This window comes from Legionella quateirensis (genome assembly GCF_001467955.1).
Lineage (GTDB): Bacteria > Pseudomonadota > Gammaproteobacteria > Legionellales > Legionellaceae > Legionella > Legionella quateirensis.
In genome coordinates this window covers 466,329-513,288 of record NZ_LNYR01000012.1, presented here as the reverse complement: position 1 = coordinate 513,288, position 46,960 = coordinate 466,329, and the positions used below count along the sequence as shown (strand labels likewise).

Below are 46,960 nucleotides of genomic sequence, written 5' to 3'. Positions count from 1 at the left end.
GTATCATTTCCTGTGGAACCGGTGACGGTATCGTTACCACTGCCTGTTTGGATGGCATCAATATTTGTTAATGCAGTAGTCGAAAAATTCCAGTTCTCATTGACTCCATCCCGGCCTTGAATGATGTTGGTACTGGGGTTGCTGGCGCCATTGATTTGTTCTATGAAATTCGCTGCGCTATAAGTAGTACTTAAAAAGACGGTTGCATTGGTTCCTGCAATTATTTGATCCGTACCTGTACCGCCCTGGAAGGTATTGACTCCGGATTCACCTGCATTCACTCTAAAGGTGTCATTGCCTGCGCCCCCATCCATGGTATTGGTACCATTTCCACCTTCAATAATGTCATCATTATTGTCACCGAAAATGGAATCATCGCCGTCGTTGCCATACAGCATATCGTTGCCGTTACCTCCTCTCAGGGTATCATTACCCAGACCTCCATCAATGGTATCATTTCCTGTGGAACCGGTGACGGTATCGTTACCACTGCCTGTTTGGATGGCATCAATATTTGTTAATGCAGTAGTGGAAAAACTCCAGTTCTCATTGACTCCATCCTGGCCTTGAATGATGTTGGTACTGGGATTGCTCGCGCCATTGATTTGTTCAATGGAATTTGTTGCGCTGAAAGTGGAACTTAAAAAGACGGTTGCATTGGTTGTTGCAATTATTTGATCCGTACCTGTACCGCCCTGGAAGGTATTGACCCCGGATTCACCGGCATTCACTCTAAAGGTGTCGTTTCCTGCGCCTCCATCCATAGTATTGGTACCATTTCCACCTTCAATAATGTCATCATTATTGTCACCGAAAATAGAATCATCACCGTCGTTGCCATATAGTAGATCGTTGCCGTTACCGCCTCTCAGGGTATCATTACCCAGGCCTCCATCAATGGTATCATTTCCTGTTGAACCGGTGACTGTGTCGTTACCACTGCCTGTTTGAATGGCATCAATGTTGCTGAGGGCAGTAGTAGAAAAATTCCAGTTTTCATTAACACCATCTTGGCCTTGAATGATGTTGATACTGGGGTTGATTGAACCGTTGATTTGTTCTATGGAATTCGCCACGCTATAAGTGGAACTTAAAAAAACGGTTGCATTGGTCAAGGCAGCTATTTGATCCGTACCTGTACCGCCCTGGAAGGTATTGACTCCTGATTCACCAGCGTTCACTCTAAAGGTGTCGTTGCCTGCGCCTCCATCCATAGTATTAGTACCATTTCCACCCTCAATAATATCATCATTATTGTCACCGAAAATGGAATCATCACCGTCATTGCCAAACAGCTGATCATTGCCGTTACCGCCTCTCAGGGTATCATTCCCCAATCCTCCGTCGATGGTATCATTTCCTGCTGAACCAATAACTGTGTCGTTACTACTACCGGTTTCGATGGCATCAATGTTGCTGAGGGTAGTAGTAGAAAAATCCCAGTTATTGGCAACATCCTGGCCTTGAATAATATTGGTACTGGGGTTGAGCGCGCCGTTTATTTGTTCAATGGAATTTGCTGCACTATAAGTGGTACTTAAAAAAACGGTTGCGTTGGTTGCAGCGATTATTTGATCTGTTCCAGTACCACCCTGGAAGGTATTTACCCCTGACTCACCTGCATTTACTTTGAACGTATCGTTACCTGCACCTCCATCCATGGTATTAATACCTTGTCCACCTTCTATAAAGTCGTTTCCATCACCTCCATAGATGATATCATCGCCGTCATTGCCTAGGATATTATCATCATTTTCATTACCACTCAGGATATCATTACCATTATTTCCAGCAAGAAAATCGTTTCCTAATCCACCATCAATAATATCGTCATCATTATTACCTGAAATAGTATCTGATCCTTCTCCACCATTAAGAGCGTCATTTCCATTTCCTCCCTCTAGAAAGTCATTTCCATCATCTCCAAAAACAGAATCATTATCGTTATTACCATCAATGTGATCGTTACCTGAGCCACCCATGATCACATCATCTCCGTCGCCACCTGAAATAACATCATTACCACCCCCACCAAGGGCGATATCTGATCCCTGACCTAAATTGATGTTGTTCTGGCTTAAAGAGGTGGAGCTGTCGACAAAATCATTTCCACTGTCTGTATCAATGTGATTGATGATGTCAAAACCGGAGTTAATATTGGGGATGCCGTTGACGGTATAAATAAACTGGGAAGGCTTGATATAAATCATATCGTCACCCGCTAACGTATCGATTTGAAATACTCCCGGAGTTCCATCATCATTACTGGAGTGATAGATGATAATATAATCATTTACTGAGGTGGCTTTAACGGATCCTTCTTTTGCGCCATCTATTGAGAGATTTAAACCTATCTTGGTTAAATGATCATAGAGTAGTGAATCAAACATCGCGACATGTACGGCTTTAAAATTGGTAAAGGACAGTTCTTTTCCGCCGAGATCAAAAGCATCACCAGTAAAAAGTATGTCTTTGATAGTTCCCCATTCATCTGGAGAACTAAAGTGTACCTGTAAATCGGTAATAACATAGTTAATAATTTGCCCACCAACTGAGTATTGAGTAAATGATGTGGTATCTCTCGCTGTTGTATCTTTAAATAAATTATAGTTTTGATCGATTTCAACCCATGCCGATAAGGTATATAGGGTCTCTGGGGCTGGGCCAGGCGTAGGGGGTATTATGTCTGTCAAAGAGGGAATTTCGGTTGGTAATTTATAAAAAAATACTTGTGGACTCACATAATCAGTGGTGTTTGCGGAGCCTGGATTTAATGTTGAAATAGAAAAAAATGTATCAACACCGGGTGAGTGGAACGCATTAATTAAAGGTACATATACCAAAGGGCCAAAACCTGAGCTAAGCGTTTCAATACCTGAGGCTGTGGAATTTAAAGATTCAATATAGGATTCAATTTTCTGATTTTGTTCTGTATCAATAGGATTTATAAAGGACTCTTTACTGATTTCAATTATTTTAGAGAGTTGAATCATTATGTCCATCAGTGAACTTGGGGCAAAGTTCATCAAGAGCTGAATCAACTCAGGTTCTAATACTGATGTAATAATTAACTTATTATAATTATTCATATAGTTTCAAAACCTCCACTACATATATAAATTATAGACCTATATCTTTGATATTATTATTGAAATGGTTCTTTTTTGTAATAAATGTGCTATGCATCTAAAACCGAATGGGAAGAGGAGTAAATTCATTATTAAAATAATGAATAAAATCATATTATTACAATGTATGTAACTAACTTTTAAAAATTATGGGAGTTGTTATATCCTAAACCTGATGATCTCCAAAAGCAGGCAATAAACTGATTTCAGGAGATCGTTGGCTAAAAAAATCTGATTAGGGAATAATTTCATTAGCTATTTAGTACTGGCTAAGTCCTGAACTAATTTTTGCCGTAGCTCTTCTTTTTCTTCGCTAGATAATGGCTGACCTTGATGGTTAGTAATATAAAACATATCTTCGACCCGTTCTCCAGCTGTTGCAATTTTCGCATTATGTAAATGGATGTTTAAACTTAGAAAAACTCTACTAATGGCTGCCAGTAAACCGGGTCTGTCATTAGTTACCAGGAATAGACGAGTGTGGTGATTCAGATTATCTTCGCTGTAGTTAATTTGTGTTTTGACATTAAAATGAGCGAGTACTCTGGAGAGTCTTTTTCGAGTAACCGGAGGAAGATGGTCTTTGTCTGCAAGATGGATACATAAAGCCTTTTGGATGTCATTTGATCGTTCTTCATCAAAAAATGCCTGGTTCTGTTCATCTAAAATAATATAGGTATCCAGGTCAAATTGATTATCGCAGGTTGTAATTGCTGCTTCCTGAATGGTTACATGATGATTACTCAGAACAGTGGTGGTGATCGTAAACCGCTCATCTCTATGGGGTGTATATATAAATACTTCTGTTCCTCCCTGGCTATGATGAGGCATGATCATGACCAAGGGAAATTGTTTGCAGGACAGAATTGCTCGGGTATGACGTGCGATAACCTCAGGTGATTCATGAAGAAAATATTTACTCTTAAATTGACTCCAGAGTTGTTGAATGGATTCATCTGAAATGTGTTCTGAAATCAGTATATCCCGTGCGAGTTGTTTACGAGTATTAATGAGTTCGGTTTCATCCATCAGCTCTTGTTCTTTGTGCAACATGTGTTTTGCAGCACGATAGAGTTCTTTTAATAATGAGTCTTTCCAGGCATTCCATAGTGTAGGGTTGGTTCCGCATATGTCAGCGACGGTCAGTAAATACAAATAATCCAGATACCGAGGTTGAGGGAGGAGTTGACAAAAATGCTCAATGGTTTTGGGATCATATATATCCTGCCGTTGAGCCGTTTGTGACATTAATAAATGATATCGTACCAACCAAATCAATAAGTCACTGTCTTCTCTATTGATCAGATGTCTTTCGGTGAATAATTGCGCTTCAATAGCACCCAACTCGGAATGATCTCCTCCTCGACCTTTGGCAATGTCATGAAATAATGCACTTAAATACAAAATTTCCGGTTTATCAAGGGTTGGCATAATTTTGGCGCAGAGCGGGAATTGTTTTATAAAGGCATCTTGCTTGAAACGAGAAATGTTGCGAATAACAAAAAGTGTATGTTGATCTACTGTATAAACATGAAATAAATCATATTGCATTTGTCCGGTAACTGTGGCGAAACAATCAAGATAATGAGCTAATACACCATATCGATTCATTCGCTGCAAGGCTTCATAGGGATCATTACCTGTTCTGAGAATGCTGATAAAAATTTGTGTTGCTTCAGGTGAGTCTCGAAATCGTTTACTCATTAAAAATAATGATTCCCTTATTAATCTGATTGTACTGGCTCGTACTCCTTCAATGTCAGGACGTTTCGCTATCCAGAGAAAGAGTTTAAGAATGGAATAGGGGCGATGTTTGAATACCTGGGTATGACGAACTTCAATATAGTTATTAGATAGTTGGAATTCATTATCAAGGTGAATAATTTTTTGTTTTTGATGATGAGCAATCGTCTCTTCAAACCATTGCAGGAGCATTTCATTTAATTCGCGATTACGTTTAATGACTTTAAAGTAATCTTTCATAAATTGTTCGATTGCCAATGAATGCGGTTGATCCTGATAACCAAAAACCTGAGCTAATTTAACCTGATAATCGAAGGATAAGCGTTCCTCTGCTTTCTCCGCGAGCATATGCAAAGCAAAGCGTACTCTCCAGAGGAAGTGTTGGCAATACATGAGTTTTTCATACTCTTTTTCTGTAATAAATCCATATCCGATACCGTCAGCCAGCTTTTTCACATTGAAGTGACGTTTGCCAATACTGAGGAGTATTTGAAGATCCCGTAAACCTCCTGGTCCGTATTTAATATTGGGCTCAAGGTTATAGGCTGTTTCTCCATATTTTGCATAACGATTTTTTTGTTCTTGCTCCTTGGCATAAAAATATTCATTGCTAGGCCACATGTGAAGAGGATGAATTTGGTAATTTAATTCCTCCATTAATGTTCCTTTGCCGCAAATCAGAAACATATCCATAAGGGTAGAGATAACGGTTAAATCCTTGCTGGCTAGTTCAGCGCAGGAATTTACACTGGTAATTTGATGGCTTACTTCCAAACCAACATCCCAGCAATCCTGTATAAACGTTTGTGCCTTCTGCAATTGAGCTTTTGATATTTTATCGGTATGCAGAATGAGTAAATCAATATCGGAATGGAGTTGAAGCTCTCTGCGCCCATAACTTCCCAAAGCAAGCAGGCAAAAATGATCGCCTTGATCCATTTGATTTTTAGTAAAGAGGTCTATTAGAAGGGTATCAATAAATGCAGCCAATTTGCGGGTAATGGAAATAATATTGGCTTTTTGTCTGAATTCATCACACAGTTCATCCTTGAACTGTTTAATAATATTTTTAATGGTACGATTATCGTTCTTCATTACGCAGAGTCAAAATTTCTACACCGTTATCTGTAACAAGCAAGGTATGTTCCCATTGAGCAGAAAGGCTATGATCTTTTGTAACTACGGTCCAGTGATCGGGCAATAAACGCGTATGGTATTTACCAACATTCACCATAGGCTCAATAGTAAATGTCATTCCAGGTTCCAGTTTCATACCGGTACCAGGCACACCATAATGTAATACTTGTGGATCTTCATGAAACACTCGACCAATTCCATGACCGCAGTAATCTCGCACTACAGAACAGCGATTTTTTTCAGCATGCTGTTGAATTGCATGGCCAATGTCACCCAGCTGTACTCCGGGTTTAACCATATCTATTCCAATGAACAGGCAATCATGAGCGATTTGGACTACGTGTTTTGCTTTGATGGATGGCTCGCCAACAATAAACATTTTACTGGTATCACCATGGTATCCGTCTTTAATTACAGTGATGTCAATATTGATGATGTCCCCATCTTTTAACGTTTTTTTACCAGGAATTCCGTGACAGACTACATGGTTGATTGAGGTACATATAGATTTGGGAAAACCGTTGTAATTTAATGGCGCAGGAATTGCCTTTTGGACATTAACGATGTAGTCATGACATAAGGTATTCAGTTCATCGGTGCTAATTCCTTCTTTTACATAAGGCCCGATCATTTCCAGAACTTCACCTGCCAGTCGACCTGCGACACGCATTTTTTCTATTTCATCAGGTGTTTTAATTGTTACTGCCATTATCGATTTTCCAAAAATATTAATGTTAACACATGCAAAAGGAGAGAAACAGTATAGCTGATTTAATGAGGATATTCATTTACCAGGTGTTGGCAATATATTCATTTGTAAGGATAAATTGAGTTGAGTATAGTCGCTCAGCTGGATTTACCCTCCAAAGCAAATACTGTGAGACCCTGGGTTTTGAACCATTCTTTGTCTTCACTGATAACCAGAGATTCCAGACCGGGGATGGATGCAAGAGTTGGATATTCTGTAGTGACAAAATAGGTTTGTCCTAGAATATAAAATTCCTTGTTGTTCTGAGTGGGGCTTACCAGAACATGACCTGATGGTACCAGTTGCATTAATTGCGTAATAAATTGAACGATTTCTTCCTTTTTTTCTATTCCATTAGTTACACCTAATAAATAAGGAACGAAAGCCGTATCAAAGACAGGTTTATTGTTATTATTCATCAGATGTTTTAATTCTCCAGCATAAAAGCTGATATTTTTTTCAAATTCGTATCGTTTTTGATCTTTATTTTGAATGGCGTTACGAACCAGCGATAACATATAGAAAATATAATTACGGCGTAACAACCTGGGATTCAGAAGCCAAAGAATTCTATGGGTAATGTGTCCTGTAGGTAATTTAAGCAGAGGCGGATACCAGCATGTGAGTGCAGTCAATAGTTCTCCAACCGAAGGGTAGGGGTTCCCAGCTTTATCATACTCTCTGTAATGATAATATTTTTTATAAGCTTTCATCCAGGCAATGGTCACGGGATCCTTATCATAAACAGTAATGGACTTCGCTCCAGCCTGGGCAAATATAAAGCTGCTATTGCCATAACCCGGGATGATCAGGATGTTTTTATTTTCTATGTCGACTTTAATATTATAACGTTTCGGATTTTCACCCGATAAAACTGAGAACAGATAACGTTCGGCTCCCATTGGATAAATCAAAACTTCTTTTTGATCCGAGATTCGAGTAATGCGTTGCTCCAGGATCCAATTTTTTTCCTGCTTGCTTAAAATGGTTGTATTCATATCAGAGGCTGGCATGGGGTATTCCTTAACTTGGAGATTTCTTCAGTTTTTTCGTTTCAGGATTCTTTGAGCAAAGTATCAAAATTTTCTCCCAACCGCCATCTTATCATTATTAAATATAGATTTGGCCTATCACAAGGATAGGTTGTTCTGGATTTACACAATTTATTTTAAAGATTACAGTGTTTTTGTTTTAATTAATTACAGAGGTATTTTTATGCAGCAAATGAAACTTTTGTCCCTGATCCTGCTGATTACAGGTGTATCGTATCAGTCCATGGCCGCCATTGGTACGGACGATCCATTCTTATTAAAATCGAGACAGGAAGTCATTAAACAGTATGTCGATGATTTGGCATCAGGCAATGCTGAAGAAATGAAAAAATTATTCGAACCTGATGGTATCGTTGTATCTACTTCACGAGGAACTGTTAAGGCTGAGGAATTCTTTGATTCCTTCTTACCATTAATAAATCAGGCCAATACACAAATTCATGCTCGATATTCTGTTGATTCCGATCTAAATCGCTATGGCGTTCGATTTCATTTTGATTATGTTCTTCATGATGGCGAACAAGGTGGTGGAGAGTATGTTGATGAATTTGTTTTTTTAGAAGGAACTTCAAAATTATCAGCAGTTTATATGTTCGAGAACTTAAAATTTCCAGAGCATAATTTAATGTAATGTTAGTGGTTGAGCTCTGGTTAAAGCTCAACCCCATTTAAATATCCCCAGGATTATTGCTGAGTACATTGAACAACCACGCAATTCTTGGCAAATTCTGAGCCTTCTGAACATAATTCCATTGCGGTTCCCAGGGCGGATGCTCTGTCCGGACCTGTACCGTTGAATACTTTTCCTTTTGCGTCATTGACAATACATAACCAGTTGGCACTTGCATTGAAACTTAATGTAATTATTGTTAATGCCAGTAAAAATTTAAAGGTTTTCATTGAACTATCTCCTTATGGACACTCTTTTCAAGTTGATGTTGGAATTATTGCCGACATCAGTACTCTGGTTTTCATCATCGTTCTCGACAAGATTGGGAATAACTTTAATTAAACGGATAAAATGAGAATAAAATCCGAACTTATTGAATCACATTTTAATTACAGTGCAAAAATATCTAAATAGTGTTAAACTTGCTCAATTAATTGTACTTAATGGGCATATTTTGCTCATTTAATTCGACGCTAAAATTAGGAACTATTGATGCATACAGGAATTGTAAATCGTTTTAATAAAATTAAAGGATATGGATTCATTACACCAGATGAAAGTCAAAAAGAGATATTTGTTCATTTTTCTGAAATTCAGTCTGCTGGATATAAAGAATTAAAAGAAGGGCAACGGATTAGTTACGTGTTGGGACATGGTGAACGAGGCGAGTTTGCTACCCAGGTTATGATTATCAGTTAGAATTGTTCATTGATTATAAAATGAGGCTGGGCAGATGTTAGAAGTAAAAAATATCAGTATGCAGTTTGGACCTAAATCGTTATTCCAAAATGTGGACTTAATCTTGTTGCCTACCCAGCGTTATGGCGTTGTCGGAGCAAACGGTACCGGTAAATCGACTTTTTTGAAAATATTGGCTGGAGAAGAACAAGCTTCCAACGGTACCGTTGAAAAAGCTAAAAATCTTAAAATTGGTATATTAAAACAGGACCATTTTCGCTATGAAGAAGATCGACTTGTTGATGTAGTGATTCGCGGAAATTCAAACTTATGGGATGCTCTGGTCGAAAAGGATAATTTATATTCGAAGGATGTTTTTAGTGAAGCTGATGGGTATCGATTAAGTGAATTAGAAGAAATAATCATGAACCAGGGCGGTTATGAAGCAGAAGCCACTGCCAAGAAGCTATTATTGGGCCTGGGTATCGCCGAAAAATTTCATTATGGTCCTCTTAGCGCATTATCAGGAGGATATAAATTACGTGTTTTATTAGCTCAAGTACTCTATCAACAACCGGATATCATGTTACTTGACGAACCGACAAACCACCTGGATATCGTATCTATTGCATGGCTTGAAGAATTTTTGAAAACCCAATTTAAAGGGTTATTGATATTTATATCTCATGATCGCAGTTTTCTTAATAATGTCTCGACGAATATACTCGATATTGATTACGATACCGTACTCGATTATCCGGGGAATTATGATAAATTCTGTAATTCAAAGGAAGAAAGTTTACGATTAAAGCAGAGTGAATTAAAAAATCAGGAAAAAAGAATTGAAGCCTTACAAGGTTTTGTTGATCGATTTGGGGCAAAAGCAAGTAAAGCGAGTCAAGCTGCTTCACGTCAAAAAATGATTGATCGGATTGAATTGGTAGAAATTAAAGAGTCCAATATATTCAAACCGTATTTTAATTTTCATCAGAAAAGACCATCAGGTAAATCAGTAGTTAAGGTAGAGCAGCTTCATAAGCGATTTGATGAGCGAGTTTTATTAAAAGACGTCTCATTTACTATCCAGCGTAGTGATAAATGCGCAATCATTGGACCGAACGGCATCGGTAAATCAACTTTGTTGAAAATCCTTTTGAATGAGTTGCATTCGGATCAAGGCACATTTGAGTGGAATGACACGGTGAGTATTGGTTATTTTGCCCAGGATTACCGTACTCAATTAGTACCTGAACAAACAGTATTGCAATGGATGGAAGATCAGATTGCCGCTCCGTCACAGGAAATCAGAAAAGTTCTGGGGCAAGTGTTATTTCGAGGTACGGATGTAGATAAAAAAATTGGGCTGTTAAGCGGGGGCGAATCCGCCCGTTTAATCATGGCTAAATTAATATTGGAAAAACACAACGTCCTCATTTTTGATGAACCAACCAACCATCTGGATTTGGAGTCTATTGATGCATTAATTGAGGCGATTCAACTTTTTCAAGGCGCTGTCTTGTTTGTAAGTCATAATCGTTATTTTATTGATAATATTTCAACACGCGTATTGGTTCTTACGGAACAATATGGAGTACAGAATTATCTGGGTAACTATAATGATTATCTGGAGCAATACGGTGAAGATTATCTTGCTACTGCATAGGTAAATTTTTTGATCCTGAGGAGCAATTCATGAAACTTAAACAGTTGATTTTGTTCATCTCTATTTTTATATTATGTCATGCAGTGACGGCAGCTCAATCAGATGCGGATAAGAATTTAGACCTCCTGGTACATTCGATTACAAAACCATTTATTTCTTCTCATCAGATTCCCGGAGTTTCTATAGCTGTTTATTATCATGGCCAGGATTACTTTTATAACTATGGAGTAGCCGATAAACAAAAAGGAACTCCAGTAACCAAAGATACTATTTTTGAATTGGCTTCGATTACTAAAATATTTGTGAGTACATTACTGGCTCTTGAAGTAGAGGAGGGTAAGATAAAATTATCTGATTCTGTTGCTCACTATATACCGCAGCTTAATAACACTAAAGGCTTGCCTATAGATCGAGTTGAAGTAGTCAATCTTGCGACACATACTGCAAGTTTTCCACGCCAAATGGAACAATTTGGTGTAGCCAGAAGTAACAGAGCAGCGTTTATTAAACAATTAAAATCATGGCATCCCAAGGTACGGATTGGTACGCAATATAAATATTCAAACATTGGCTTTGGTTTTTTAGGTCTGATATTGGAACAAGCTACCGGGACTCCTTTAACTACTTTAACAGCTCAAAACATCTCTGAACCTTTAGGAATGACTCATACCTATTTTAATGTTCCACAATCTTTGAAAGTGAATGAGGCACAGGGTTATCGAAATAATAATAACAAAGCACCCTATTACGTTCCTGCCAATTATTTAGGTGGGGGCGCATTACGATCCTCTTCAGCTGATATGTTGAATTTTATGAAAGCTAATTTGGGTATCAAAGTAAATGATGCTTCTTCAGAATTGCTAACCGCCATGAAATTGGCTCAACAACCTGTTTTTGTAGTCAGGCCGAAGTTTATTATGGGATTAGGCTGGCAGAGAGTAATTCGTGGAAATAACCTGCTGATAACCAAAAATGGAGGGAATCAGGGGTTTAATACCTTTATTGGGTTTTCGCCTGAGAAAAAAGTTGGAGTTGTTGTTTTAACGAATAAAGCAAAAGTAAATGCTACCCGGTTGGGTAATCTGATTTTGAATGCTCTTGTTAATTAGGGTGTGTTGACAATTCAGATTTCGAAGTCCGGAAACAGTATGTGGGTGTTTAAGAAAGTGAATAGTTTACAGACCCTAATGGTATGGATGATTTTGGGGTGACCTATGATGATAGGCGGTCTTTCCAGGATAACTAAGGATGAATCGCTGGCACTGGTTGACTCTGTTGTAATTCAGATACTTTATTATCTAACTCAAGCATCGCTGATGCAAACGATTTAATTTCAAAGAACACTGATTGTATGGGAAAGAAGCAACAACTTCCGATTTCTTTATCAGGTAATTGTATGTCTAAAGTAGTGAATAACAGTACGGCAACATCTGAATATAAATGTGATTGACGAGGCCGATCATAATCTTTCAAATATTCATACAATTTAATAATAATTTCAGTTGGCGTATCATTGTCTATACCTTTTACTATGTGATTCAGTCTTTCGATGGTTGGGTACCAGCTATACTTATATGCTAAATCCCATATTTCTTTACGTAATTCTTTGCTTGATTTAGTAATTTCGATCATATGTATTCTCCAGCAGGTTATTAAAAAGTTTGAGTTTTAACCATGACTTTGACATTAGCAGAAGTGAAGAAATGCTAAACAGCTGAGAGGAGGTGGTCAATTATAATAGGGATTGATTTTATAATAATGAATATTCATTTTTATTATAGTTGTCATAGCCTTGCTGATCTGTCGTGGGGAATAAAATTATATGCATCCCTTTCGGTGATGTTTCGTCCGAACGATTTCTAAAGAGTGGTTACAATTTTTCTGAATTTTCAGCAGAATTTCGTCTTATCTAAAACCGATTGGTAAAACACTGATGCTTCTGATTTTAGTTGAAAAATAAACTATAATTATGGGTGAATACAATAGATTTCATGACGAACGGATAATTCCATGAACAGCAAAGTTAAGAAAAATGCGTTACGAACTCTTGTTTTTGCATTGTGTATTATTGCCAGTGCCGCTGCTGCAGCATATGGAGGTTGGCATGCTGTAGGTTGGCATGGTGCCGTAGGTGGATGGAATGGTGTTGTATGGCATAACAACGGCTGGAATAATAGAGTTTGGGGCGGTACAGTACTCACTGGCACTTCCGGTGTCGGATACTATGCTCCTATATGCCAGCCAGTAAGGTTGTGTAATTTAGATGGTGAATGTTGGACACAACAACAATGCAATTAAATCAATCGTGTACTGTATTTTGATTACCCCAGAGCTCACTGAAATTAATTTCCTCAAAGGAACTAAGGTGAAGTTGGAAACAAAACCTTAATTTAATGGCAGTGAGCCCAGAGCTAGGGCAGCATTTATTTGATAGCACCCAGGTAATCTGTCTTTCCAATAGCCAGACCATTGTGACGAAGAATGGCATAGGTCATGCTGATATGAAAATAAAAGTTTGGCAGAACAAAATGAGTGACGTAATCCAGTCCTTTAAAATGAAGTTCATGATGTTGGGTTTTGAACGTCACTTCCCTGTTTTCGCTGCTATCAATATCAGATGAATTGACGCTTTGTAAAAAATGGATGGTTTTTTGGATTCGATCTTCCAATTCTGCAAAGCTGGATTCAGTATCGGCGTAAACAGGGATTTCAATATCCGCTAGACGAGACGCACAACCCTTTGCTGTATCAGTAGCGATTTGTATCTGGCGAACCAACGGGAACATATCCGGCGCTAAACGAGCGTTAAGCCATTCAGCAGGATCAATGTGTTCCTTGTCACAATGAGCTTCGGCTTTTTTAAGAATAATTGATATATTATTAAACATACGAATGAATATCGGTATGGTAATTTGATGCATTGATAAGGACATGTTTTCTTCCTGATTGAGTTGATAATAAGTTTATTTGCCCAGTGAATTTATAACATGTTTTGCAGTAACTTGGGGATAGTATATTTCGTTAAAAAAATCGAGTTCGAACGCGACGGATCTGGAAAAAAATCGTATCAGTTCTGAATGGCTTATTTGATTCGCATCTCCCACCATTAAATTCACGGTTGCTGCGAGATCTTGTGTAACCTGTACGAATTCAGCTCCTGAATAGGTGGCTATCCAGTCATGATATGGATGTGGTGTAATTCTGGTAGATGTTTGTGTCATAGTGCCTAGTTGGTAATATATCCAGAAGCAGGGCAAGATACTGCAAAGAGCTTCAGGTACCTTGGCTTGTGTGGATGTGTTAACTAAATATTGTGAATATTCTGATACAGCGTATCCCATTTGATGTTCATTAAAATTATTAAAATGAATTTGATAGTGTAACTGCATCTTATGTTCATTGTTTATTACATCATCTGCCAGGTTGTTGAGTTGTGATGATAAATCGGGATTACTCTTTATTGTTCGTTTGGCAATATGATGCAGAGCGGATGAAAATTGACGTAAATATAAAAAATCATCGCGCAAATACTGTCCGAATTTTTCTTGGGGCAGAGTTCCTGAGAATAACTCCTGATTGAATGGATGATCGTAAATTGATTGTAAGGTGTTCCGATTAAGACGAATTAGCCTCGATAAAAAACTGTTATCCGGCTTTTTTTTATAAAATAAATGGCAGTACTTCAAATACGACATAGTTCACTCTTCCTTCGCAGGTATTATCCAGATCAGGTACAAAGGGTTTTTCTCAGCCAAACCAATTAACGGTTTAGCACCCCTGGTGATAATTTGATGGTGATTCTAGGCCTGTCTCGATTGAGTGTCAAGGAAGGGATGTTGCACTGTTGAATCGCTATTCAACAGTGCATGAGGAACATGAAAATAGTGAGATGAATCATTATGCGTGATGATGTTCATGCTTATTTTTTATTTCCTGATATTGTTGTTTTTGTTGAGCGGTCAGGAGCGTGTAGATTTGATGGCGCATCAGGATGTGGCTTTTTAACAGAGCACCTTTAATTTTACTTCTTTGATTGATCAAAGTATCCAGTTTTGCTTCGTCAATTTTCTCAGCTTTGATTAGGTCATTTATTAGAGCTCGAATCAATTTAAGTTGTTTGTAGTTAGACTTTAACTGAGTTTTGGCCTGAACGCGTATCGCTTTTATTTTCGCTTTTTGATCAGGGGTCAAATTTAAATTTTGGGATATTTTATTGCTGTCATTACAATGACATGGTTTGGATGGGTTTTTTTCCGCTGGACAAGCATAAGATGGTTGACCAATAATCAAGGCTAAAGTCATTACCGATAACCAGATAAGTTTCTTACTCATTATCATTTCCTCTTGTTCGTTAAATTTATATTCCTGTGGGTATAATTAGCTCATTCCATCCATGATGGGCGCAGTATAGACCGAAAAGAATAGATAAATACAGTGTTATCTATTAATTTCATTGCTGAAATTACCTCAATATGTTATAAATAACGCGCTTTAAATACACACACGTTTCGTCACGTACGTTAGGGTCCCTTGTGGGTTTCGTATGGGAAATGTGGAGGCATAACCCTGGAGATATAATATGAATGTAAGTATGCGTGAACTGCTCGAAGCTGGAGCACATTTTGGTCACAGAACCCGGTACTGGAACCCTAAAATGGGTGAGTACATTTTTGGATCAAGAAATAAAATCCACATCATCAATTTAGAAAAAACCATGCCTATGTTAAGCGACGTGGTAAATTATGTTGGTCGATTGGCATCAAATAAAGCAAAAATATTATTTGTTGGAACGAAGAGAGCAGCACAAGACAGTATTCGTGAACATGCGAGACGTTGTGGCATGCCCTATGTTGATCATCGTTGGTTAGGTGGTATGTTGACCAACTATAAAACAGTTCGTCAATCTATATTCCGATTGAAAGAATTAAAAGAAATGAAAGAAAAAGGTCTGTTTAACGACATGATCAAGAAAGAAGCATTGATGTTGACCCGTGAACTTGAGAAATTAGAGCGTGGTTTAGGTGGAATCGAACACATGGGTGGTTTACCTGATGCTCTGTTTGTAGTTGACGTTGGTTTTGAACACATTGCGGTTGAAGAAGCACGTCGGTTAAAAATACCTGTTATTGGTGTTGTCGATACCAACAACAGCCCAGACAATATTGATTACGTGATTCCTGGAAATGATGATTCCATGCGAGCTGTAGATATTTACGTTCGCTGCATTGCGGATGCAATTCTGGATGGAAAAAACAGCAATACTGTTGGTGGTATGTCCTCTGACTCTGAATTTGTAGAAATTGCTACTGGTTCCGATGAAGCTGATAAAGCTGGGGAATAATTAATATTTGAATAAAGGGGGCGTTAATTTTAATTAGCCCCCTTTTTGCTATGTGGAGAAATGAATATGTCAACAATTAGTGCTGGATTAGTAATGCAACTTCGTGAGCGCACAGGCGCAGGCATGATGGAATGTAAAAAGTTTCTAATTGCGACTAACGGTGATATAGAGCTGGCTATAACTGAAATGCGCAAAGCAGGTCAGGCTAAAGCAGATAAAAAAGCGGATAGAGTCGCTGCTGAAGGTATCGTTGTTGTTGCTCGTTCTGCAGATGAATGTTCCGCAGTAATGATAGAAATCAATAGCGAAACAGATTTCGTAGCACGTGATGAGAACTTCACCAACTTTGCAAATGCTGTTGCTCAAGCTGCTTTAAACAGTTCTGTGTCTGATATTGCTGCATTATCCGATTTAACATTATCGGGTGGAGTCATAGTTGAGCAAGCCAGACAACAGTTAGTTGCAAAAATTGGCGAAAACATTAAATTACGACGAATTGAACGAATCAGTTGTGCTGGTGGAGTTATTGGTTACTACTTACACGGCTCACGAATTGGTGTTATGGTTGCTTTGAAAAATGGTTCAGAAGAATTAGCCAAAGACATTGCAATGCATATTGCAGCCAGCAAGCCAATCGTTGTAAATCGTGATCAGGTATCTGCTGAAGCGATTGAAAACGAAAGAGAAATTTTCACAGCTCAAGCTAAAGAAAGCGGTAAGCCACAAGAAATTATTGATAAAATGATTGAAGGACGTATTAATAAATTTATTGATGAAGTCAGCTTATTAGGTCAACCTTATGTTAAAAATCCCGATGTTAAAGTTGGTCAACTTCTGAAAGAGAAAAATGCTGAAGTGGTTTCTTTCATTCGCTATGAAGTGGGTGAAGGTATTGAAAAGAAAGAAGATAATTTTGTTGAAGAAGTGATGGCTCAGGTTCGTACATGATGAATGAAAGTCACCCAAAATTAAAATACAAACGCATATTGCTTAAATTTAGCGGCGAAGCCTTAATGGGTAAGTCGCAATTTGGCATAGATCCTTCTGTTCTTGATACTTTAGCTCGAGATGTTGCCGAGTTAATTCAAATGGGAGTCGAAGTAGGTTTGGTTATTGGTGGCGGTAATTTATTCCGTGGAAAAGCCCTTTCTCAAGCTGGGTTAGGGCGGGTTACCGGTGATCATATGGGAATGTTGGCGACGGTAATGAATGCTTTGGCAATTCGAGATGCCTTGGAGCGAATCGATTTGCCTGCACGTATTATGTCAGCCATTCCTATGATGGGTGTAGTTGATTCTTATCATCGACGTAAGGCAATGACTCATTTACGAAATGGACAAGTTGTGATTTTTGCAGCGGGAACCGGTAATCCTTTTTTTACAACGGATACAGCTGCTTGCTTAAGAGCAATTGAAGTAGGTGCTGATGTTGTATTGAAAGCTACGAAAGTGGATGGAGTATATTCTGCTGATCCTCTTAAAAATCCAGATGCTGTTCGATATGATTATTTAACTTATAAAGAAGTATTAACCAAGGGTTTGGAAGTCATGGACTCTACAGCAATTTGTTTGTGCCAGGATCAAGGCATGCCATTACAGGTTTTTGATATGGCTGCTCCTAATGCGTTAAAACGAATTGTAACCGGAGAGCGAGTAGGTACTATAGTCGGAGCGAATCATGATCAATGAAATAAAACAAGACTCAGAAAAGCGTATGAAGAAAACAATTGAATCATTGCATGTGGATATGTCAAAAATTCGTACTGGTAGAGCTAATGCAGGATTGTTGGATCATGTTCAAGTCGACTATTACGGAACTCTAACTCCTTTAAGCCAAGTAGCAAATATTAGCGCCAGTGACTCAAGGACCATTACAGTTACTCCATGGGAAAAATCTATGGTAGCTGCAATTGAAAAAGCTATTTTGACTTCTGACCTGGGTTTGAATCCGTCTACAGCAGGAAGTGCGATACGTGTTCCAATGCCTCCTTTAACAGAAGAACGACGTAAAGAACTGATTAAAGTAGTACGTAATGAAGGTGAACAGGGACGGGTATCAATTCGTAATATTAGAAGAGACGCAAATTCTCAATTGAAAGATTTAGTTAAAGAAAAAGCGATTTCTGAAGATGATGAACGTCGTGCAACTGAAGTAATTCAAAAACTTACTGATAAATATATTGCTGAAATTGATGCAATTCTCGTTGTAAAAGAAAAAGATTTAATGGAAATCTAAATCAGGTCACCTTAAATTGTTCTCTAGAACACGATTTATCACATCATATTAAAACCCGGAGCTCCCGGGTTTTTTTTACTGCGCTACTTTATTGACCTATATTGTACACTTGCCCAATAGGTGTCCCACATGTGTACAGTTATTTTTGAACTGGAATAATTCCATTAATAATCCTAAACTTAAAACAATAATAATAAAAATAGGGTACTGCTATGAAACGCTTACTGGGGTATATGTTATTGTCTTTAATAAGTACCATGGCTTGTTCTAATGATTTGGGAAAAAAAACCTATGAGATTGCCTGCCAAAATTGTCATTCACCAAAATTAGCTACCGCAATTAAAGCCCCCGCCGCATTTGACAAAAATGCCTGGCAAATACGATTTAATAAAGCAAAAATTGAATCGGAGAAAAATCCCTCTTATTTCAAAACTCCTATAGATTATCTTCTTTACAGCGTAAAAATGGGTAAAGGCTTGATGCATCATGGAGGTTTATGTAATGAAGCAGATATGCCCAATAAGGATTGTTCTGATGAAGCTCTTATCGCCGCAATTAATTATATGAGTGAGCAACAAAGTGAGTAAATAGAGTTGATACCAATATAATTGGATTGAGATAGATCTTCTTTAAATTGGGCTCTATTTAAGTGGACAATGTCTAATATTCGCCAAGGGTTCCCCAGGATTGGGTCCATGAAATATTTTTTATTTCCCCTGTTGCATTAATTTGCTCAATAAACAGCTCTTTATTTGGATTTTTGGCTGCAACTAGAACAAGATTCGCACAGTGTTTAATGGGTATAACTATTGCGGGATTAAATTGCTTTTTAATGGTCTGGACGAGCGCCCATTGCTCTTTATAATTAGCCAGATTTACCGCAAGAAATCCATCTTCTGTTAGACGGTTATGACACGATATAAAAAATTCATCCGTGGTACATTCTTTGGGAAAATGATTAGCATCATATAAATCTACAATAAGATGCTTGTATAAAGAAGAATTGCCTTGAACAAATTCGCAGGCATTTTGGTGGATTATTTCAAGATTGGATAATTGATTTACCATAAAATAGTTTTTGGAGATTTGAATGACCTCTTCACTGCATTCTACAGCAGTGATTAACTGCTTCGGTGTAATGCTCTTAAGCATATGGGGTATGCCCGCACCACCCAGACCTAATAGACAACAATTATCAGGATATTTCCGAGCCATAAGCGTCAGTGCAGGAAGATAATGTAAAATTGGATTTTGAGGTTTACGTCGATTAATTACCGTCTGTAATGCGTCGCTACCTAAAGTCAGCCAACGATAAATAGAGTTTTGAAATACTTTATATCCTGATGGAGAAGTATAAATACACTGCCCCAGTTTTGTTTTCCACATGAGTTTGTTGATCCTTTTATCAATTCCAAACATTGAGTGTTTTTAATTGTTTAGTTGTATTTCTATTAAACCTCTGTTAAGTTGAATTTGCAAAGTTTAGCCTAAAATAACATATTTTTCAGACAGGGAGTCAGACGTATGGATGAAAAGCTTGATACGTTATTAGTTAAAAAAGATGTAGTGCTTCCCCCAAGAGCTCGCAGCATCGAGGAGGTACAGCCGATAGAATCGGATGATGAGTCTTTGTCCAGGAAAGTCATATTAGTCCGAAAAATCAAAGATGAAAGAGAACCAGGACAACGCTCCTCTTATTATTTAAAACGTCATAATAATACTGGCCTTGCAGAACTTGAAGCTTATTGCGGCGCAATTTGTCAATTTATAGCTACCTCACGGTATGTTCCTAATACTCGTCCTTATTTTAATCGGAATGGTAAAACAAACAGTGTAAGTTCAAAAGAAATTGTTGGTTTTCGTTCAAATTATGATGATCCTCTTTGTCCCGGAGATCTTTTAATTTGTAGCCCGGCAATTGATACGGAATTCAGGCAACGGAGTTTAATACTATGTACTGAAAATCTTCTTAAATTGTATAACAGGTATAATCCATCGGGAGGATTTAAATACTATGCTTCTTTGAGTTTTGTCTCTTCATGGTTGAGGAGTACTCCTACGCAAAACTCTACAAGAGCTGTTCTGCTGCATTCTCTTAATAATCCTGAGCAGTCCTCAATTGACACTGTATTAAGCGCTTTAAAACAAAGAAGAGAATATTTAATGGCTCAAGCAGTACGGGTACCTGATTTTTTGAATGAATATTATCAATTAAACCAGGTTATTCGCCAACTTAAAGCCTTCAAAACCATTGGAAGGATTAAAGATCCCATAGAATTGTCAATTAAAGAATTAGAACAATTGGATGGAACAATTAAATCAAAAGGAATTGATCTGAAACAATGTGAGGGGAATCTTACTGAAGAAATTGACGGTATTCATTACACGGTACCTGTTAGAGAATTAAATAATTATCGTACGATTAAAGGATTGGGAGTAGGTTGGACTACTCGTTACATCTTTAAAGAAGGGGATGGTCATAATTCAGATTCGTCAAAGGATGGCGTTATTTTAGATTTTGATTGGACAAAAATAAATATTACCTATGGTTACCAACCGCATGATGCGTTTAATCAGTTACTCAGACATCCTGATAATGTTAGTTTTGCCTGTAATGAATATAATATGGAACATTTCCCTGATATTAATGAGCCTAATTTATTTTACTGGCCTACAAAACAGCCCGATTTAAGAGATATTTTGTTAACTAATCTCACTGAACTATTATCAGCTATAGACAAGGAGTTGGTTGAAAGCAATTTATTGTTCAATCTTATACCGATTAATTTAATAATGGCCACATTTAATCACATTGAAAATGAGTATTTAGAACATAATAATATAAGTTACTATGAACTAATCAGTAAATTTTTTCATGGTGTTCATCTCCAGATCAATGGATTGATAACTAATCAGCCCATAGATCAATTAATTGTTAAAGAGAAAATTAAAACTTTATTCAATGGGCTTCTGGAAAAAGTAGGCCAAGTAGCCGATCTCTTCTATTTAGGTGAAAAGCCACTGGATGCAAGGACAGTTGGTGCTCAATTACACATCGCAGAGCGTTATCTCTCTTCGCTTCTTAAGAATTATCAAGAATTGCGCTCAAATTTTCTACTTTTTTCTCAAGATCCATTATTTAAAGTATTAACCGGTATTGACTCACCTGATAAGCAATGGTTAGAAAAAATACTCGAGTTTAGTGACTATTTTATTAATGTTCTCAAAGATCGTATGGATGTTCTTGGTTCAGAATTTAGAAAACGATATGAACAGTTTGAGCGAAATTCATTTACGGTTGACGATAATACTCATTATAAGTTATTAGCGGGTCATCCTGTTTTTATTTTTCACAAATATAAAACTTTTTTGAAGTATATATTGACTGAGCCTGAGGTTTTTCGGGTATTTGCAGAGTTGAATATCGCTCAAAATGTTGCTGATTCTGCGAACGAACCTGAAAGCACTCTACATGATAAATTGATAACGGATGAGAAGAATCGCATTCAGGAAATACGAGAAACTTTAGTAGCAATGCCTGATTTTAAAAGATTTTTAATCGAACATGGTCAATTTGCTTTTGATTTGATAAAGGAAGAGTTTGCAATAGCGCGGGAAAAATACAGTAAGAAAACAAAAAATCATGAGTACTATGAGAGACTGGTTCAAGCGTTGGATTTAGAACTGATTGAATCAAAATTCAATGAACTTTATGAGGTCTGTACCGTGGAGGAAGAGGAAAATCCATCTGATGATGATATGCTGTATTCATTGTATATTTGACCAATAGAGAGATGGCAGATTAGTGATTAAAGAGTGATCCCTATAGATCCAAATCTAATCTGCCAGCTTACATATACCAGGCAATCAATGGATTTAGAACCATTTAAAATAGCGTTCCATCGCTTAAACAGTTAATAAATTGATCAAACTATCTATTTTAATCAGGATTGAAATGGATAGATAGATCCCAATTTTAAAATTTGAGTTAACTCATCCAATGCCTGCAGGCTTTCATTAATTAATTGTGGATCTGCAAGATCTGTTGCCAACAACTCGGTTCTATAGTGTTTTATAACCCATTGATCCAAAACATCCAATAGGTGATTCGTCACTAATACTCCCGGGTGCATGGCATCTATTTCAAGTTCATTTAACGGAACACGGAGCCTGAGACAGGCTGGCCCACCGCCATTACGCATGCTTTGTTTCAGATCAAGGTAATGTACGGAGTTAATTGGATTGCTGTTATCATTAATTAGTTCATCAATACAGTTTTTCACTTTAGTATTATTTTGACATTCAAAAGGTGCCATTAAAATCATGCTTTTTTGATTAGGCAGGCTTATCAGTTGGGAGTTGAACAGATAGGACTCTACTGCATCCTGCACGCTGATTATTTTATTTGAAATTTCTATCAGAGTAAGGGGAAAATCGGCTTTTTCCCTTAATGTCTGAAGTACCTGTGCCTGATTGCTAAAAGCTTCTTCATGCAGCAGAAATACAGATTCATTAGCAACCCCAATCACATCATTATGGAATACTCCCTGGTCTACAGCTGTTGCATTTTGATAAGCGAAAATAACCCGATCTGCGTTTAATAAATGACTGCGGGCTATGGCTTCAGATGCTTCACGAGTTTGTCTTGCTGGATATTTAGACGGTTCGGGATGATTGATTTTAGAACCCAAGGCTTTTTTGCCAAAAACAAACAGATTGATTCCCTTATCTGCATGACTTTTACACAAACGATTATGATTTGCAGCGCCTTCATCACCGGTCACACTGGAACGGGGCAATACTGGATGATGAGTAAAGAATTCTGGATTGGCAAAAATAAAATTTAATAGTTTTTTGGAGAAGTCAGCCTCCTGATGTCGATGCAAGTTACTGACTAAATTGGCTGCCGTAAAATGTACCTTACCATCTGCAGTATCTGCACTTGCTGAAACCGTCGCTGCATTAGCTGACCACATGCTTGATGCTGAGTAACAGGCACTAAGTAACTCAGGGGCTGCTTTATTGGCTTTATTAATTTGCTCTGTTGGTGATCCGGTAAAACCTAATTGTCGAAGCAAATCAAGGTTAGGGCGTTGATGCGGTGGCAATAAGCCTTGCTTTAAACCCATATTGTGTAACAAACGCATTTTAGCTAACCCTTGTCGGGCTGCCGCCTGTGGATTCGACGGAGTTAAGGCATTAGTGGTAGATGCTATATTACCTGCAGAAAGACCGGCGTAATGGTGAGTCGGGCCAACCAGACCATCCATATTTAATTCATATACGTTCATATGCGTTATTCCAAAACAATACCGGGTAAAAGCTGCGCCGGTGTAGATAAAACGGGTTGTTCCATACTGGCAACAGGGTAGGAACAATAATCAGCAGCAAAGTAAGCGCTTGGTCTGTGATTGCCGCTGCAACCAACACCACCAAATGGAAGGCTGCTTGCTGCGCCTGTAGTGGGTCTGTTCCAGTTAATCAATCCCGCACGAATCTTTTGATAGAAGTGTAAGTAGTTCTCTTCACTGTCGCTTAATAATCCAGCGGCTAAACCATAACGGGTCTGATTGGCTAATTCAATTGCTTCATCAAAACTGTTGTACCTGAATATCTGAACAAAAGGAGCAAAAATTTCTTCATCAGGTGGATTGTTGACGCGAGTCATGTCAATGATTCCAGGAGATAACAGGCCTGTATATTCTGCCTTCAGCTCCATAGCTAATAAAGATTCTCCACCTGCTTCAATGAGTTGGTTTTGTGCGTGCAGATGCTTCAATGCCTGTACATGGCTTATCACAGGTCCCATAAAAGGTTCGGGTTGATTATCAAACGGACCGACCTGTACCGATTTACACGCTCGAATAAATCGCTGGAGGAATTCATCACCTTGATGTGTATTGGGTATCATGACCCGTCGAGCACAGGTGCATCGTTGTCCCGAGGTAATCAGGGTAGATAGAATGGTGTGATAAACTGCCGCGTTCAGATCAGCAATCTCATCAACAACTAATGGATTATTACCCCCCATTTCAAGAGCCAGAATCACTTCCGGTCGTTCACCAAATTGTTGATGTATCCGTTTTCCGGTAGGATAACTTCCAGTAAAATAAACACCCTGAATGTCTTGAGACAGCAGTGTTACGCCACAGTGATAATCACCTTGTAAACAATTAATGACGCCGTCGGGTATGCCACTGTTATGCCAGCATTGCATGATCAGTTCGGCAACAGCGGGTGTTTGTTCGCTGGGTTTGTAGAGAACGGTATTTCCCGCAAGTAATGCGGGTACTATATGTCCATTACTTAAATGGGCTGGAAAATTGAATGCTCCCAGTACCACAACCACACCTTGTGGTTTGAAACGCAAACAGGCATTTGCTTCTGCAGTGGTTGATTGTTTTGATCCGGTTCTTTCTTGATAAGCCTGTATGGATAAATTGATTTTACCTACCACAGCGGTTACTTCAGTCTGAGATTCCCATAAAGGTTTTCCAGTTTCCAGGCTGATTAACTCTGCGAGCTGAGCACGATTTTTTTCAATCTGTTGGGCAAATTCCCTGGTGTATTGAGCACGTTGTTCAAAAGGGGTATTGGACCATGTTGAAAGTGCTTGATGAGCAGCAAGACTTGCCGCAATAATTTCTTCTTCAGTGGCGCTTGTTCCTTGCCAAAGCAAGGTACCATAGGATGGATTAACGGACTCCAGAGTGATTCCTTTGCCTTTTTCCCATATTCCATTGATATACTGACCTTTGCCTTGCATGATAGCTGATTTAGACATCTTTTTTCCTTATTACAATGGGGGCGCCTCGTTGATTCTTATAGGTGAGATACGGAGGCTGTCACCGCATTTTACATTCAGTAAATTAGCTGTTTCCTTACTGATAATACAGGTGTTTTCCTGTTCATTAAATACGGCGTAGTTAATGGTTGAGCGAAAATCCAATTGAGTATTAGCCAGTAAATATTCATTGCTGCTGACTTCGTCACTGATGCTTTTAATCACCATAATGCGACTTAGGGCAATGGATCTAATTTCTGTAATGGGTGCTTCAATCGTTGGACCTGCATCAAAAATATCAACATAGTTGTTATAACGAAAGCCCTCCTTTAATAAAATATTCATTGCGGGTACAGTGGATTGATGGGGTTTGCCTATTACAGCCTGAGCTCTCTCGGATAATAGTTTGACGTAGATTGGATTACGCGGCATCAAATCTGCGATAAATTGTTTATTGGTCGCTAAGGTAAGCCGGTCTGCCTCTGCAAAAGGCATATGAAAAAAATGGGCTCCGATATTTTCCCAAAAAGGGGAGTGGCCTTGTTCATCGGAAATTCCACGCATCTCTGCAATAACTAGTGAAGCAAAACGTGCAGGGTTGTGGGCCATGAATAAAAAACGTCCTTTGGAAAGCAATAATCCATTATTGTTCTTTCTATATTCCGGATCGAGAAAAAGAGTGCATATTTCACTGCGCCCCTGATTATCATTAACCAGACTTAATACTTCATAATCACTTCTTATTCCCAGTGAATGACATATTCGAGTACGTTTGGATACTTTATAGGAATAAAATGGCGTTTCATGCCCTGTTTTTGCTTCAATGGCTGAAGTACCTACAATCTTTCTATTCTCTTGATCTTCCAATACAAAAAGATAATATTCACTGGCCGGCTTACTTACGTTTTTTGCATAGGAATTACACGACCATTCAAGCCGTTTTTTAAGTAATTCTTTATCTTTGGGCAGGGTAGTCATCCCTATACCGCTTTTCTCTGCCAGTTGGTGAATCGCATCCAGATCTGATTCACGTACGCTGCGAAATAGCATCATTTTTTTAGATCCTCTAAGCCGCCTTGTGCCAAATCCGTCAAGAGCAAGGCACTAAGAGCTGCGCGTTCTGATAAACTATCAAGCAAAATATATTCTTCGGAGCTGTGAATATTTCCACCTCTCACACCCAGGGTATCCAGGACTGCTAATCCATGGCGAGCCAGATTATTCCCATCACAGCAACCACCACTGTCTTTCCAGTCTATAGATAAACCTAATTCTTTTCCAATGTTTTGCACTCGTTTAAACAAACGCTCAGTCGCATCACACACTCGTTTTACAGGTCTTCCAAATCCACCATGAACAGTCAGGGAGTAATCCGTTCGTTTCATACTATTGATTAGTTTATTCAGTTCTTCCCTGACCCAAAACTCATCTTCTGGAAGGCTGATACGAATATCAAGTTGTGCTACTGCTTTATCTGGAACCACATTTAAGGCTTCGCCACCAGCTATTTTGCCTACATTAATAGTGACCCCGTCACGTTGTCCATTTAAGGCGTGAATGGCGGTAACTGCTTCTGCCAGGTAGCAAATAGCATTTCTTCCCTCATCAAAAGATCGACCAGCGTGAGCCGCTTTACCCGTAGCAATCAGAGTTAATTTCCCACTGCCTTTACGGTTTTTTGCTAAAGTACCTGTTGCTGTCATTGCAGGTTCATAGACCAGGGCTGCCTGATAGTTTGGCGCTAACTCATCAAAAAGCATACTGGAAGCGGGCGAGCCGATTTCTTCATCGGAATTAATGACGACATCCCAGCCCAGTTCTGAGGCCATATCTGTTTGTTCGAAAGCAGATAATGCGTGTAACATGACAATGAGCCCGCCTTTCATATCGGCTACTCCAGGTCCATTGACGTAATTGTCATTGATGTAGGTTAACTGTTGAAAGGGATTATTAGCCGCATATACTGTATCCATATGTCCGCTTAGGAGAATTCTGCGTTTTAAATGAGGGCGTTTACTGATAAGCAATGCATCGCCACAATGCTGTGTTGTTGTGCTTCCACTCATATTGATTACTGAAAGAGCTTGCAGTTTTTTAAATTGAATGGAGTCCGCAAGAGGTTTATAGGCATTGTATAACGTGGTAGCCATAGTTGCCAAACCTTCAAGATTAGTGGTTCCAGAATTGATTTCACAGAATTCATGAAGCTGAGCCACCATGATTTTTTGATTGGATTGTATTGTGTTAATTAATTCTTTATAAGATAAAACCATGGTATATCACTCTAAAACTAAAGCTTAAACAATAGCTTAATTAATAGTCTGTAGTCAAACGGCCTAACCTGGTGTTGAATTTCTCATGAATAGAATCTGAGCCCCCTTATCCATTTCATGAATAACTATTCCCCTCAAGCTCTTCTTCATAAGATGAATCAGCAGAATCTGTAGAATGTTCAGAAATATCCGTTTCCTCGCTGTCTTGTTTTGTTTCTTTAGGGGCTGGCACTTTAGTATCCAGGATGGATGATTCTGAAAAGGCAACAGGTTCTATTTCCTTGGCCTGATTAAATGCTTGTAGTGCTTTGGTTTGCGAACTTTTAAGGGAAAGGATTAAATTGTCTCGTGCAATTTCGTCCTTTTTGATTTGTGCATTTAATGAAGGGATGGTTACTGTTTCCAATGTTTTGAGATGTTGCTCATTTCGTCCCATATGTTTGGAGTTCATTTCAATTGTGAGTAAATTGGTTTTAATTTCAGAGTCATTCATATGAGCTTTGATGCTGTATACAAGTGCGGCTATTCCTACACCAAGAGTAGCTATAAATAAAGCGGCTGGAGGTATGGATACTAATGAATAGAGTAAAGCTGGGCCTATAAAGAAGGGGATAACTCCGCTAACAGTTAAAATTAAGGGAATACAGAAAGCAAAGGTCAGTGCAACCAAAAGCAGGGCTGGGTTACCTAAACGATCGCGTAATTTAATATAATTGGCCAGGGAAATCGAAAGCTCCAGATTTTTGGCTGCTAACTTTTGGTTGGCAGACTTTAAGTTTGGATTGCTTTCTTGCAGCGATTTTAATTTGGAATTCAATCCTGCTAACTTAGTAATTTGAGTACTTATAAATTGTCTTTTAATTTTCAAACTGCTTTCGGTTGTTATAGCTTGATGCTCAAATTCCAAATGCTTTTTCATCAGTTTTAAAATGGTCGTTAACGCCTCAACTTCCTGTGATGTAAGCTTGGGTTTTGAGCTGTTTAAATATTTAAGCAGCTCTTCCAGAAAATAGGGGAAGTTGATTTGTTCTGAATCCTGGATTAAATCGGCGTACTTTTTTTCAATCGCATTACGTTGATCTTTGATGCTTTTCGCCAATAAATTACGATTTTTAGTTGATAGGGTTTCTTCTATGCCTTCACCTGTAGTGCGATAACCTATACTGGCTTGTGTACGCAAGGTTCTTTTACCCTGATGTATTTCTCGAATCTCGCTACGTTTCTCAATTTCATTCAGTCTGATCTGGCTGGATTGTTGCTCCTTTAACAAAGCTTCAATTTTCATTTCATAATCAAGTATTGAATTTCGTATTTTTTCTATAGCCCGATTATGTTCATTCAGGGTTGATGATTGTAATTTGTCTGAGTTGGATGATGATTTTTGAGTTACATCGACTTGAGGTGGGGCTTCAATAAGCCGAGCCAATTTTCGTTGAAGTATCCGACATTCTGTTTCATGACTGCTGATCTGGGTTGGAATATGTTTCAATTCGCGATTCAGGCGTTTTTTTAATTCTTCATCTTTTATTTCTTCTGATTGATCTTGTTTTTTTTGTTTTTCATCTTCAGCGAGTTGATTTTTATGTGCTTGAGCTTCTAGCGCTTTTTGAACTGTATTGAGATTCGTGTATCTGGATTCAGTCAGGATAGTTACAATATTGGAGTGAACCTGTGGAATAGGCGCTTTACTTAGAATCAGTGTTTTTAATTCTGAAAAGGCCGGTGTGTTATCTGATAAATACAGTTTAATTTGTTTCGTCAGTAATTCCGGTATATTGAAGTTGGCCAAAAGCATAATCACTCCTGATTATCATTTTGATCGATGTTAGAATAATTTAATAGTTCAAGCAACAAGCCCTGCGCTATTGTTTACCGAAAATTCAAGCAGCTCATCACAGAGGATTGTTCGTTCTGAAGCAAAAAAACCTGTTTTGGCAAGAGATATCCCCTGGTTGATGAGTCCAGTAGAATAACTGAAGGAGGGTATATAGAGTATCAATCCTAATAAGGCTTCCATGAGTCCTGCGATTATATGTAAGATGGGGTGGTTTATTCTTAACTCAGTAGCCAGTTGTTTATATTCCCGGATGGACTCATCAGTTGGAGCTGCGTTCAACAGATGCGATGTTCTGGAGACTACTTCAAGTAAAAGTCGTTGCCCATTTACTTTTTGGTCATATTGTTGATTAATACGATGAAGAAGTCTAAGACCGGAGTTTTTTAAAGCCTGTTGATTTGTTGATAAATCATAAAGTTGTTCCTTACATTGTTGGATTCGAATTTTGATTAAACGATCGACACGAGAATGAGGACAATTCATATCTCTCCAGTAGATTAACCAGGATAATCGTTCATCCTGCTTAAAGGCTTCATAATTCGCATTTACCAGTGTATCCAGGGCATTCCAGATAATTTTGCGATGAAAATTCATGCCTCTGGCTTTAACGTTGGCCGCAGCACTATCCAGAGCTCGTTCAAATTCTTCTCTTTGTATGGGTTGATCCATTTTAATGGATTTAAGTAAATTGTAATAAACTGAAGAAACAGCACCTCTGTCAATGGCATCACGACAAGAGAAATTATAACCGATTGACTTGTTATTAGGGTTAAGGGTGTTGATGATAAAATCAGTTAATTCGTATTTAGTAAAATGCAGCCATACAGCTTGTTTTTGAGCGGTTGATAAGACATCATCCTCTATAAATCCCATGTATTCAAAACTTTGGGTTAGTAGTTGTTTTAATACTTGGGATTCATTTTCTTTCTCTGAAAACAGTAATGCTCTGATTGTAGGACTTATTCTGAAATCTGAGACGCCACTTGCATGCATTTTGCCTTCAGCGACATCCAGTAGTTCAGTAAATACTTGTGCATACGGTAACTTATCATCCAGTTTCTTATAAAGTTCGGCACCCATAAGCGCTGTATTTGCAGGGAGAGTGATCACCGCAATTTTATATTTTGGGTTTTGTTCCAGTTTGTGCAGTTCAAGGCTCAACTGTTTTTCATTGTTACCAGGTATATCCAGAAGATCATTCCTATCAAGCCCCAGATTATTAAAATATATGTGACAAATGGGTTGCTCAGGTGGATATTTCTTGGCATTGATCTCTAACCAGCGTAAAAATAATGGACTAATTCGCACAGAACCATTATGACGTTGCGCCTGAGTACTGAAACGGAACTCAATATTTGGAGAGTATTTGTTAAAAGAGAAATGCTTGATTGATGGGAGATTAGTATCCAGTTGCGGTTTAAAATTCGGAGTAAATAAAGTTAAAAATCGATTGAGCAGACTCTCAGCCTTCGTAGGGGATAATTTATTAACGGAGGTGTCTTTATGATCAGCTAAAACTTTGGCAATTTCATTAGCTATATCGACTTGTCTTGGTCTTGTTTTCGCTCCAATTTTATTGATCCACTCAGTATTTTCTAGAATATGATTGTCATTGTGATAGATGCTGAAAATAAGCTTGTCCAGCTTCTTCGCTTTCCTTTGACTCAATGTTTTATATACATCGTCGATCTGATCCTCCAGATAGGCAATGGTAAAGCTATATAAATTACCGTAGGGATATTTCGGATCATACTCTTCATCCAGTTTTTCCAGAGCGGATAAGCCAGGTAGAACAGCGATTAGTTTATCTGATATAAAGGGGTGCAATTGGCGTAGATAAGCGTAGCAGTTTTGATTATGGAGCATATCACTTGATATATTCTCATGACGGTTCAAAGCAGTACTCACAACGAATTAAAAGAACAATATTTGATTGCATTGTAACAAAATAGGTCTAGTAAAGATAGGGGCTACGTCATTATTTATATAGAGATTGATATCATCCTGGAGACACACAGGTGTATTTATCAATGGAAATTAATGGCATCAGTCAGTATGGTCTAAATGAGCAAGATTATTTATATAGCGAAATAATGGTAGTGAATACGGCAGTAACTCTTTATAATTTAAAGCAGTCTTCATAAAGCAGTTTCAGGTTGTGTCATGAACCCTCATTTTCCTTTAGATAAATGCCATCCTGAGTGGCAACCGATTTTAAATACCGCAATTGAAGTGATGGATAAGAATTATTTAAACCAGTTGCTGGACGATAAAAATTGGTTGCCTGGAGTCACAAATCTCTTTTCCGCCTTTAGTTTACCTCTTTCAAGTACGCGATATATCCTTTTTGGTGAGTCTCCTTATCCACGGATTGAATCCGCAAATGGATATGCATTCTGGGATAATTCGGTTCAGGAACTCTGGAGTAGTCAGGGGTTGGCTAAATCAGTAAATAGAGCCACTTCTTTAAGAAATCTGATTAAAATGTTATTAATTGCTCGAGGATCTTTACAGGACGACACGTCACAACAGGCAATAGCGGAAGTGGATAAGCAGAACCTGGTACACTCAGCAGAAGAGCTTTTTCGAGGAATGTTGAATAAAGGGATTTTATTACTGAATGCCTGCCTGGTGTATAGTGAGGGTAAAATACCTTATCATGCACGATACTGGCATCCCTTTATGATTAGTCTATTGAAGCAGTTGTTGTTGCTCAAATCATCAGTTCAGTTAATTTTATTAGGTAAGATTGCCAATAATATTCCACAGGATATATTATCTGTAGGCTTAATCGCTGAACATCCATATAATGTCAGTTTCATTACCAATCGACGTGTCATTGAATTTTTTAAACCACTGGACTTATTAACTTATGATAAAAAGTGAATCAACAATAGATGAACAGGAACTGCATAAGTTCGCACAGCATGCAAAGGCTTGGTGGGATACTGAAGGGCCTCTTAAAACGTTGCATGATATTAATTTGACTCGCCTTGATTTTATTACACAACAAATCAATCTGACCGGTATTCGCGTTCTGGATGTTGGTTGCGGAGGTGGGATATTATGTGAATCTATGGCCAGAAATGGTGCAGAGGTTACAGGTATCGACGCTGAAGCCGAAGCAATTAAGGCAGCCGGAGAGCATGCTCGGAACGATGATTTGAATGTTCGATATCAGTGTACGCCTATTGAGGATTATGAGGACAACCTCTTCGATGTTATTACCTGTATGGAACTGTTAGAACACGTACAGAGACCGGAACAAGTATTGCACCATTGCAAGCGTTTGCTAAAACCTGACGGTTTATTGTTTTTATCGACGATCAGCCGTACTCTTAAAGCCTATGCCAGTGCTATTATTGCTGCAGAATATGTATTAAATCTCTTACCTAAGCAAACTCACGATTATGATAAATTTATAAAGCCCAGTGAACTGGCGTCAATGGCACGCTCTTGTGGTTTTATTATGATCGATTTGAAAGGATTAAATTATAATCCGATAGCCCGAACTGCTTCTCTTGGGGCTGATGTCTCGGTAAATTATTTAATGGCTTTGCGCGGTGAACAGTAATAGCCAATAGACTTCGGTTGATTCCCATCGATAAAAGTGTGTTCTGAAGAGGAGAAAGGAACATTGATTTCCTCAAGATGATAATTCAATCATTATCATCTTGAATCTTTAGACTGTTGCTGAGACAACTAACTAATTACAGTAAAGTGATTAAGCTATTTAAGTTCTTAAAAAGCAACTTATTCAGTTTCTTTCTTTTTGTTATATCGTTCCTGAAAACGTTGATGAGCATATTTTGCCTGGTCGGGAGTAACAACATCAATTTCATTTCCATAAATATCGACTCGAGCAATGCCTGGTTTTTGGCAGTTAAGATACGCTGGTGATGCACTATAATAACTTAAGGCTTCTCGCAGTGATTTTTTACTGAACGGAGGAGAGTCTAATCGCTCATAAAAATCAATAATATCGTCAAAGATACCTATTTTAAGTGGTTTTACCTGATTCCCTTTTTTAAAAAAAGCATTGGGGAAATGTTCAATAAGCCAATCAATAATTTGCAACTTATCTTTTTTAACTGGATTTATCTGTTGGTTCATAGTCCTACTCGGATACATTTTTAACTTGAATAAACTATCATAACTTATAGCATAATCAAGCATCAAATACTGCTGTTCACGTTAAATCATTATAAAATTGAGATTTCGTGTTTGTTTTTTGTTCATTAAGAGTAAAAACGTTGATTATTTATAGTTCAATTAATGTTGCTCAATTGTCCATTGCATCAATAATTGCCATCGATGAAGTGCCCAGATGCCCCCTTATATTACTCTATCCTCGTCTCCCTCCGCGCAGGCGGAGGGTCCATTCTTATTCTTTTGGTTGCGATCCCCATAATCCCATTATTCCTGAATTCACCAATTCGTTGTTGCGGGATCGAGGATATCTCGAATTTAGACCGGTCGGTCTACCCATAGTACCTATGCAGTGGATTCGTGCTATGAACAGTTAATTAGTATTGAGATTAATTGCTCTATTTCGTGTAAGAGATTTCTCAATTCAGATGCAGATAATGCCAATTTTTTTGACATCCGATATCCCGGTATTTATCTAAGTTCATGTAATTAAATGATTTTTACTTTTCTGCATGAGGTGGTTTTAATTTAAGAATACAGTAAATGTCTCAAGTACGTCCTTGCGATTAGGCTAATCCGTTGCTACATTATAAACATGACTTGTAAGGATATAAGTCAAGCAAAGGGATTTGTAATCAGATGGAACTGATTTGTCAGGATGACAATAAGAACTGGAAGTTCTTATACGGATGACTGCGAAAAGCCAGGGCTTGCCCTGGCTTTATTATTTAGGCTACCAGATATCCTGAGTGTGATAAGAAGTTTTTGTCAGGATAATATGCAAATATTACTGAGCCATTTTTAATGGTGTTGATTACGGGTTTAGCCAAAGTCTGAGCTATAGCTGGGCATCCCCAGGACAGACCAGCACGACCAGCTCTTTTGATAAAATCTGGCTCTACATACCATGCGCCATGTATCACAACACGTCTGTTGTATGCGTTATCATTAAAACCTCGATCCAGTCCCTGTAGGTTTAATGAATATCCTTTATGACCTATGTACGTATTTTTAGTAATGTAAGTACCAAGGCTCGATTGTTTGCTTGATTCTCTATTCGAAAAATGGTTGGCAACAACACCAGAATTTTTGCCATGAGCAACATAAGTGTTATATAAAAGTTTTTCATTTCGAACATCGAATACCCACATACGTTGCTTATTTGATGGTAGTGAGTAATCAATTACGGTTAGAACTGGCTTTTTAACCGCGCCTCTTTTGTTCGCGTTTGTATATGCGGTTAAAGCAAGCTTTAAAACATTTCTGTTCAGCTTGGGCGCTTTAGTGCTTAAATGCTGAACTTGCGTATTTAAATCTGGTCCAGGCTTCGCAAATGAAGGGGTGCTGGATGTAATATTACTTGTTAATATGACGGTTGAGATTAGAGTTAATAATGTATTCATACTGCTCCTTTCTTCTTGTTAAATCACCGTTATTGGTCATCGAAAAAGATGGTGATTATATTAACAAATGACGCAATTGTAAAATCATAAGGGTTTTCCTTGCCCATCAGGGTAAAATATTATTCAATTCATGGGCTTATCACCCGTATGAAAAACGCAAATGATTGATTTTTGTTCAAATTGCATCAAATTTATTTCAAAGCACATGACTTTCCTTTGTCAATTTGTATTAAATTTAATCTTTTTGAGATCAATTTATCCTGTAAAATACAGTGTCAGAACGAGTTTTTACTTTATTAGACACGATAGGAGGCATATAATCCACTACAATTTTTAACTAATTTATTTCATTTGTATTAGTTCTGAACTATGATCTTTTGTTGAAACTTATTATTAGAAATCGGAGAATATTATGCTGGAAAAGCAGTCCATTCATGTACCAGAAGGTTTACGAGCTGCTATTAATAAAGCTTATCGCGCTGATGAGCTTTCTTTAATTACCGAGCTTTGTGAAAAAGCGGCAATCGAACCTTATCAACGGACTGCAATTCGAGCTAACGCAATGAAGCTGGTAGAGTCAGTACGCGCAGAAAGAAAGAAGAGTACAGGTATTGATTCATTTCTTACTGAGTATGCTTTATCCAGTGATGAAGGTATTGCCTTGATGTGTTTGGCCGAAGCCTTATTGCGAGTACCTGATAACGCCACTATTGATAATCTAATTAAAGACAAGCTGGCCGGAGGAGACTGGAAATCTCATCGTGGTCAAAGTGATTCTTTTTTTGTGAATGCTACCACCTGGGCTTTAATGTTAACCGGCAAGGTATTAACACCTGAAAAAGCTGAAAATACGCTGACAAAAGCATTGATGAAACTGGTCAATCGCAGTAGCGAAGCCGTTGTTAGAACAGCTGTTGATAAAGCTATGCGTATAATGAGCAAGCAATTTGTTATGGGACGTACTATAAATGAGGCCTTAACTCGGGCGAAGAAAAAAGAAAGCAAAGGATATCGATATTCCTATGATATGTTGGGTGAGGCGGCTTTAACGTCAGTGGATGCCATACGGTATTTTGAGGCTTATAAAAAAGCAATTGAATCCATTGGCCAACAGGCAGATAAAAACTCAAATTTATATAAACGCGCGGGTATTTCTATTAAATTATCTGCAATTCATCCACGTTATAATGAATCTCAATACGAACGGGTTATGGAAGAGTTGCCTCCCAGATTATTGGCTCTTTCACGTCTGGCAAAAGAATATGGCATTGCTTTAACTATAGATGCCGAAGAATCAGAGCGTCTGGATTTATCGTTAGATGTGATTGAAAAAGTGTTTAATGATGAAAGCCTGGACGGTTGGGATGGATTTGGTCTTGCTGTTCAATCGTATCAAAAAAGAGCATTTTATGTTCTTGATTGGGTTGCTGCCTTAGCCCGGAGTAAAAATCGCAGGATAATGGTTCGATTGATTAAAGGCGCTTATTGGGATAGCGAGATCAAAAAATCTCAGATGCAAGGCTTCTCAGAATACCCCGTTTTTACTCGTAAAGTGTTCACTGATGTTTCCTTTCAAGCCTGTGCAAAAAAAATATTAACAATGACCGATGCTATATATCCTCAATTTGCTACTCATAATGCCTATTCAGTAGCAATGATTTTGAATCTGGTTGGTGACTATAGGGATTTTGAGTTTCAATGTTTGCATGGAATGGGTAATGAGCTCTATGAGCAAATAGTTCCTGCTGATTGTTTTGGTATCCCCTGCAGAATTTATGCCCCTGTTGGCAGTCATGAAGATCTTCTTCCTTATCTGGTTCGTCGTTTATTGGAAAATGGCGCTAATTCTTCATTTGTGAACAGAATTGTCGATGACAATGCGCCAATTACCGATTTGGTAGAAGACCCGATTACCAAAGCCAAGTCTCTGTTTAATAGTATGAATAAGAACATCCCTTTACCTGAACATTTGTTTTTACCTGCGCGTATGAACTCAAAAGGAGTTGACTTTACTAACCGCCACGAGAGAGCATTATTGCAGCAGGAATTAGCAAAGTTGAATTTAAATCAATGGAGTGCTGGACCACTGGTTGCTGGAAAAACAACCTTTGATAATCAACAGACAGTAACTTCACCCCAACAACCGTCACGAGTAGTGGGTTCAGTTCAGAACTCAACTTTGGACGATGTTGAAAAAGCATTAGCGCAGGCTGAATTAACCTTCCCAGTCTGGAGCAGTATTCCCGTTGAAGAACGAGCTGCCTGCATCAATCGGTTTGCTGATTTATTACAAGCTAATATGATGGAGTTTTTATCCTTAGCTTGCCTTGAGGCTGGAAAAACCTGGAATGATGGTGTAGCAGAAGTTCGTGAAGCTGTAGATTTTTGTCGTTATTATGCCCATATGGCTCAGCAATTAATGGCGAGTCCAACAAAACTTCATGGGTATACTGGTGAGTTAAATGAGTTAAGTTTGCATCCTCGTGGAACGATATTGTGTATCAGCCCCTGGAATTTTCCTTTGGCTATTTTTACCGGTCAAGTCGTCGCTGGCTTGGTTACAGGTAATTGTGTTATTGCCAAACCAGCAGAACAAACTCCTTTGATTGCTGCTTATGCAGTTAAATTAATGCATCAGGCCGGAATTCCTGCTGGAGCGATTCAATTATTGCCCGGTGCTGGAGAGACAATAGGAGCCGCTCTGGTTTCAGATAAAAGGATAAAAGCAGTCTTGTTTACCGGTTCAACCGATACAGCAAATCTGATCAATCGTACCTTGGCTACTCGTGGTGGTGAAATAATCCCCTTAATTGCAGAAACCGGTGGACAAAATGCCATGCTTGTTGACTCATCAGCTTTGTTAGAGCAAGTAGTTGTTGATGCAGTAGTTTCTGCATTTGGCAGTGCTGGTCAGAGATGCTCCGCGCTGCGTGTACTATTTGTTCAGGAAGAAGTTTATCCACGAACCATAGAATTACTCAAAGGTGCCATGGCTGAATTGGTCGTAGGTGATCCACGTTGGTTGGCAACAGATATTGGACCTGTGATTGATAAAGATGCATTGGCTATTTTGACAAATCATGTCGAGAATATGAAAAAAAGGTATGAAATTCTGTACCAATGTAAACTGAGCGATGAGTGTGAATCAGGATACTTTATGCCTCCAACAGCGATTGCCATTGATAATATTGATGCTTTGGAAAAAGAAGTATTTGGACCAGTGCTGCATGTGATTCAATTTAAAAGAAAAAATCTGGATCAAGTAATAAACCAAATTAATAAGACTGGTTTTGGATTAACTCTGGGGATACATAGTCGTATTAATGAAACCGTTGAATACATCCGAAAGCGAATTCATGCCGGTAACTGTTATGTGAATCGTAACATGATAGGCGCGGTTGTTGGATTGCAACCGTTTGGAGGCGAAGGACTATCAGGCACAGGACCTAAAGCAGGTGGCCCTAACTATCTGGTCCGCTTGTGTCACGAACGGACCTATACTGTTGATACAACCGCCGCAGGAGGCAATGCCAGTCTAATGTCTTTACCCGAAGATATTTAGTCTGTTTTTATACAGTTTACTTGAGTTGATCTTGCTTAAGGTCAACTCAATAGGTTTATCGCGTTATTTAATGCATTATTCTATTCAGCATCACTATTCTTATCTATCAATAATAGAGATCAAGTATTGTCGACTAAATTATATACATTTATTCATGTGCTATAATTTACACATGTCCTATGGCATGGATTTTTGAAAGGGAGAGGGGCATAAACCTATATTGGAGTAAATCATGAATTATTTACCTGATGATGACCTCGACCAGATTGTTGGGGGCTTTTCACCCATGACTATAAGAAGAATCAATGGTATTAAACCGCCGCTAGCTGAACGAAATGCTATTGCTCGTGCGGGAACGGGCGTAACTCAAGTACCGCCTATAAATGCTACAAATTCAGCCGTTCCCAAAATTGCTTCTGCTGGAGCTATTGCCAATGAGCGCAGTTTTGGATTCAGAAGAAAAAAAGGAAAGCAGCTGTTGTAATCAAAACAAAGGTAGAGCAATTACAGTAACATGATCCTAGGTTTTGTTGATGTTTCCTGGTGCAGGCGACAAGTGATTTATTTGTAATACTGGCCAAATGTCAACAAAACCTAATCATAATTCTCTAATAATTCGTTATATAAATCCAACCATTCAATGGATCTCAATGAGAATTTATACCCTTATTCTTATGCTATAATTTATATATGCATCATTGCATGGATTTGTGCAAGGGAGATGGATAGTACCCTTTATTGGAGTGAATCATGAACTACTTGCCTGATGAAGACCTGAATCAGATTGTTGGAGGTTTTTCCTTCTCACCAGTTAGAAGAGCTTATATAAGACAACCCACACCACCTTCGGAATCATTACCCGGAATCTTGGATATTAGTAAACTTAGAGTTTCACCTGCAACCACAAATAAAAATTTGAATATTAATGAATTAGCAAAATTAAAGAGTGCAACTCGCATGACTGCATTCAGAATAAAAAACAGACACGGATTTTCATAATAAAAGAACAATCGATAGTGTATATAGATATCGTAAATTAAGTTCTGTTGACAATTCATTTAAGGAAGGGAAGCTTTGTCAAGGCGAATAAGGTTTCGTAAAGAAGCTCTAAAACAGCTTTCATCACCAGAACAATTAGATCAATTGATTCAAGTGGTGACTCCTCGTTCATGGATAATTGCTGGAACGTGTTATCTGGTACTGTTTGTTGTGTTCTTATGGTCAATATTTGGAAGCATACCGACCCGAGTTGAGGGGCAGGGTATCTTATTGGCTGGAGGAGGAGATATCTATAATGCAGTTGCTCCTGATGGCCCTGCGTTTCTTGTCGGATTATTGGTTAAGCCCGGTGACCAGGTTAAAAAAGGACAAGTAGTTGCCACTTTATCTCGCCCCGATCTGCTTCAAAAAATTAAGGTTCTTGAACATTATCTTAAAGAGTTAAAAAATACCGAATCTCAATTAAAAATTCAATCTGAACAGGCTATTGCAAAAAATAAGGATGAAATTGAAGCGCAGAGAGCCTCTTTAAAGCAGGTAATTGCATCAACCGAGCTTAAGGATGAGCATTTATTCCAATTATTGACAATCAGGCAGGCAGCCTTTAAAAAAGGGATTGAAAGCAGGCAAAATCTGGAAGATACCTATCAAGAGTATTACAGTGTCAAAATTGAGCTGGAAGGAAATAAAGATAAGTTAGTTGAACTAGATAAAGAAGAATTTAATTTCAAAGATCAGTGGCTGGAGCGACTCCGTCAGTTATCATTAAAAATCACAGATGAAACCCTGGCATTGAATAATCTGGTAATCCAATTGAAGCTCTCCAGAGATGTGATTAGTCCGATTAATGGAGTAGTTACCGATATTCGTAGCACACTCGGCAGCATTATTAACGTAGGGAGTCCTATTCTGGCAATTGCCAGCGAAGGAAAAGGACTTGATGCTCTGGTTTATTTTCCACCAGAAGCAGGAAAACAGATTAAAATCCAAATGAAGGCCCTGGTTTCTCCTACTACAGTTGAAAAATCCGAGTATGGAAGCATTTATGGAACGGTAATGCATGTAGCAGAATTCCCATCTTCCTCACAAGAGATGATTTCAGTTCTGCAAAATGAAGAATTGGTAAAGCAATTCTCAATTAAAGAGGTTCCTGTTGCTGTACGAATTCATCTTCAAGATGATTCTTCGGTTTTTAGTGGTCTGAAATGGTCTTCCTCAACGGGTCCTAAAGTAAAAATCACTTCAGGTACTTTGGTCAATGCGATGATTACTATTCGTGAGCAGCCTCCCATAACATTAGTTATACCTGCATTTAAAAAAATATGGGGTCTGGAATGAATCATCCACACAGGGTAAAAACCCCAGTCATTTTACAGATGGAGGCCGTTGAATGTGGCGCAGCTGCTTTAGCTATTATTCTGGCCTATCATCATCGTTATGTGACTCTTGAAGAATTAAGATACGTTTGCGGTGTTTCGCGTGATGGCAGTAAAGCGCTTAATATTTTACGTGCGGCCAGAAGCTATGGTTTAAAGGCTCAGGGTGCTGAGGCGGATCTGGCTGATTTATCTAAACTTTCTTATCCCTGTATTGCATTTTGGGAGTTTAATCATTTTGTCGTTATTGAAGGATTTGATAATAACAAAGTATACATAAACGATCCTGCTGTTGGCTTACGATCATTGACTTATAAGGAATTTAGCCTGGGATTTACGGGTGTTGTCTTATTGTTTGAACTCACCTCTGATTTTGTTCCTGGTGGTGTTAAAGATACGTTATGGCACAATTTGAAATCACGGTTTTCCGGTACTCGAAAAGCATTTTTATTTATTATATTGGCCAGTCTTTTTCTTACGATACCCAATATCCTGATGGCTGCGTTCGCAAAAATATTTATAGATGAAGTGCTCATTCGTAACCTTTCGGGATGGTTGTTGCCTTTACTTTGGGGGATGTTACTTACAGGGTTGATGGCCGCCGTACTGACATGGATAGAACATATTCATATCATAAGGCTTCAACTGAAGTTGGTGATGACAACTTCAGCTCAATTTTTATGGCATACATTACGCTTACCGATGTCCTTTTTTTCGCAACGATTTTCAGGTGACATTAGTTCTCGTATTGCATCTAATGATCATATTGCAGAACTCTTGTCTGCAGATCTTAGTTCAAATGTGGTTGGACTAATTAATATGGTGATCTATGCCCTGATAATGGCTTTGTTTGATTGGATGCTTGCTGTTATCGGAATATTTATTGCGCTGATCAATGCGCTGGTTTTTTTCTTGATTGCAAAAAAAATTGCCAATAGAAGCATGCGCTTATATCAAGAGGAAGGTAAGCTGACTGGTATGGAAATGGCGGGCTTACAGGGTATTGAAACCCTGAAGGCTTCTGGAGTTGAAGAGGATTATTTTCAGCGATGGGCTGGTTATCATGCAAAAACCATCAATAGCCAACAGAGTATTGAACTCTATACAACGTTTATGTCCGTTGTATCGCCAATTTTAGTAGGAATTTCTACTGCATTGATATTAGGGATTGGAAGTATACGTATTATGGACGGGTATTTAACCGTTGGTGGTTTGATCGCATTTCAATATTTATTGCTGAGTTTCAATGAACCGTTAAACGAATTGATAGGGCTTGGGACAAAACTTCAGGAAATTCGAGCTGATTTGTCTCGTCTTAATGATATTTTAAATAATCCAGAAGATACTGAATTAATGAGTAAAAAACTGAATAAGGCCAGTACTTTGGATGCAGTAAATCAATTGGATGGTACTTTAACCATGAAGAATATTAGTTATGGTTATTCTCCATTAGACGAACCCGTAGTTAAGGAAATTAATTTTTCACTATTATCGGGAAAATCTTTGGCAATTGTGGGGTCCACTGGAAGCGGCAAATCAACCATCGCGAAATTGGCTTGTGGCCTATATAAGCCATGGTCTGGAGATATATTACTTGATAATCATAGATATTCAGAGCTATCTAGAGAGTTGATTAGTACTACATTATCCTTTGTAGATCAGGATATTTTTCTCTTCGAAGGAACTATTCTGGATAATTTGACCTTATGGGACTCAACTGTTTCCACTAAGGCATTAGAACAAGCAATTGAAGATGCAGAACTCATCTCATTATTAAAGCAACGCGGGCTGGGATTAACAAGTCCGGTGCATACTCAAGGTGCTAATTTTAGTGGGGGAGAGCGCCAGCAGTTGGAAATTGCAAGAGCCTTGGTAACCAAACCCAATTTACTCGTTCTTGATGAAGCTACATCCTCACTGGATGCCCTTACTGAGGCAAAAATTTTCGCTAATTTAAAGAAACGTGGTTGTTCTATACTCGTTGTGGCTCACCGTTTAAGTACAATCCGTTCCTGTGACGAAATTTTAGTTATTGAGCAAGGGATAATCGTTGAGCGTGGAACGCATGATTCATTATTACAACTCGGCGGTGTTTATAAACACCTTTTGCTGGAGGTGAATGATGGATAAAAACAATGATCGCATCATGGATGAAGCCATGGCTCAAATAGTATCCGTTTTTGATTTGAACGAAGAGGCGTTCACTGGTAAAAATGAAGATGAGCTTTGGATAGCCTGCCAGTTAGTGACACAATATTTAAAAATCCCTTTGAAGAAACCGGATGATATCTCATCGGAGTACACCAATCATGAAATGCTTCGAGCTATAGTAAAAGCATCGGGTTTTCGGTTTCGAACTACGTTATTAACAGGATGCTGGTGGGATTTTGATAATGGCCCGATGATTGTATTTGAAAAAGATACAGATAAACCTCTGGCATTAATACCGGGTAAATCAGGTAAGTATCGCTTTTTTAATGTTCAGTCAGGTGTCTATGAATCAATTACTCCAGACTTTATCGAGGGTTTATCGCCCAGAGCTTATACTTTCTATCGCACCCTCCCTGATCAAAAAATCAATCTTGGTCGATTGTTTCAGTTTGCAATGATTAATCAAAAGGCTGATTGCTTCCGCATCCTGTGCATGCAAATTTTAATTGGCATTTTTGGCTTGGTAGTACCCGTTTTAACAGGAATTATTTTGGATGATGCAGTACCCGGAGCTAATTTAAGTATCTTGTCTCAAAGCGTATTTGGGATCATTGCCGCGTGTTTTGGAATTGCATTATTCAGCCTGGCTCAGAATTTTTCAGCTCTTCGTGTACGATTTAAAATGAATTCAACGGTTCAGCCTGCTGTATGGGATCGATTGCTTAGACTTCCTGTTTCATTTTTCCATCGATTTAGTCCAGGGGATTTAACTTTACGTGCTGCCGGGATAGATGCAATGCAAGAGGAACTAACCAATACTGGATTACATGCGCTTTTAGGCGGCATTTTTTCCTTTATTACGCTGATTTTAATGTTTTATTATTCGCCAATTCTTGCGTCATGGTCTATTTTACTTATTTTAATGGTTGTTATTTTAATCACTATTTCAAATATAGTACTCCTAAAATACCAAAGACCAATTATTGAATTGCAGGCTCAACTGACTGAATTGTCCTTTCAATATTTGACCAGTATCAGCAAGCTACGGATTAGCAATAGTGAGTCACGTGCATTTGCGATCTGGATAAACATGTTTTGTAAAAAAAGCAGATTATCCCTGTTTTTATCGCTTTGGGAATTACGATTTGAACTCATCCGAGGTTTTTTCTCCGTAGTCATTTTTATCTTTCTATATGCAATGATAGGCAGTGGAATGGTTACCCTGAGTTTTGGTGCTTTTATCGCATTTAATGCTGCATTTGGACAGTTTTTCAGCGCGTTGCTAGCGCTATCTGAAGTGCTTTCAAAGTCAATAGAATTAATTCCGCTCTACGAACGAATTCGCCCCATTTTACAAGAAACACCAGAGATGGAAGGCGTTGTACTTAAAGAGTTGACTGGTACAATTCAACTTAAAGACATTAGCTTTCAATATAAGGGGGCTCAAACACCTGTATTAAATAGTATATCCCTCTGTGCTGAACCTGGTGAGTTCATAGCAATAACTGGGGCTACTGGCAGCGGAAAATCAACTGTGATCCGATTGTTATTGGGTTTTGAAACGCCGACTCAGGGGGCTATATATTTTGATGGTCAAAATATAAATACTTTAAATGTACGTTTACTCAGAGAGCAATTTGGTGTTGTTTTGCAAAATGGTTCATTATTTCCTGGAACAGTATTTGAAAATATTGTTGCTGGAAGTTTATGTACTGTGGATGATGCATGGCAGGCTGCCAAACTGGCTGGTTTCGCAAAAGATATTGAAGCAATGCCTATGGGAATGCTAACACTGTTGACTGAAGGTGGAAAAACCTTATCTGTGGGACAAAGGCAACGATTAATGATTGCTCGCGCGTTATCAAGAAAACCAAGAATTCTGCTTTTGGATGAAGCGACTTCTGCTTTGGATAATACAACTCAGGCAGAGGTAATGCATCATATTGAACAACTGAACATTACCCGAATTGTTGTTGCTCACCGCTTAAGTACACTGATTAACGCAGATAGAATCTATGTAGTTGCTGAGGGAAAGATAGTACAGACAGGGAATTATCAACAGTTATTGAGAGAGGGTGGTTTTTTTAGGCAGTTGGTAAAAAAACAAATGCTATGATGGTTCGTTATTTAATCCAATTTATAGTGTTTACTCATTCACGCTGAGTAGTATGATGTACAAAAGCGAGGTACATTCAGGCAGCCGTCGCGAGGTATTAGGAATAAAATAATGAATTATCAATACCCGTGATGACGAATGAACATTTAATCTTCATGTCTTTTTGCGAATAACCAGGGTACCAGGACAAATAAGATTAAACCGCCAATCAAGAACGCTTCGAAGAGATATACATTACCTATGGGTATTTGAGATGGCGGTATGAAACCGACTATCATCGCGATGACACAGCATATAATTCCGATCCCGGCGACAAGCCACATAACGATATTACCGCCAGGAATGGTATAACCGCGAGGATGATCTGGTCTGGAATACCTTAATTTAATAGCAGCTGCAAACATGATGATATAAACTAATAAAGCCATTTGCGCACTTAAATCGCTTAATATCCAATAAGCAGCATTAATGGAATCAAGCAATATAAAAATACTACTCAAAATCGTAAATATTACTCCTTGAGTAACCAGAATAGTAACAGGTGCTCCGAAGCGATTTACACGAGCAAATCGTGCGGGAAGTGAACCATCACGAGCCGATACTAACAATCCTTTGGTTGGACCAATAATCCATGCAGAAACACCACTCAAGCCACCTAAAATGATGAGTACGGCAATAACTGAGGTCATCCAGGGCATATTATAGGATTTGAAAAAAATGGCATACGCATCAATTAATCCAGATACCACGCTCAAATGATCGTTGGGAACGACAATGACGATAGCTAATGATCCCAGCGATAGAGTTGATATGATCACTAGTGTAGAGTATAGCAGTGCTCTGGGATAATCTCGCTGCGGGTTCTTAACTTCTTCGGCATGTACTGCTGACATCTCCATGCCAATCAAACCAAACAATACTGCTGAAAAAAGTGCCAAATTTCCTAAAGAGCTAAAATCGGGAAACCAGGAAGAGGGATAATTAACCGCCATTGGTCTGCCTTGAAACATCCATACAACACCAAGTATTATTATGATAAGCATAGGTAGAACGGTACCTATAGTTGCGCCTAATATACTTACAATGCTTGATAATTTCATGCCAAAACAATTTAACAGGGTAAACAGCCAAAAAAGGCTTAATGCAGTTCCTAAAAGATAGAATTTGTTATTTGCTAAATGTGGGGCGATTAAATAGGATAATGTTGCTGCAATAAAAGCCAGCATGGTTGGATACCAGACGACATTGTATATCCATTGCAACCATATGGTTATAAAACCCGCTCGTCTGCCAAAAGCTTCTCTAACCCAGACATAGATACCTCCGGTATTCGGGTAAGCGGTGGCCAATTCGGCGGCTACCAGGGCAACAGGAATAAAAAAAGCAAACGCTGCTACTACGTAATAGGAGATTAATGATAACCCGAGTTTGGCACTGATGGGGAGAGTTCTTAAACTGTCTACAGCAATTATGTTAATCATAACCAAAGAAAAGACGCTCAACACTTTTTTTGAATGATTCATAATTGGATCCTTAATGGGTGCAGAAGTAAGGCAAATTGCTAGACGGATAACTGTAATAATGTGAGTTTAGTTGAGTTAAATAAAAAATGTCCATGCACCTGGATTCATCATAAATAGTTAACCATCAAATGTAACATTTAATGGAAAAACAATCAATGAGTCGCATGATTTCTTGTTTTTATGGCTCCATTTATTCGTTCTATTAATACCAAACTACGTCATCCTGAACGCAGTGAAGGATCTCCCTCAAAGTGGCATTGTATCTGTTTCGCAGTCGCACTCAGGAGAGATCTCGCTGCACTCGGGATGACGGTTTATTCGTCGTCATCCTGAACTGAGGTATCCCCTCATAATTCTAGATCGGATAATTATTTATTATTCAGTATAAACGT

38 protein-coding genes and 1 riboswitch are annotated in these 46,960 nt (G+C 38.4%); of the genes, 19 read left to right on the top strand and 19 right to left on the bottom strand.

Annotated features, from left to right (window positions below):
- From Lqua_RS18165 to Lqua_RS06730, 4 genes are all read right to left on the bottom strand, one after another.
- On the bottom strand, positions 1 to 3,089 hold a 3,089-nt coding region (locus Lqua_RS18165; RefSeq protein WP_274519355.1), incomplete at its 3' end, for a beta strand repeat-containing protein.
- Positions 3,090 to 3,383: 294 nt separating this feature from the next.
- Positions 3,384 to 5,966: a [protein-PII] uridylyltransferase gene (glnD, locus tag Lqua_RS06740; RefSeq protein ID WP_058473507.1), complete on the bottom strand. Its 2,583-nt coding sequence runs from the start codon at positions 5,964 to 5,966 to the stop codon at positions 3,384 to 3,386.
- Positions 5,953 to 6,717, bottom strand: a complete 765-nt coding sequence (gene map / locus Lqua_RS06735) for a type I methionyl aminopeptidase (RefSeq protein ID WP_058473506.1) — start codon at positions 6,715 to 6,717, stop codon at positions 5,953 to 5,955. Before map ends, glnD begins: the two co-directional genes overlap by 14 nt.
- A 137-nt stretch (positions 6,718 to 6,854) precedes the next feature.
- Positions 6,855 to 7,769 carry an ABC transporter permease gene (locus Lqua_RS06730; RefSeq protein WP_115148716.1) on the bottom strand — a complete coding sequence of 305 codons (915 nt, stop codon included), beginning with the start codon at positions 7,767 to 7,769 and terminating at the stop codon, positions 6,855 to 6,857.
- A gap of 202 nt (positions 7,770 to 7,971) precedes the next feature.
- Here Lqua_RS06730 and Lqua_RS06725 point away from each other — a divergent pair, with 202 nt between their 5' ends.
- Positions 7,972 to 8,439 (top strand): nuclear transport factor 2 family protein, encoded by a 468-nt coding sequence (locus tag Lqua_RS06725; protein ID WP_133141084.1) that lies wholly within the window; start codon positions 7,972 to 7,974, stop codon positions 8,437 to 8,439.
- Positions 8,440 to 8,492: 53 nt separating this feature from the next.
- Here Lqua_RS06725 and Lqua_RS06720 read toward each other — a convergent pair whose 3' ends face one another.
- The gene (locus Lqua_RS06720) at positions 8,493 to 8,708 is read right to left on the bottom strand and encodes a hypothetical protein (RefSeq protein WP_058473504.1); all 216 of its coding nucleotides are present in this window, start codon (positions 8,706 to 8,708) and stop codon (positions 8,493 to 8,495) included.
- 262 nt (positions 8,709 to 8,970) lie between these two features.
- On the opposite strand from Lqua_RS06720, the gene Lqua_RS06715 reads away from it, so the two are divergent.
- From Lqua_RS06715 to Lqua_RS06705, 3 genes are read left to right on the top strand one after another with little or no spacing between them, the layout of a single operon-like run.
- A complete protein-coding gene (locus tag Lqua_RS06715) occupies positions 8,971 to 9,177 on the top strand; it encodes a cold-shock protein (protein ID WP_058473503.1) in 207 nt (68 codons plus the stop codon).
- Between the two features lie 34 nt (positions 9,178 to 9,211).
- On the top strand, positions 9,212 to 10,819 hold the full coding sequence (locus Lqua_RS06710) for an ABC-F family ATP-binding cassette domain-containing protein (protein ID WP_058473502.1): 1,608 nt from the start codon (positions 9,212 to 9,214) through the stop codon (positions 10,817 to 10,819).
- Between the two features lie 29 nt (positions 10,820 to 10,848).
- On the top strand, positions 10,849 to 11,928 hold the full coding sequence (locus Lqua_RS06705; protein WP_058473501.1) for a serine hydrolase: 1,080 nt from the start codon (positions 10,849 to 10,851) through the stop codon (positions 11,926 to 11,928).
- A gap of 133 nt (positions 11,929 to 12,061) precedes the next feature.
- On the opposite strand, the gene Lqua_RS06700 is transcribed toward Lqua_RS06705, so the two are convergent.
- The gene (locus Lqua_RS06700; protein ID WP_058473500.1) at positions 12,062 to 12,451 is read right to left on the bottom strand and encodes a hypothetical protein; all 390 of its coding nucleotides are present in this window, start codon (positions 12,449 to 12,451) and stop codon (positions 12,062 to 12,064) included.
- A 378-nt stretch (positions 12,452 to 12,829) separates the two neighbouring features.
- On the opposite strand from Lqua_RS06700, the gene Lqua_RS06695 reads away from it, so the two are divergent.
- The gene (locus Lqua_RS06695; RefSeq protein ID WP_058473499.1) at positions 12,830 to 13,117 is read left to right on the top strand and encodes a hypothetical protein; all 288 of its coding nucleotides are present in this window, start codon (positions 12,830 to 12,832) and stop codon (positions 13,115 to 13,117) included.
- A 125-nt stretch (positions 13,118 to 13,242) separates the two neighbouring features.
- Here Lqua_RS06695 and Lqua_RS06690 read toward each other — a convergent pair whose 3' ends face one another.
- The 3 genes from Lqua_RS06690 to Lqua_RS06680 all read right to left on the bottom strand — a co-directional run bounded on the left by Lqua_RS06690 (position 13,243) and on the right by Lqua_RS06680 (position 15,151).
- Entirely contained in the window at positions 13,243 to 13,752 is a 510-nt protein-coding gene (locus tag Lqua_RS06690; protein ID WP_058473498.1) for a DUF1993 domain-containing protein, read from the bottom strand.
- A 30-nt stretch (positions 13,753 to 13,782) separates the two neighbouring features.
- Positions 13,783 to 14,514 carry a TenA family protein gene (locus Lqua_RS06685; RefSeq protein WP_058473497.1) on the bottom strand — a complete coding sequence of 244 codons (732 nt, stop codon included), beginning with the start codon at positions 14,512 to 14,514 and terminating at the stop codon, positions 13,783 to 13,785.
- Positions 14,506 to 14,608: riboswitch (TPP riboswitch) on the bottom strand. It overlaps the preceding gene by 9 nt.
- 108 nt (positions 14,609 to 14,716) lie before the next feature.
- Positions 14,717 to 15,151, bottom strand: a complete 435-nt coding sequence (locus Lqua_RS06680; RefSeq protein ID WP_058473496.1) for a Spy/CpxP family protein refolding chaperone — start codon at positions 15,149 to 15,151, stop codon at positions 14,717 to 14,719.
- Positions 15,152 to 15,398: 247 nt separating this feature from the next.
- Between Lqua_RS06680 and rpsB the strand changes: the two genes are divergently transcribed.
- The 5 genes from rpsB (at position 15,399) to Lqua_RS06655 (ending at position 18,982) form a co-directional block, all read left to right on the top strand.
- On the top strand, positions 15,399 to 16,160 hold the full coding sequence (rpsB, locus tag Lqua_RS06675) for a 30S ribosomal protein S2 (RefSeq protein WP_058473495.1): 762 nt from the start codon (positions 15,399 to 15,401) through the stop codon (positions 16,158 to 16,160).
- Positions 16,161 to 16,226: 66 nt separating this feature from the next.
- Positions 16,227 to 17,108 carry a translation elongation factor Ts gene (tsf, locus tag Lqua_RS06670; RefSeq protein WP_058473494.1) on the top strand — a complete coding sequence of 294 codons (882 nt, stop codon included), beginning with the start codon at positions 16,227 to 16,229 and terminating at the stop codon, positions 17,106 to 17,108.
- Positions 17,105 to 17,848: a UMP kinase gene (gene pyrH, locus Lqua_RS06665; protein WP_058473493.1), complete on the top strand. Its 744-nt coding sequence runs from the start codon at positions 17,105 to 17,107 to the stop codon at positions 17,846 to 17,848. Before tsf ends, pyrH begins: the two co-directional genes overlap by 4 nt.
- Positions 17,838 to 18,395 (top strand): ribosome recycling factor, encoded by a 558-nt coding sequence (gene frr / locus Lqua_RS06660; protein WP_058473492.1) that lies wholly within the window; start codon positions 17,838 to 17,840, stop codon positions 18,393 to 18,395. Before pyrH ends, frr begins: the two co-directional genes overlap by 11 nt.
- A 212-nt stretch (positions 18,396 to 18,607) precedes the next feature.
- Positions 18,608 to 18,982 (top strand): c-type cytochrome, encoded by a 375-nt coding sequence (locus Lqua_RS06655; protein WP_058473491.1) that lies wholly within the window; start codon positions 18,608 to 18,610, stop codon positions 18,980 to 18,982.
- A gap of 73 nt (positions 18,983 to 19,055) precedes the next feature.
- Here Lqua_RS06655 and Lqua_RS06650 read toward each other — a convergent pair whose 3' ends face one another.
- Positions 19,056 to 19,781, bottom strand: coding sequence for a spermidine synthase (locus Lqua_RS06650; protein WP_058473490.1), 726 nt, complete (start codon positions 19,779 to 19,781; stop codon positions 19,056 to 19,058).
- Positions 19,782 to 19,919: 138 nt separating this feature from the next.
- Here Lqua_RS06650 and Lqua_RS06645 point away from each other — a divergent pair, with 138 nt between their 5' ends.
- Entirely contained in the window at positions 19,920 to 22,178 is a 2,259-nt protein-coding gene (locus Lqua_RS06645) for a hypothetical protein (RefSeq protein WP_058473489.1), read from the top strand.
- 161 nt (positions 22,179 to 22,339) lie between these two features.
- Here Lqua_RS06645 and astB read toward each other — a convergent pair whose 3' ends face one another.
- From astB to Lqua_RS06615, 6 genes are all read right to left on the bottom strand, one after another.
- The gene (astB, locus tag Lqua_RS06640) at positions 22,340 to 23,686 is read right to left on the bottom strand and encodes an N-succinylarginine dihydrolase (RefSeq protein ID WP_058473488.1); all 1,347 of its coding nucleotides are present in this window, start codon (positions 23,684 to 23,686) and stop codon (positions 22,340 to 22,342) included.
- 5 nt (positions 23,687 to 23,691) lie between these two features.
- The gene (gene astD / locus Lqua_RS06635; RefSeq protein ID WP_058473487.1) at positions 23,692 to 25,179 is read right to left on the bottom strand and encodes a succinylglutamate-semialdehyde dehydrogenase; all 1,488 of its coding nucleotides are present in this window, start codon (positions 25,177 to 25,179) and stop codon (positions 23,692 to 23,694) included.
- A gap of 12 nt (positions 25,180 to 25,191) precedes the next feature.
- Positions 25,192 to 26,232: an arginine N-succinyltransferase gene (astA, locus tag Lqua_RS06630; protein WP_058473486.1), complete on the bottom strand. Its 1,041-nt coding sequence runs from the start codon at positions 26,230 to 26,232 to the stop codon at positions 25,192 to 25,194.
- Complete coding sequence (locus Lqua_RS06625; protein ID WP_083501275.1) at positions 26,229 to 27,452, bottom strand: hydrolase; 1,224 nt, start codon at positions 27,450 to 27,452, stop codon at positions 26,229 to 26,231. The genes astA and Lqua_RS06625 overlap by 4 nt, the downstream gene beginning before the upstream one ends.
- A gap of 115 nt (positions 27,453 to 27,567) precedes the next feature.
- Positions 27,568 to 29,247, bottom strand: a complete 1,680-nt coding sequence (legC3, locus tag Lqua_RS06620; RefSeq protein ID WP_058473485.1) for a Dot/Icm T4SS effector LegC3/PpeA — start codon at positions 29,245 to 29,247, stop codon at positions 27,568 to 27,570.
- A gap of 48 nt (positions 29,248 to 29,295) precedes the next feature.
- Positions 29,296 to 31,185, bottom strand: coding sequence for a hypothetical protein (locus tag Lqua_RS06615; RefSeq protein WP_238585541.1), 1,890 nt, complete (start codon positions 31,183 to 31,185; stop codon positions 29,296 to 29,298).
- Between the two features lie 267 nt (positions 31,186 to 31,452).
- Between Lqua_RS06615 and Lqua_RS06610 the strand changes: the two genes are divergently transcribed.
- Positions 31,453 to 32,175, top strand: coding sequence for a uracil-DNA glycosylase family protein (locus Lqua_RS06610; RefSeq protein ID WP_058473483.1), 723 nt, complete (start codon positions 31,453 to 31,455; stop codon positions 32,173 to 32,175).
- A complete protein-coding gene (gene ubiG / locus Lqua_RS06605) occupies positions 32,162 to 32,863 on the top strand; it encodes a bifunctional 2-polyprenyl-6-hydroxyphenol methylase/3-demethylubiquinol 3-O-methyltransferase UbiG (protein ID WP_058473482.1) in 702 nt (233 codons plus the stop codon). Before Lqua_RS06610 ends, ubiG begins: the two co-directional genes overlap by 14 nt.
- Before the next feature lie 179 nt (positions 32,864 to 33,042).
- On the opposite strand, the gene Lqua_RS06600 is transcribed toward ubiG, so the two are convergent.
- Positions 33,043 to 33,402, bottom strand: coding sequence for a ProQ/FINO family protein (locus Lqua_RS06600; RefSeq protein ID WP_058473772.1), 360 nt, complete (start codon positions 33,400 to 33,402; stop codon positions 33,043 to 33,045).
- Between the two features lie 764 nt (positions 33,403 to 34,166).
- Complete coding sequence (locus Lqua_RS06595; RefSeq protein ID WP_058473481.1) at positions 34,167 to 34,841, bottom strand: murein L,D-transpeptidase catalytic domain family protein; 675 nt, start codon at positions 34,839 to 34,841, stop codon at positions 34,167 to 34,169.
- Between the two features lie 412 nt (positions 34,842 to 35,253).
- Here Lqua_RS06595 and putA point away from each other — a divergent pair, with 412 nt between their 5' ends.
- From putA to Lqua_RS06565, 6 genes are all read left to right on the top strand, one after another.
- Complete coding sequence (putA, locus tag Lqua_RS06590) at positions 35,254 to 38,403, top strand: bifunctional proline dehydrogenase/L-glutamate gamma-semialdehyde dehydrogenase PutA (RefSeq protein WP_058473480.1); 3,150 nt, start codon at positions 35,254 to 35,256, stop codon at positions 38,401 to 38,403.
- Between the two features lie 232 nt (positions 38,404 to 38,635).
- Positions 38,636 to 38,887: a hypothetical protein gene (locus tag Lqua_RS06585; protein WP_058473479.1), complete on the top strand. Its 252-nt coding sequence runs from the start codon at positions 38,636 to 38,638 to the stop codon at positions 38,885 to 38,887.
- 266 nt (positions 38,888 to 39,153) lie between these two features.
- Positions 39,154 to 39,402, top strand: a complete 249-nt coding sequence (locus Lqua_RS06580; protein ID WP_058473478.1) for a hypothetical protein — start codon at positions 39,154 to 39,156, stop codon at positions 39,400 to 39,402.
- Between the two features lie 75 nt (positions 39,403 to 39,477).
- On the top strand, positions 39,478 to 40,740 hold the full coding sequence (locus Lqua_RS06575) for an NHLP bacteriocin system secretion protein (RefSeq protein WP_058473477.1): 1,263 nt from the start codon (positions 39,478 to 39,480) through the stop codon (positions 40,738 to 40,740).
- Positions 40,737 to 42,908 carry an NHLP family bacteriocin export ABC transporter peptidase/permease/ATPase subunit gene (locus Lqua_RS06570; RefSeq protein WP_162264388.1) on the top strand — a complete coding sequence of 724 codons (2,172 nt, stop codon included), beginning with the start codon at positions 40,737 to 40,739 and terminating at the stop codon, positions 42,906 to 42,908. Before Lqua_RS06575 ends, Lqua_RS06570 begins: the two co-directional genes overlap by 4 nt.
- Complete coding sequence (locus Lqua_RS06565) at positions 42,898 to 45,045, top strand: NHLP bacteriocin export ABC transporter permease/ATPase subunit (protein WP_083501274.1); 2,148 nt, start codon at positions 42,898 to 42,900, stop codon at positions 45,043 to 45,045. Before Lqua_RS06570 ends, Lqua_RS06565 begins: the two co-directional genes overlap by 11 nt.
- 146 nt (positions 45,046 to 45,191) lie before the next feature.
- On the opposite strand, the gene Lqua_RS06560 is transcribed toward Lqua_RS06565, so the two are convergent.
- Positions 45,192 to 46,568, bottom strand: coding sequence for an APC family permease (locus Lqua_RS06560; RefSeq protein ID WP_058473474.1), 1,377 nt, complete (start codon positions 46,566 to 46,568; stop codon positions 45,192 to 45,194).
- Between the last annotated feature and the right edge of the window lie 392 nt (positions 46,569 to 46,960).

Bases quoted from the DNA above. Each gene is read 5' to 3' on its own strand.
- putA (WP_058473480.1), top strand. From the start codon at position 35,254: ATGCTGGAAAAGCAGTCCATTCATGTACCAGAAGGTTTACGAGCTGCT.
- Lqua_RS06710 (WP_058473502.1), top strand. From the start codon at position 9,212: ATGTTAGAAGTAAAAAATATCAGTATGCAGTTTGGACCTAAATCGTTA.
- Lqua_RS06600 (WP_058473772.1), bottom strand. From the start codon at position 33,402: ATGAACCAACAGATAAATCCAGTTAAAAAAGATAAGTTGCAAATTATT.
- glnD (WP_058473507.1), bottom strand. From the start codon at position 5,966: ATGAAGAACGATAATCGTACCATTAAAAATATTATTAAACAGTTCAAG.
- rpsB (WP_058473495.1), top strand. From the start codon at position 15,399: ATGAATGTAAGTATGCGTGAACTGCTCGAAGCTGGAGCACATTTTGGT.
- Lqua_RS06725 (WP_133141084.1), top strand. From the start codon at position 7,972: ATGCAGCAAATGAAACTTTTGTCCCTGATCCTGCTGATTACAGGTGTA.
- Lqua_RS06700 (WP_058473500.1), bottom strand. From the start codon at position 12,451: ATGATCGAAATTACTAAATCAAGCAAAGAATTACGTAAAGAAATATGG.
- Lqua_RS06685 (WP_058473497.1), bottom strand. From the start codon at position 14,514: ATGTCGTATTTGAAGTACTGCCATTTATTTTATAAAAAAAAGCCGGAT.
- Lqua_RS06625 (WP_083501275.1), bottom strand. From the start codon at position 27,452: ATGGTTTTATCTTATAAAGAATTAATTAACACAATACAATCCAATCAA.
- map (WP_058473506.1), bottom strand. From the start codon at position 6,717: ATGGCAGTAACAATTAAAACACCTGATGAAATAGAAAAAATGCGTGTC.
- Lqua_RS06560 (WP_058473474.1), bottom strand. From the start codon at position 46,568: ATGAATCATTCAAAAAAAGTGTTGAGCGTCTTTTCTTTGGTTATGATT.
- Lqua_RS06580 (WP_058473478.1), top strand. From the start codon at position 39,154: ATGAACTACTTGCCTGATGAAGACCTGAATCAGATTGTTGGAGGTTTT.
- ubiG (WP_058473482.1), top strand. From the start codon at position 32,162: ATGATAAAAAGTGAATCAACAATAGATGAACAGGAACTGCATAAGTTC.
- Lqua_RS06585 (WP_058473479.1), top strand. From the start codon at position 38,636: ATGAATTATTTACCTGATGATGACCTCGACCAGATTGTTGGGGGCTTT.
- tsf (WP_058473494.1), top strand. From the start codon at position 16,227: ATGTCAACAATTAGTGCTGGATTAGTAATGCAACTTCGTGAGCGCACA.
- Lqua_RS06570 (WP_162264388.1), top strand. From the start codon at position 40,737: ATGAATCATCCACACAGGGTAAAAACCCCAGTCATTTTACAGATGGAG.
- Lqua_RS06655 (WP_058473491.1), top strand. From the start codon at position 18,608: ATGAAACGCTTACTGGGGTATATGTTATTGTCTTTAATAAGTACCATG.
- Lqua_RS06645 (WP_058473489.1), top strand. From the start codon at position 19,920: ATGGATGAAAAGCTTGATACGTTATTAGTTAAAAAAGATGTAGTGCTT.
- Lqua_RS06715 (WP_058473503.1), top strand. From the start codon at position 8,971: ATGCATACAGGAATTGTAAATCGTTTTAATAAAATTAAAGGATATGGA.
- Lqua_RS06680 (WP_058473496.1), bottom strand. From the start codon at position 15,151: ATGAGTAAGAAACTTATCTGGTTATCGGTAATGACTTTAGCCTTGATT.
- Lqua_RS06565 (WP_083501274.1), top strand. From the start codon at position 42,898: ATGATGGATAAAAACAATGATCGCATCATGGATGAAGCCATGGCTCAA.
- Lqua_RS06610 (WP_058473483.1), top strand. From the start codon at position 31,453: ATGAACCCTCATTTTCCTTTAGATAAATGCCATCCTGAGTGGCAACCG.
- astA (WP_058473486.1), bottom strand. From the start codon at position 26,232: ATGATGCTATTTCGCAGCGTACGTGAATCAGATCTGGATGCGATTCAC.
- pyrH (WP_058473493.1), top strand. From the start codon at position 17,105: ATGATGAATGAAAGTCACCCAAAATTAAAATACAAACGCATATTGCTT.
- Lqua_RS06730 (WP_115148716.1), bottom strand. From the start codon at position 7,769: ATGCCAGCCTCTGATATGAATACAACCATTTTAAGCAAGCAGGAAAAA.
- astB (WP_058473488.1), bottom strand. From the start codon at position 23,686: ATGAACGTATATGAATTAAATATGGATGGTCTGGTTGGCCCGACTCAC.
- Lqua_RS06595 (WP_058473481.1), bottom strand. From the start codon at position 34,841: ATGAATACATTATTAACTCTAATCTCAACCGTCATATTAACAAGTAAT.
- Lqua_RS06690 (WP_058473498.1), bottom strand. From the start codon at position 13,752: ATGTCCTTATCAATGCATCAAATTACCATACCGATATTCATTCGTATG.
- frr (WP_058473492.1), top strand. From the start codon at position 17,838: ATGATCAATGAAATAAAACAAGACTCAGAAAAGCGTATGAAGAAAACA.
- legC3 (WP_058473485.1), bottom strand. From the start codon at position 29,247: ATGCTTTTGGCCAACTTCAATATACCGGAATTACTGACGAAACAAATT.
- astD (WP_058473487.1), bottom strand. From the start codon at position 25,179: ATGTCTAAATCAGCTATCATGCAAGGCAAAGGTCAGTATATCAATGGA.
- Lqua_RS06695 (WP_058473499.1), top strand. From the start codon at position 12,830: ATGAACAGCAAAGTTAAGAAAAATGCGTTACGAACTCTTGTTTTTGCA.
- Lqua_RS06705 (WP_058473501.1), top strand. From the start codon at position 10,849: ATGAAACTTAAACAGTTGATTTTGTTCATCTCTATTTTTATATTATGT.
- Lqua_RS06720 (WP_058473504.1), bottom strand. From the start codon at position 8,708: ATGAAAACCTTTAAATTTTTACTGGCATTAACAATAATTACATTAAGT.
- Lqua_RS06650 (WP_058473490.1), bottom strand. From the start codon at position 19,781: ATGTGGAAAACAAAACTGGGGCAGTGTATTTATACTTCTCCATCAGGA.